A 56046-nucleotide genomic window follows, 5' to 3' on the forward strand; every position below is an offset into this window, starting at 1 on the left:
AAAAACTGTTCAAATAACAGTTGAAAAATTTAAATTGTGGCTTCGTGAGGATGGAAAAGAATATGGTGTTTTTGTTGATGTAGAATTTGATACGAAAACAGAGAAGTTTTTAAAGATGTCATTCCAGAAAACAAGTCGATAGAACAAATAAACCCCTCTGTTTTAAGTAAAACAGAGGGGTTTATTCATACACATTTAATAATGAAAGTTATTGTTTTAAACTTAAAGATCGATTCCCTAGCATTTTCACCAATCCACAAATAACTCCAATTACAACCGCTATTCCGATACTATATAAAAGTACTTTCCCATATCCACCTATTCTCGGATCGAGAAACGGATATGGGTACCAATTAACGTATGGACCACGTATTAAGCTATAAATAACATATAAAATCGGGAAAATCAGCCAACTAGTTGCTTGTTTCCACGTGATTGTCTTCATAGGTGGATTTATAACCCAATCTAAAATCATTGCTAATGGCATGATGTAATGGAGCACAGTATTTACCCACGGTATCGGCGTTTGAAGTGACTCTTCTAATCCCCTTAATAACAAAAAATAAATAAGTCCCGTTGTCAGTATGTATACTGTAGCTGCGCCGCGAAGAACTCCAAACTGCTCGGAACGTCCAAATAGGGCTGTCCCCAAACTACTTAATAGAAGAATTACCGCCACTAAAATGTTGCTTTCAATTGTGAAGTAACTAAAAAAATTAACTGGATTGAACGGTTTCACTTGTGCCCTTGTAACAAATTGTGTAATAAGTGCACTAAACGCTAGAAGACTTAAAAATAGTCTATAAATTGCTATCATTTTTGCACTTCTCATAACACACCTCCTCCCTCTTCTTATTTATGATTGGCATTATCTTTTATATGCTCTATAAATAACTTTAATGGTACGAGGCCACGTTTAGGCATGTGACTACTAATTACAGCTACGAGCTCTAACTGCGGAATGATAATAATGTATTGCCCTCCGTATCCCATAGCAAAATACATACAATACGGTATGTGAAATCTTTCGTTATTTAATACCCACCAGTGATATCCATATGCCCCGACATGTTCATACGTTTCAAATAGAGCTGTACTTGATTGCTCTAACCATTTCGATGATATAATTTCATTTCCCTTCCAATATCCATTCTGCAAACATAATTTTCCTAGCTTTAATAAATCTATAGATTTCATTTTCATACCGAATCCGCCGACATATACACCTTGCGGATCTTGTTGCCATTCATATTCCTTAATGTTTAATGGATCAAATAAATACTTTTTCGCGAACTGCTCCGTCGACATTCCAGTTGCTTCTTGAATGACGTAACTAAGTAAGTGGGAAGAACCTGAGTTATAATTCATTTTCATACCCATTTCTTCAATGAACGGCTTTTCAAAAATGAATTGTGCCCAATTGTCTGATTCCACAAAGTCATTTGGGAAAACAACCCCATTGCCGAATTCTTGCCAATCTTCTCCTGTTGTCATCGTTAATAAATGATACAGCGTTAATTCCCTTTTTTTCTCCGGTACATTGGGAATCCATGTTGTGATTGGTGTATGTATATCATTTATACATCCTTTATCAATTGCGATGCCGATTAATATGGATACGATACTTTTTGTAATCGAATTAATTTTATATAAGTCATTTTTACAGTCACTCGTTTTAAAATATTCAGTCGTTAATTCTCCCTTTTGGTAAACAAGAAATGTATTAACTTTTTTCTTTTCAAATTTATTTTGTAATTGCTCGAAATTCAAGAAATTTTCCTCCATCTAAATGATTATGTAATATTTGTTGTTCATCTCGTTCTCTCTATTAAATCATATTTGTTTTTAAAACAAAAAAATAAACTTGCCAGCCTTTATTAGCTGACAAGTTTATTCTTATAATTTCGTTCGAACATTCCAAAGCTCTGGGAAAAAGCGTTGATCAAGTACTCGTTTTAAATACGATACACCAGAAGAGCCACCTGTTCCCATTTTATGACCGATAATTCGTTCTACTGTTTTCATATGACGGAAACGCCATTGTTGTAGCCAGTCTTCAATATCGATTAATTTCTCTGCAAGCTGATATAAATCCCAATATTTTTGCACGTCCGCATATACTTCTATCCAAGCCGCTTCTACAGTTGCATCCTCTTCGTAAGGCTGCGTAACATCACGATTTAGCACATCTTTATGAATTGGGAATCCTTCTTTAACAAGGGCTTGTATCGCCACATCATACAAACTTGGTGCATGAAGTGCTTTATGAAGACGAGCATGTAATTCTGGGTCCTTTTCATAAATCTTTAATGCATGTGGTGTTTTATAACCAAGTGCATACTCAATCATTCTATATTGATACGATTGGAAGCCTGAAGCTTGACCAAGTGAATCACGAAACTCAATATATTCTGATGGCGTTAATGTCGCAAGAATATCCCAAGATTGAATGATTTGTGACTGAATTTTTGATACGCGTGCTAACATTTTAAAAGCTGGTGGTAATTTATCTTGTTTAATAGATTCAATTGCCGCATTCAGTTCATGTAAAATTAATTTCATCCAAAGCTCACTCGCTTGATGGATGACGATAAATAACATTTCATCATGATGGTCTGATAATCTTTGTTGACTAGATAATAAGCTATCTAGCTGTAAATACTCTCCGTACGTCATATTCTCCTTAAAATCTGTATGAATCCCTTTTTCCATAATTACCTTTTCATTTTCTTTCATATTAGTCAAACGCCCCTTTTATATATTTCTACTTATATTGGCCTAATAACAGCGCGAACTGGACTCCCATCTGCATCTGTTAATGCAAGTGGTAAGGCAATAAGTTCGTAATCGCCGTCTGCTACGTGATCGAGTACGACATTTTCTAAAATGTGAATTCCGTGTTTAAATAATTGATGATGTGCTGCTAGTTCTTTATCATCTAACGGATCAACAGAAGGTACATCTACTCCAATTAAACGAATACCCTTACTTGAAAGAAATGGTGCAATATCAGCACGTAAATACGGGATTTCTTCTGGAAACTCTTGCGCTTTTCCATGTGAAGATGTACGTAACAATAGTCGCTCTACACCTTCTAAGTTAAAACTTTCTAATTCTCTTTTACCGATACTCTCCAGCCCTGAAACATCGATAACTCGTGCTGTACCTATAAATACATCTATATCTAAATCTAATACCTTCTTACCGTCATTATCAAAATGAAAAGGTGCATCAATATGAGTACCTGTATGAATGCTCATCGTTAACTTTCCGACATTTACTGAACCACTGTTTTCTTTTGACCATGAAACTTCATATGAAAAAGGTGTATCCCCTGGCCACGTCGCGATATCATTATTTAACGGTTGCGAAATATCAATCCACTGCGATGTTTTCATGCTTACGCCACAACCTCTCGCTTATTTTCAAACTTTTTATATTCTTCGTCTTTCATAATGTTCTTTAAAATTTGTACAGAGTTCCATACTTCCTCATACGTATTGTATAAAGCAACAGGCGCAAGTCTAACTCCATTTGGAGCTCTAAAGTCCGGAATAACCCCATTTGCTTTTAACGCTTTACAAATACGTGCCGCCTCAACATGTTCTAAATAAATATGCCCGCCTCGTTTTTCATCCTCTAATGGATTTCCAATTGTAAATTCAAAGCCTTTTAATTCATGTTCAATTAAATCAAGCATATATCTCGTAATATGTAATGATTTTTCACGTAACTTTTCAATGCCAGCTTCTTTAAAAATTTCAAGAGAACCGATTAATGGTGCAGTACTTAATACGTGAGGTGTCCCTATTTGATAAGCTCCAGCATGGTCAGCCGCAGTTAATGAATGCTCCATATCAAATTGCTTATCTTTTCTAGAACTAAACCAACCAGATAATCCTGGGAGTCTATTAAAGTGTTTATTATTTACATAAAGGCCTGCAACACCACCAGGACCTGCATTTAAATATTTATAATTACACCATACAGCGAAATCTACATCCCACTCTTTAAAATGATGCGGAATGGAGCCGATTGAATGACATAAGTCAAAACCGATATGAATACCACGTTTATGAGCTTCAGCTGTTAATCGCTTCATATCAAGAATTTGTCCACTCCTATATAGTACAGAAGGCAATAATATTAAAGCGATATCATCGTTCATCGCATGAATAATATCATCTTCAGAAAGTGTTCTTCCATCTCGGCTTTTCACTCGTACTAAATGTTCATCTGGATCTAAGCCTTTTAAACGAATTTGACTCTGAAGTGCATAAATATCTGACGGAAAAGTTAATTCATCCGCAAGAATTTTTGTTCGTATTCCTTTTGGCTCATAAAACGTCGCAATAACTTGATGTATATTCGCAGTCGTGGAGCCGGTTACAATTGTTTCTTCCGGTAAAGATCCAATAAGAGGTGCTGTCAATTCACCCAATTTCTCCGAAAGGAAAAACCACGGATGCTCACCTTCAGTCCATCCATCAATTCCAAACTCTTTCCATGAATCTAGCAAGGTAAGTAACGATTTTTCTGCTCTTTTTGAAAGTAACCCTAATGAGTTACCATCTAAATATATTGTTCCTTCTTTTTTATAAAATTCAGATTGAAAATCTTTCAGTTCATCATGTTTATCACATTCAAGCGCATACTCATAAGTTGGTTGAAATGGTTCTTTATACATGGTGTCACCTTCTTTTAATTTTCTTTTTATTCTAACTAATTGAAATATATCACTTAAATTGATATAACGTCAATGATATTATGTCAGTTGACTTTATATACGAACTTCTTTTACAATACAATTATATTTTCAGATATTTCAGTATAAAGAGGTGATTCCTTGAAAAATTCTACTCTTTCAGCAAGAAAACACCGCTCCTTAGAAACAAAAAGGAAACTATTACATTCCGGTTATACTATTTTTATAAGAAACGGATTTCAGAAAACTACAATCACGCAAATTATTAAACATGCAGAAACTGGTTATGGAACAGCATATGTATATTTTAAAAACAAAGATGCTCTCCTCGTCGTTTTGATGGAAGATGTTATGAATCGCTTTTATAATATTGCTGATCGCTCTTTTTCACCTCAAACAAAGTTAGACGCATGTGATATGATCCAAAGTCAAGTTAGAGCCTTTTTGCAATTAGCGGAAGAAGAACGAGATATTTTGCAAGTTGTCGAAGAAGCAATAGGATTATCAAGAGAGATAAGTCAAAAATGGGATGAGATTCGTGAACGCTTTATAAAAAGTATTATGCAGGATATTACTTACTCTCAAGAAAGTGGATTGGCGCAGCCTGAATTAAATAAAGAGATTGTAGCACGTGGTTGGTTCGCGATGAATGAAATGTTTCTTTGGGAAATTGTGCAAAATGATAAAAAGCTAGATTTAGAAGAAGTTGTACATACATTGACAGTGATGTATACGGCAGGTCTATATAAATAGCACACCCTTTATTCATAAGGTGTGCTATTTTTCATCTATAAAAATATTTTATCGGGATACGGTAATGCTAAAGGTGGCTTTTCAGATAAAGGGAAATATTTTAGTTTTACAGATTCTCCATCAACTGCTTTTAACCCGCCTCCGATAATTCCACACTCAAATACAACAACAATATACTCTACTTGATCTCCATTCGAATATGTATGACGAAATTCTTTCCCTCCAAATACCCCTTTTTCTTTTTTCACTTTTATTTTTAATCCTGTTTCTTCCCACACTTCTCTAACAACCGCTTCTTCTGGTGTTTCTCCTGGTTCGATTGCCCCTGCTGGCAAACTCCAGTGTTCTCCTCCAGGATATTGAAATAAGATTTCCCCCTGCTCGTTTTTAATAACAGCAGCTATACTCGGCATAAAAATAAGTTCAGATCCTAATTTTTCACGAAGTCTTTTATAATATAATGACATCGGCATTTGATTTTCTCCCTCCACAATAAATAACTGTATTTTCTAACAATTATTATATAATATTATTAATATCAGCTTCTATATTATTATATAATATTATTAATATCAGCTTCTATAAAGAAAGGAAGATCAAATGTCACAAGAAAAACTAACAAATCAGTTTCTATCGTTTTTATCCGTTACAAAAAAGCCTGTAAGTTTAAATTTTTTAAATGAACTTGTTAAAGCTCATCAAGAGAAAGTAAAGTGGGAAACTCTTACTAAAATAATTGACTGGGAAAAAGGTAATGAAACAAGTAATTATTTTCCTTCCATTGAGACATACATAAACCGTATTACAACAAAAGGTCTGGGGGGTACTTGTTGGACGTGCTCGATTGGATTCCATTGGTTATTATCAAACCTTGGTTTTGACGTTCATTATTTGTATATGAATCCCGGACATTTATGCTTACGTGTTAATTTAGAGCAACCGTATTATGTTGATGTTGGTTACTGTGCACCTTTATTTCAAGCATATCCACTATATGAATCATTTCAAGTAAGTAATGTACGAGAGACTTTTACTTATGAAGTTTCAAATAATAGGATTGAAATTACTAGAGATCCAGGTCCAGCAAAAATCTTAAATACAGAGCCAATACATTTAACAAGTATGAAAGAACTCATTAAAAAGTCTAATGACTGGCATTCTTCTGTATTAAAGAAAATTCAGATTTTCGGTTATATCGATGGCATTCCAACTTCTATTAATGATAATGTTTTAAAACGATATTTCCAAGGTAAGAAAAGAGAACATAGCCTTACCTCTTCTGAACTTGCTTATTGGATAACAGAAAGATTTTGTATTGATAAAGAAATGTACCAAGCGGCAACTAATATTTTTAATGAGAAAACTTCAAAAAAATAAACTGTTACTCAACATGTTAAGTGACAGTTCATTTTAAATATTTTATTAACGATACAATGATACAAAATAGCGATGTAAGTAAAAACAACAACCCCATATTCTTATTCTCTTTTTCCTCTTTCTTAACGTTTTGTATCCCCATACCAGCAAGCATAAATCCTAACAATAATTGCAAAATAAGCATACTTTGCTTCGAGTCATCATTCCAACTGTAAATAGAATAGCCCATTACAATAATAGCGAGTATGAATGTGGTAATTCTAATCATAAAAACACCCCCTATTTGATTCTATTGTTTTAACCTACTCACCATTCCAACAATAAACTTATACTCAGCTCTACTTTTTCTTACTTTCTTAAAGCCCTCTTTCGTATCAAAAATAAAACACGTTTTCCGAAACCAAATGCGTACGTATAAAGACTCAAAATAAATTGGTTTTATAATTCCTCGTTCCTCAAATTCAGTTCCATCTTTATTTTCAGTTTCTGTTCGAACGAACCACCTATTTCCGATGCCAATTTCAATATACTTCACACGCTAACCCCCTTCAGGAAATCTTCTTTCTAATAATTCTATTATTTCCCTGGCAAGCGCATATTCCGACAGAACGTGAGCCCACAAAGAAAAAAGTAGATTACAAAAATCTACTTTTATAGCCTAAATTTTTGCATACGTTTATAAAATGTACTGCGTGGCACATCTAATAGTTTTGCAGCTAACGAAACATTTCCGTTCATATTTTCTAGCGCTTCAATCATGCTATTTTACTGTGTTTTTTCAAAGAAATTTAATGTATGTTCCATACTATTTTCAGCTTGTAATTCAAGTTGCTGTTGATTTCCCATCATTATTTGTAATCATAATGATATTTGTTTTTCACATATTTCCCGTCCTTGCGACAAAATGTAAATATGCTGCTCTAGTACTTTTAATAACTCTCTTATATTTCCTGATCATTTATTCTGTGAAAAATTGGTTTCGATGTATTTAAATACTACATTTACGTTCAATCGTATGGACAATTGAAGTTAACATACCAAGCATATATGGATGTGAAGGCTGAATCGAACAGGAGAAATAGTGTTTTCAACATAATTAGAAAACGATACAAATATGTTGAAAATTTGAATGCCTTAATGCGCTTCTTTATTCGTTTTTAGTAGTACTATATTTTGTATAATGGATCCAAAGAAAATACATAACCAAAACCACTTTTGCGGATTGTTATTTACAAAGAAAACTACCATCGCTATTGCGAATAAAATAGTGGCTGCTAAACTAGTATATAATTTCGTTCTAATCCCCATTATGCTTTACTCCCTATCATTTTACAGTATATAGTAACTCTTCATTTTTCATCTCTATTATGTACTCTCGTAAAACATATTTTTTCCCGCCATGTTTTTCATACCAATCATGTATTCTTTTAACATGCATCTTATCACTTCTAATTTTCATTTCAATTTCTTCATAATCTTCATAACTATCATATTCCCATATTGCAAATACTTCAGTTGTACCATCATTATTATCTTTCATCCAGCGTCCTATTAGCCTAGAGCCATGCTTTAACTGATTAGGTAAATTAGTATTATTAAAATGAGCATTAAATACTTCAATAAATTCATTTTTTACTATATAGTACTTTCTTCTGTAAAACATTCCACTACACCTCTTTTATGAAATGTATTAATAAACCTTCCCATTACTACCGTATTATAATACTTCCCATCCGATAGCCTTTTATCATTTTTTAGTATACCTTCTACTTCAAAACCTAATTTTTTATAAAGATGAATGGCTTTTTCGTTTGTCTCTAACACTTGTAATGATATCTTTTTCACTTCATTTTCATCAGCCCAATGAATAGATTGTTGCAATAGAATCTTACCCAGCCCATATCCCCAAAACTCTCTTAAAATACAAACACCAAACTCTACTTTATGAGATAATCTCTTCAGATTTGATCCTTCACATCTTGAAAATCCAACGATTCGATTGTGCACTTCTACAACTAAAAAGAGATTCTTAATCTCTTCACTATCTGTTTTTATTATTTTTTGAAACCCTATCTTATCTATAAGTCCCTCTCCAGCTTCTCTATCCATATTTTCAGTTTCTCCATCGATCTGAATTCTAATTTTTGATAACTGCTCAGCGTCTGTTTCAGCCGCAGATCGAATTGTATAAGTTAATCCATTTATATGAAACTCTTGTCCTTTTATAATCATTTCAAACTCCTTTTAAATGCAGTCTATTGGCGCTATTACAATTACTTTACCTTGTTTCTCAAATTCTTGAATTGCCTCTTTACTAGCCTCTTCATCTGTTATTATAAGGGCAATTTCTTTCAGTGACTCTCCTTTTATAAAGCAGTCTATTCCGAGTTTATTATGAGGAGCTAAACAAATATTCCTTCTAGCGATTTTACTTACTGTTTTTCCAAAATAAGCAACTTCCGGTGTTGCAGTACTTATACCATGTAATGAAATGCCTCCACCTGTAGAGAAATAAAGATCAATAGATAATCTACTTATCAATTCAGAGGCAAGTGTATCTGTCATATTTCCTGAAGGTTTTACCTTACCACCAATTAAATACACTTCTATGTTCTTATATTCTCGTAACGAACTAGCTATCTCTATAGAATTCGTTATAACTGTAAATGATGTTTCGGGTAAAAATTTTAACATAGCACAATGAATTGAAGCCCCACCAATAAAAACGGAATCTCCTTCTTGTATATAAGATACAGCAACTTTAGCGATTGCTTCTTCGTATATTGAACTATCACTAAAACGTTTAAATGGTTCAGCAGCTAAGTTTCTCACTCGCGTAAGTTCAATTGCACCTCCGTGAGTTCTTTTTAATAAACCATCCTTCTCCATAATAGACAAATCTCTTCTTATAGAATCGATAGACATGTCGAAGCTTTCCGCAAGATCCTTTGCGATTACTCTTCCATCTTTCTTAAGCAATTTTAAAATGTTCTCTCGACGCTCTTCAGTAAACATATTCTCACCGCCGTTATTGAAAATTCAGAAATTAAATATTTATGTTAATTATATGCATGTCCCTTCCGTTTTACAATATTTTCAATTATTATTTTTTCAGCTTTATGCAGTTTTTCTCTCTCTTTCTATTTCATTAACTTTAATATCGAATAAATGTACATTTTCATATTCTACTAAAATACTTCTATTTACCTTCCTATTGATGTAAAATTATTCCTATGTTTTACTTTTTAATACAGAAAGGAATTACTATGAAATCTATAATTAAAGTAACTTGTACAGCAATATTATTTACAGGACTAATGGCAGGATGTAATGGTAGTACTACACCAAAACAAGAAAAGAGCGCTCTCGAAAAAGATGCAATGCACTATGGGGAAATATTTAAAAACGAATACTATAGAGCAACTGTTGAAAATGCAAAGTTCGAAAAAATAGACAAAGAGTGGCGCCTTACAACTCGTGTTACAATTAATAACGCTCGTGCTGACGGACAAACGATAGATCTTTCAGAAATAAAATATTTCATAAAAGATGAAAAAACTGGTGAAAAATACGAAGGTGAATTTATACAAAATGAGAACGCTAAAAAGGTTCCATCTGAGTTTTCTTTAACTACCGACATTGAATTTAATATGAAAACTTCACCAAAAGATTTAGGTAATATGTATTTATACATAGATAGCAAAGCTGCGCCGTTAACAGATACATATTGGAAACTTGATAATTTAGTATCTAAATAAAAAACAGTCATTTAAGACTGTTTTTTTTGTTATTAAACTAATAAAGTTTACTAGTTACATTTCTCAAGCAATACATCTTTTGCACAAATTATTACTTCTTCAAATGGGCAATCAAATAACACACCCAATTCAAATCCATCTTCAGTAAGTTCTATTTCATGACACATCCAACAAGCACCTTCAAGTTTTTTCGGTATAGAACATCCCGTAACTCCTATAAAAGTAAGTCGAAGCTTTTCAAAATCACTAAAACTACCACTGCAATCTAAAGTTATAATTAGCGTATCTTTTGATCTTCTCTCTACTGATTTGACTACACTATCATGTAGTGAGTATTCATGCAGTTGAACGACATTCTGTGGGAGTTTTTCTTTTATAGAATTAAAACTTTCTAAATAAGCTTGTTCTAAATCATTCATTCTTTTCTCATAGTCCTCTGTCCACTCAAGCATAAGTTTCTTTAATTTTTCCGATGGATATTCTGAATTAATTGTGTTGTCATGAATATACGGATGTAGTGACTTCGGAAGAAACTTTAATAAATCTTCTTTCTTTTCTTCCACATCTTCTTTCAAACTTTGCTTATAATCCATTCCCGCCTTTTCGCTCTCTCGCAAAATCTCTCCCCATTCATCTAATGTTTCTGAGAAAATTAAAAATCCAGACACTTGCATTTCTTTATACCAATCTTTTGTGAAATATTTCAATGACATTTCTCCTAAAATATTTTAACATCCAATAAAAGCAATATATCCACTTATTATATCATTCCAATAACCGTTTTTTCTAAAGAATAAATGTAAAACTGTAAATATTCCGCCTATTATTTCTAAAATTTCAGAATATTTACAATAACACAGAGTTGGAATACATTTTATATGTACAAGTTTTACCTGTACAAAAATCTAAACAAAAAGGGATGGTTATATGTTGAAGAAATTAGTAGCAGGGACATTAGTAGCAGGTTTTGCATTAACTGGAGGATTAGAAGTAGTAAGTGCTGCAGAAAAAGATTATACAATTAAAACATTTGATTATTTAAAAGTTGATGAAAAGAATGTTAGTTCATTTGCAAAATTAAGCGATCAATCAAAAAAAGACATCCAAATTACTATGGTACTACCTAAACAAAATGAAAATGGAGATTGGTTAGCCTACGGATTTACTAACAGAGAAGCATTGAATGCTTTTATTGAAAAAGATAAAAAGGCACTTAAAAATCAAATTAACCCTTTAGGTAGTGGTGCTGGTAGTACTGATTTTTATGAACATAAAGATAAAGGTGGCCAATATATTTACTGGAGCAGCGGTTTTAAAAACTTACCATCTAGCTGGAACGACAGAATTTCTTCTGTAAGTACAGCATCACCTTCTGCAAGCTATTCAACGACACTATGGGAACATACTTCAACACAAGGATATGGAAAAGGTGTCTCCTTTAGACACTCTGATTGGTATGGTAAAACTGCTAATTTAGCTGCGGATTGGAACGATATTACTTCAGCGATTGAAATCAAATAGTAACAGATCTTTTCAATTGAATAGGTGGCACTAAAGTTTTATACAGTTTTAATTGTTACTTAAATATTAATAGAAAGTAGAAAGACCAGCCATTTTAGACTGGTCTTTCTACTTTCAAGCATGCAATAATGCTTCATGGATTGCTCTAGATAAATTAGAGAATTATTACACTATTCACTATCAAAACTCTTCTGTAATTTTCGAATATAAATAATTTGACCAATATGATACGCATTATGAGTCGTTACATTAGCTAATACTTCCCACCACTTCGCAGATACAGGAAATCCTATTACATCACTTTCAACCTTGTCTTCATTTATGAGACTTTGCCATTGTAACAGTTTCTCTAATAGTTTTTCTCTTAACTCTTCAAATGTTTGATTATCAGATAGCATAAAACTTTTGTTATTATCACCAATAGCGGGCACGGCATTAACATTTGATTCTTTATACCTAGTTTGCCATGTCGAGTTCCAATACAGTAAATGTTGTACAATTTCAGCTATACTATTACTCTCCTCATTCGGTTTCCAGAAAGCTTCTCTTTCAGATAAATCCTTAACTGCATCTGAAAATGGAATATACCAACTAGGATCATTCGCATTTGCTAATAACTGATCTGCTAAAACGTCTTTAACATGGAACACTTTGCTTCCCCCCATTTTAAAAACTTAATTTCATCATCATGAATGCAACACTCACTTCTCTATATACGCTGAGTCTGTACGATTCCCTCTTTTTAGCCACACTTATGCGCTAAAAGAAACTTAAAGCACATAATCCATAAGCCGCCTCCTAAAATACAGAAATACTACTAATTGATATTACTTGTATAAAAACAATATGTAAGATTAATAGATTTTCTCCTTATTACTCGTTATGATGAAAGAAAAAGAAAGCGAGCGACAAATGAATAAAAAAATCGCGGTTATTACAGGGGCATCAAGTGGATTCGGACTATTAACCACACTTGAACTTGCAAAGAAAGGTTATTTAGTTATCGCTACAATGAGAAACCTTGAAAAGCAAGTAAACTTACTATCTCAAGCTGCTAAACTCAACTTACAACAAAATATAAAAGTTCAACAATTAGATGTAACAGACCCAAGTTCTATACATAGCTTCCAATTATTTTTAAAAGAAATAAATAGAGTAGACCTTCTCATTAATAATGCAGGATATGCAAATGGAGGCTTTGTAGAAGAAATTCCAGTAGAGGAATACCGTAAACAATTTGAAACGAACCTTTTTGGAGCTATATCAATCACTCAGCTTGTATTACCACATATGAGAGAACAGAAAAACGGAAAAATCATTAATATAAGCAGTATTAGCGGCCAAGTCGGATTCCCGGGTTTATCCCCTTATGTATCTTCAAAATATGCATTAGAAGGCTGGAGTGAATCGCTTCGCTTAGAAGTAAAACCTTTCGGAATAGATGTTGCTTTAATCGAACCAGGTTCTTATAACACGAACATATGGGAAGTTGGTAAACAACTAGCTGAAAACCAATCTGATACGACCTCTCCTTATAAGGAATATATGGATAAAATACAAAAACATATTAATAGTGGCAGCGATACATTTGGTAATCCGATAGATGTTGCCCAAAAAATAGTTAAAATTGCAGAATCCAAGCGTACTAATCTACGATATCCAATTGGAAAAGGTGTAAAGTTTATGATTTTTGCGAAGAAGATTCTTCCGTGGAAATTGTGGGAATTTCTTGTTTTGAGGAGTTTTAAGAAGATGTAAATAAAAAGAGTAGCTATCAAGATAAGTAATGGTAGCTACTCTTTTTTGAATTTTTATCATTGTATTTTCCAATATCATTATGTCGATATAGGATCAAAATAAAACAAAATCGAAACCATAAAAATAAATATGAAAAATCCAATAATAGAGAGAATATATTCTTTTGTCTCTCTATTATATTTCCACTCCATCCATATGCGTAATAGGCATGTTGTTCCAAAATAAGTAAGCATAGCAATTCCTATATTAGCATTTTCTGCTTTGAACAGATAAATAAAACTTACTATAAGATATACGATAAAAAGACCTATTTCCAATTTTACATGTAGACTATTCACATGCTTATATCCCAAAAAACCACTCTTTGACATATTCAACTTTTTTCTTAAAAATTTTTCTATAAAGTATCCAGCAATAATTAGTCCGATAGCTATAATCCAAATAGTAGAGTTACCCATTACTTTCCCTCCTATTACTTTATTTATTTTTAGAAATAAAGTGGATTATATTACGGTTATTCCCTTCTAAATAACTTACGATTCCTTCAGGATATGTTGGTCTCGTCCTTAATTCCTCTATACTTTTCCATATTAATATAATATCCTTATGTTCTTTATGTCTTATTCCATTTCTAACTTTCTCTCGAGCAGTTCCCCAATGCATCAATGTACAGTGATGTCCTTTTTCTTTATTCCACTCAAAAATATGTTCATTTACAACAGCTAATTCTTGAACAAAAACTTCTAAATTATATTCTTCCAATAACTCTCGCATTATTGCTTCTTTTGCTGTTTCACCAAATTCAATAGATCCTCCTGGAAAACGATAAAATGATTCGTTCTCATCACATTGTACAATTACTTTAGAATGATCTTCATTTAAAATCATTGCTTCTGCACGTAATCGAGGGCTTTTCATTTCTTCTCTCCCCTTAATTGCTCATTATATGACATTGCTATAGGGCTGTAATTAATACGTATTAAATAAGAAAATATAGAATCATCCCTGTTATCATTAACGATACAGCCCCGCCTAAGGACATCAAAAACTCCCTCGATTCTCTATCATATTTCCGTTCCATATATGATTCGAAACTATATAACGAAATTAAAAACAGAAAAGGTAGAAAGCCCATGTATAGGGGATTTGAAAGAGAAGAACATATAATCATAACCACTATATAAGAAAAAATAATAATTCTGTTTCCCCATTTATGCAGCTTATTTACATATTTATTATTCCATCCTTTTTGTTTCGGTATATTTAGCCATTTTCTCACTATATTTTCTAAGACAAATAAGAATATGATCCATAAAACTAATACAATTACTTTCACATGCAATAGAGAGATCGTCTCCTTTACCTTATCGTCTGGATTTTCTCCGGCTGATCACTCGGATACGTAGCATTCCTTTTATTTTCAACATCCCAACTAATAATTGTTGCACTATCTCGTCCAAATTGATGATGAACGTGTTCTAAAACATTGTGAATATTTTCTTTAAGTGTTTTATTATTTCTATTCATATCACTATACAGATTTCTATGAGTTTCATATCGTCTTTCCCCACACTCTAATACCCCATCTGTGACCATTACAATTCGATTCTTTCCAGTACGTAATTCACGAATTCCTGATGAATAGCATGGAATAGGTAAATCAAATGTATTTACATTACCAATCCACTCGTAAAAATGGCGTTGATTCAATGTATATTGACCTAATTTATGTAATTCTTCATGGAATACATAAATTAAACAATCTCCTATGGAAAGCCACCATATATAGTTTTCTTTTCTTACACAGATTAAACAAGCTGTCTCACCTTTAATTTTTTCACATTCTTCTTTAAATGACTGTGATTGAAAAGTTGTAAGTATATGATTTTCAACAGATCGAAATACTGTATCAATTGATTCATTCATCATTACTTTTATATTTTCATATTCTTTTTCGATTGTATGTACTACTAAATCAACACTTTCTGCGCTATTGTGTCCGTCTAATATAACAGCGAATTCCCAGTCACCATTTGACCAAACTAACGCACCATCTTCATTCTTTTTCGCTCCAGCACTTACATTCCCGCCGTATTTACCAAGTACAATTTCACCGTATTGCTGTACTGAAAATTCCTCTAAACACATTTCCCTACTTCCAACCCATGAATATTTTGTATTATTTGTTGTATGCATACTCATTTACCATATACTTTCGTATTCTTTCACATAGTTTTTGTATTTGCTCCGAACCTCCATGCGGTGCACCTGTCCATCCCGCTACTTCAGTTGGTGACCAAAACTCTTTTGGTGTATTTGGATAACGCGGGATAATGTGCATATGCATATGAGGTACACCATTTCCTGAAATGAAGGTATAAATATGTTCTGCACCTTCACTTTCTTTTAACGCTTTACTTACTCTACTAGTTATAAGTCCGAATGCTTTCGCTTCGTCCTCTGTTAATTCAGCAAGGCCAGGTACATGTCTCTTTATATCGATCATTACATAACCAAGATATGTTTCCTCTCTATCCCAATGGACATGTCCAACGTATATGAGAGCGTCTTCATAAATAGCACCGCCTGGAACTATAATGTTTCCTTTATGTTTTTCGCAAATGAAGCAGTTTTTTTCTACTTGATTGTTTATTGACATATCCATCACCATCCTTTTCATATATAATATCATAAAAAAAGGGAAAACAGATTTTATATTCCGAAAATTCAATCCCTTAAACTAGGAATTATCACATCAAATTTCATTTTAATAATTTGCAACTCATTATTTTCTCAAAACTGCTATTCCCGCTCCAACTGCAATTCCAATGACAATTCCGATTACTAAATTATCAGTAAATAAACTAGGTACTACACCGATTACAATACCTATAGCGATACCGATTGTCATTGCTTCATTTCTTTTTTTATTATTGGCCATAACAGCATCTCCTCTCATAATTTTTCCCCATATAATATCCAATTATATGAACGTTGCTATTTCCTAATATATTTGCTTTCCCCCTTGAAAATTCCCAAAATATGTACTTTATCACTTTTCCATTCCCCCTATATATTCCTCTTCATTTGAAAAGATTTTCAAGTCACCATTACATATACATAGGCATTTACTATAAGAAAGATCCGTAATTTATTGAAGGAGGAACGATTGGAATGCATCCTCATTGGAATCCAAATATAAATCAACAATATGCTTATTCCCCCCATCCAGTAAGAAATACACTGCATTATGATTCTCAATATATGATGCAGCGCATCGCTAGCCTTGAAAGCCAATTAGCGAAATTAATCTCATTAATCGAAGAAAATAATCAATTAATAAAATCAATGGAGCAACAACAAAATCAAGTTTGCGCACCAGCTGGCGGTTCTGTTATTGTTCGTATGTAATCTTTTCGAACAAAAAAACACACTTTGTATACTAAAGTGTGTTTTCTTTTTATCTTCTTTTTTGATGAAATCCTTGTGTAATGCGGTCTAATATAATCGCGATAACAACAATAGCTAGTCCAGCTTCAAATCCCATTCCGATATTTACTTGTGTAACAGAACGGTACACATCTACTCCAAGTCCTGGTGCTCCTACAAGTGATGCTGTAACGACCATTGATAATGAGAGCATAATACTTTGATTTACACCTGCCATAATTGTTCCAGTTGCAAGTGGTAATTGTACTTTAAATAGCTTTTGTGAAGCTGTTGAACCAAATGCATTCGCTGCTTCAATTAAATCTTCTGGAACTTGTCTAATTCCTAGATCAGTAAAACGAATTGTCGGCGGCATTGCAAAAATAACTGAAGCAATAATACCAGGAACAACACCTACTCCGAAAAATGTAATCGCAGGAATAAGATATACGAATGCGGGCATTGTTTGCATAAAGTCTAATGTCGGTTTTAGAAATTTTGAGAAACGTTCATTTTGCGATGCTAATATCCCAATTGGAATTCCGACAATGATTGAAATAATAACAGATGTAAGTACGAGTGCTAATGTTTGCATCGTTTGTGCCCAGTAGTTAATATTTAAAATAAATAATAATCCGATGAGTGTAAAAATGACTAAAGATGCTTTTCTCGTTGCGTACCAAATGAGGAAACATAAGATAATAATCATCAATATAGCTGGTATTATTGTTAAAAAATTAGTGAGTAAATCAACGAATCCGCCGATAATATAGGAGAATCCTCGGAATAACCCTTCAAAGTTCTCATATAAACTTGCAACAAATGAATCGACCCATTCTCCTAATGGAATACGCGGTATACTATTCATCGTCTTTCACCTCTTCCTCAATGTTACCTGCAAGAGCTTGAATGACACTTTCACGTTTAATAATTCCTCGTAGCCTTTTCTTCTCATCAATTACTGGTAACGGATATTTCATCTCCGCCATTTTTGCATACGTTTCTTCCAGTAAAGTATCTACATACACATGCGGAATATCGTTAAGTAATAAATCAGCAATCGGCCACTGTTTTTGCATCGCTTTACTCGCATCATCCGCAGTTAATATACCTAAAAACTCATACTTTTTGTTTACAACATATACGGTAGAAACACCTGCATTCCTCATAATTTGAAGTGCTACACGCGGTCCACGATCAATTAATAAAGTCTCCGGTCGTTTTAATATAGACTCCGCCGTAATTACTTTTCCTAAATTCACGTCTGCAACGAATTTCTCTACAAACTCATTTGCAGGGCTCATCATAATTTCTTCCGGCGTTCCAATTTGGACAACCTCTCCATCTTTCATTAACGCGATTCGATCACCAATTCGAAGAGCTTCATCTAAATCATGTGTAATAAAAATGATTGTTTTCTCCATTTTATCTTGAAGTTCTAATAACTCATCTTGCATTTCTTTTCGAATAAGTGGATCTAATGCACTAAATGACTCATCCATCAATAAAACATCTGGGTCATTTGTTAACGCCCTTGCGATTCCAACACGTTGCTGCATACCACCACTAAGTTGACTTGGATAATTATCTTTATGATGGTCAAGTCCGACTAATTTCAAAGATTCTAACGCTTTTTTCTCTCGCTCTTCTACCGGAACTCCTTGTATTTCCAATCCATATGCAACGTTTTGTAAAACAGTACGATGCGGGAATAGAGCAAACTTCTGAAATACCATGCTCATTTTCGTTCTTCTTACTCTTCTTAATTCTTCTTTCCCCATCGTTGCGATGTCTTCACCATCTATATATATATGCCCCGCTGTCGGTTTGATTAATTGATTTAGCATTCGAACTAGCGTTGATTTCCCGCTACCGGATAAACCCATAATAACGAAAATTTCTCCGGTGTATACTTCAAACGTTGCCTTTTTCACACCAACGTTCATTCCTGTCTCTTTTAAAATTTCGGATTTGCTTTTTCCTTCTTTTAATAAGGTAAGCGCTTTTTGCGGATGTTTCCCAAATACTTTTGTTACATTTTCAACACGTACCTTTGTATTATCCATGTCACTACTCCTTTTCTACCCATCTATTTACATAGTGTTGCGATTTTACAAAGAAATATTACATAAAAATGACATTCATAAGCTTTCTTTAAAATTCTCGTTTCCGTTCATAATAAGAATGCTTACATATACATTTATTTAAAAAGGCAAACGTGTCTTAGGAGGGTTTCGATGAAAAAGAAAATATGGCTTATATGCCTTGCATTATTTATTACTATGATTTTCACTTCATGTAATGCAACAAATGCAAATTCGAAAGGAAAAATTAAACTTGGTGTAACAAGTTGGAAAGAAAATATTGCAACTGCAAACATGTGGAAAGTTTTATTAGAAGAAAAAGGCTATAAAGTTGAGCTCATGTATTTAGAAAAAGCTGCGATTTGGACTGGTGTTGCTCGTGGTGATGTCGATGCAAATTTAGAAGTATGGCTGCCTGTTACGGATAAACCGCTAAATGCTCGTTATAAAGATGATATTGTCTTAAAATCAAAATGGTATGAAGGCACTGGACTAGGTTTAGTCGTCCCTTCTTATATGAAAAATATAAACAGCATAGAAGATTTAAACGCACATAAAGATGAGCTAGATAATAAAATTGTTGGGATTGAACCAGGTAGTAGCCTTATGAATTTAACGGATAAAGCAATGAAGGCATATGATATCAAATTAAAACTTGTCCAATCTTCAGAAGCTGCGATGATGAGCGAACTAAAGAAGGCATATACGAAAAAGAAACCAATCGCTGTTACGCTTTGGAATCCTCATTGGGGCTTTTCAGAATTTGACTTGAAATATTTAAAAGACCCTAAGAAAGTATATGGTGAAAAAGATGACATTTATTACTCAGTTCGTAAAGGTTTCGAAAAAGATCATCCGGATATTGTGAAATACTTTGATCAATGGAAAATGAACGATGAACAACTAGGTACTTTAATGGTCATGCTAAATAAAACGAAAGATCCGGAAGAAGCCGCGCGAAAATGGATTAAAAAAAATCAAGCTTTAGTTGATGAATGGGTAAAAGAGTGACAAAAACAGGCTAGGGAATTTATCATATTCTCTAGCCCGTTTCATGTTATTTTTTCTCAATAACTGCATCAACAATTCCATATTCCTTCGCTTCTACTGCCGTCATAAAATAATCTCTTTCTGTATCATGAGCTACTTTTTCTACTGGCTGCCCTGTTCGATCAGATATGATTTTGTTAATATCATGTTTTAACTTTAATATTCTTTTTGCTGTAATTTCAATCTCCGTCGCTTGCCCTTTTACACCGCCAAGTGGCTGATGAATCATAATTTCACTGTTAGGGAGCGCAAATCTTTTTCCCTTTGCGCCAGCTAATAGTAAAAGCGCACCAAATGATGCCGCAAATCCCATACAAAGTGTTTGCACATCTGGTTTAATAAGGTTCATCGTATCTAATATTGCAAAACCTGCTGTCGTTGAACCGCCCGGACTATTAATATAAAGGAATATGTCTTTCTCTGCATCTTCCGCTTCTAAAAATAATAATTGAGCTACGACACTACTTGCTACTTGATCGTTAATTTCTGAACCAATCATAATAATTCGGTCTTTTAATAATCTTGAATATATATCATAGGAGCGTTCTCCTAATTTCGTTTGTTCTACAACGTATGGAATTGTATTCATTTTTTATCCCTCCAATAATTGTTATGCTACGCAAAGCATACAACTGTAGGAAGAAGGGTTTTTCGCACTAAATAATAAGACTGGCTGTTTAGATGGTAACTTAGTAAAATCTATTGTTGGAAGAAGCTTTGTTAATAATTCCGGCCTTTCTTCACGAATAGACGATACAACAATTTCAATATCATCTGTGAATTCGACTATCTCAAACCCTTCTTCGCTTACAGTTTTCAGCCTATTTCTACTCCGAAATAAAGAAGCTTTCACTGCACCTTCCGATACAGAACATACTTTAGCAATATCAGCGATACTATATTGAAACACATCTTTTAATAATAAAATTGCAGATTGCTGTACATTTAATGAAGATAGTACTTTCATTACCATTTCATGCAAATCAGCAATTTTCTCATGTGGTTCTTCAACAATAATTTGTTCCTTTATTTTTTCATGAACTGATTTCGACTTCATCTGGTCTAACCAACGATTTCTAGCTATTTTATATAGCAGCGTCATACAAATATCTTTATTACCGTATTTATGAAGAACTTTACAAACTGTTTCTTGGGCGAGATCTTCACCGTCCCATTTGTTTTTCGTTAAAAAGGTACAATTCCTTTTTAACTCTGCATAGTTCTCAGTTAAAAAATTTATATTTGAATGATTCATATCGATATGATTCTTTAAAATCTGAGTTACTTTTGTGCACAAAATAACCACTCCTTTTCAGCGCTTACTTAATAAACGATCGATTAAACGAAAAAGTTACGGGGCTTATAAAAAAATAATGTTTATGTTCAATAATTCGCGGTCATAAATATGTTATGTACAATTTTACGTGAGGAGGAATAAATTTGCCAAAATTAACAATTGAAGGTGCGGGAACGTTTGCTGTAAAAGAAGGTACAAAGTTAGTATTAGCAATTGAAGATAACGGTGTACACATACTCCATCGTTGTGGTGGAAAAGCACGTTGCACAACTTGTAGAGTAGAAATTATAGCAGGTGATTTTTGTGAAGCAAACACTAATGAAAAAAATGCGATGACTGAAAAAGGAATTGAAGATCATTTACGCTTATCGTGTCAAATGCGCGTACATAAAGATATAGTCGTTCGTCCGGTACTTACAGTCGAAAATTCAGGTCTTGATGCTGGACCACGTCCAGCGGAGTAAAGCGATGAATTTAAAACAGCTCGCAGGCGAATACGCCGCTGACTTTGTAAAAAATGGAATGAAAGTTGGGCTTGGTACAGGCTCAACTGTATATTGGACGATACAAAAATTAGGAAAACGTGTACAAGAAGGTTTATCCATTCAAGCTGTACCTACATCAAAAGAAACTGAAGTATTAGCAAAACAACTAGCTATTCCTTTAATCTCTTTAAATGAAACCGACATACTCGATCTTACAATCGATGGTGCAGATGAAATCAATAATGATTTACAATTAATTAAAGGTGGCGGTGGTGCATTACTTCGTGAAAAAATTGTCGCTACCTCCTCTGAAAAGCTTATAATTATTGCAGATGAATCCAAAATCGTTTCACATTTAGGCACTTTTCCACTTCCTATTGAAATCATCCCCTTCTCTTGGAAACAAACTGAAAAGAAAGTTCAATCTATAGGATGCGAAACACGTTTACGTATGAAAGATGGTGGACCATTTATAACCGATAACGGTAATTTCATTATTGATTGTATTTTTACAAACAAAATATTGAATCCAAATGATACAAATAAAGAGTTAAAGATGATTACCGGTGTAGTTGAAACAGGATTATTTATCAATATGACGAGCACAGCGATCATCGGAACAGAAAACGGTATAAAAGAATATTAATCATTTTAAAGGCTGACTTTTTCAAGTCAGTTTTTTCTTTTATAGCATTACAGTATGATATACTATGAAAACACATTCATATCACACTAGAAAGGGCTGAACAATTTGCAATCCAAACTCATAACAGAACTTACAGATTTAGAAACTGCCTTTCACATTCGAAAAGAAGTTTTTGTAAAAGACAAGGTGTCCCACTTGAAGATGAATTCGATAAATTTGATGAAATCGGTGAGAAATGTAAACATATTTTAGTTTATTATAACGAGCTTCCTGTAGGAACTGGTCGTATACGATTCGTTGACGGAATGGGTAAACTAGAACGAATTTGTATTTTAAAAGACTTCCGCAAATACGGATTAGGCAAAGTAATAATCAAAGCACTAGAAGAGATTGCGCGTAATAAAGAAGCAAACAAAGTTAAACTACACGGTCAAACACAAGCTGAAGGGTTTTATGAAAAATTAGGCTATCATACCTCTTCAGATATATTTATGGAAGATGGCATTCCGCATATACTTATGATTAAAGAATTGTCGTAATAAAAAGGGTATTATATGAATCTGCATTATGGATTCATATAATACCCTTCTGTAGCCTATTCTAATTCTTCTATTTCATAAAACTTATCATATTCTTCTCTGTATTGAAATTTTAATTTTTTTATTAAACTTGTATCTACTGAAATAATATCAATTACATCTGAATTTATATATAACAAATAAGTACCATTATAAAAACAAATATATGCCTGCTGGCCACCATTTACTATATACTTGCAATACTTATATACTTCATCTTTATGTAAACCTTTTATCGTAGTAAAAATTACTGTACTTTCAAGACCATCTTCTGTTATTTTTGTTTCTTCCCAATTTTTAATTTCAACAAACTTCCCTATTCTTGTTTTTTCATAAGTTCTCTTACTTTTATCGTACGCTATATAACCTGAAATAAATGAAACATCGATTCTATCATTTTCTATAAATATTCCACTCAATATTTCTCGTAATAGTTTCAGATTATTTTCAATCAATTCTGTACCAAACCTAATTCTGTAATTTGTTTGTACTTGGAAAAATGGTGTTTCTCTCATATCCTCAAAATTCACTTTTAGTGCCTTCATTCTTTCCACATAATTACCTCAATTCATATAACAGAAAAACCCCTATATTAGGCAATATAGACACTGTTCTCAAATATAACTTTAAGTTTAATATTCCATTTCATGCCGACCTGTAAATTTTAAAATTTCATCAACTGCTTGCTTATAACCACCTGTTTTCCGGAAAGATTCCTTCATATTCAACGCAGCTTCTTTAAATGATGATTTTCTTAATACAAGATCCACACTTTCACGTAGTTGACTCTCAGTTAACCCTTGCATTTGCAATGTAACTCCCGCTCCGAGATCCTCAACTTGCTTTGCAATTACTGGCTGATCCGCACTTTGCGGAATGACAATTAATGGAACATCGTAATAGAGGCCTTCATGGGTACTATTCATACCGCCGTGTGTGATAAATAATTTTGTGTATTTAAGTACTTCCGTTTGTGGAACGTAATTTTTCACAATAAAGTTTTTCGGAATATCTACTAAATCACTTATTTGCGTTTTACTACCAATAGACATAACAATAGTATGATCAGTGTTCTCAAATGCTTTAAAACAAAGCTTATAGAAAGTAATGGCCTCGTTAAAAACAGTACCTAGTGAAATATAAATTGGGCTCTTTCCTTCGATTGCAGTAAAATCGAAGTTTTCTTTTATTAATTGTGTAGAGATAGATGGTCCTACAAATTTATACGTTTCATCAAAAGTTTCTCCAAAAGGTTGGAACTCCCTAGTTGTATAAACAATTGTAAGTGGTGCAGGATTACAGAAAATTTCATAAGGTGATTTAATTTCAACACCATATTTTTCTTTAATTCCTATTGTTAAGTTTTGATAATCATTTTTTATTTTTTCAATAGATTCCTCTGGGATATTTTCCGAAAGATGTTCTAACATTCTTATAAACGATTTTTCATCCTGTGCAAAAGATGTACATGAATTAATTGCTGGGAGCTTAAGAATTTGAGCAATTAAATGGCCCGAGCCAAACATAGAATCGTGAATGATGTAATCAAAATGTTCTCCTTCAATTTGTTCAAGAACACTCGGTATAATAACATTTGCTGTATGTAAAAGACCATTTATTCTTTCTGGTAAATAATTTCGGCCACCGGAAAGAAAAGCTTTTATAAACTTTTGGTCGTCAATTGTTCGTACAATCGCACCTGCTTTTTCAATACGCTCCCTGAAAGCTTCTATTGAAAAATAAACTACCTCTTCCCCGCGTGAAATAAGTTCTTCTACAACTTTAATTGTTGGATTAATATGACCTTCTGATCCAGCATTAATGAATAAAATACGTGCCACTTTAAACACTCCTTAAATTAAATGATTTCCATGTAGTCATTAGGAGTACGGGCACTTCCTATACTCCTATCTCTTATTCTCCTTCTAAATGGACCTAGCGAGCCTAAACCCAAGATCATCTATACGAAATGTAGGATGGCTACGGCGGCGACAAGTAGCACCGCACCCTCTCGCTTCCTCAGCCCAGCTACCGCCTCGGAAAATTCGGTACGATCCATACACCTTTTCATCATACAAATCATAACACCACTCCCAAACGTTCCCTAACATATCATATAATCCCCATGCATTCGGTTCTTTTTTACCGACCTCATGAATATGTTCATCTGAGTTTTCACTATACCAAGCAATCTCTTTAAGCTCTCCATATATGTATCCAGTAGTTCCTGCCTTACACGCATATTGCCACTCTGCTTCAGAAGGTAATCGGTAGCCGTTTGAATCTAAATTACAACTAACCGTTTGACCGCCATCACTAATAGAATAATACTCTTTTAATCCCGCTTTTTTTGAAAGTAAATTACAAAACGCAATCGCAGCATTCCAAGAAATATTAACAACGGGTTTATGATTATCTTTATAATCATTTGCTGTACTATTCGCAATAGCATAATATGTTTCCATCGTTACAGCATACTTTGCAAGAAGAAATGGTTTCATTTGAACTTGCCATTCTTTTTTTATTCGATCATCTCTTAATACTATCTCTCCTGCCGGGATTTTTACCATATAAGAATCAATCGAGCGAATGATTTCATTCAATATTATCCCTCCAATTCAAAATAGAATATAATTTAATTCTTTTAATGCACTAATTTATACTTACTGCACTTCCTTTAAGAATCGTTGAACCTCATTTGGGGTTTTTAAAATAATAACTCTTTTATCCTTTTTTAATTGATCTAGTCTTGTTATAATTGCAGGTCTTTTCGACTTAGGATATTCCCATATCCATTTAAAAAATTGCAAGTCAAACCTCTCTTCACATCCAGCGCCCATATCTGGCCTTGCTTTATTCCGATATTGCACAATTCTTTTAAAAGCACGATAAACACATATCGTCCTATGAATATCCAGAAAAACGATTGTATCCGCTGCATTAATTCTTATATCCATCGTCCCCCCATAATTCCCATCAATAATCCACTTTTCTTCTTTAATTAAGTTATTTTGAACTGTTCTTTGTTCTTCCCTCGGAACACCTACCCAATTCGGTTTCCAAAACAATGCATCAAGATGATGCACCTTTATACTTAGTTTATTTCCTAACTGCTTTGCTAATGTAGATTTTCCTGAACCACCAGAACCAATTAATATGATTTTTTTCATATGAGTACGATTCTTTCTATAGATTCCTCAATATCTTCCTTATTAGCAAAAATCCATAAAAACATCTCTTCATTTAACTTTAGTAAATCTTTTAACTGAACAAAATAAGTAATAAATATAACTTGAATTGAAAGCATTACATACCAAATTGATTGTAGCTCTTCTCTCGTTAAAATGTTTTGCTTATAATATCCTTTAAAAATTTCACTTACAATTTGTAACCATTTCCCTCTTAATGTTTCATCACTAAATATCTCACTTAAAATACTTGTACAGCAATAGCATAAATCGAATACTCTAACGTTTTCTTCTAGAAGCTCAAAGTCGATAAACCCTTGAAAATCACTTTCTTTAAAGATTACATTTGATAAGTGCATATCGCGATGAATAATTTGTTTCGGTAATGAGTGAACCGTTTCCTTGAAAGCTGTATGTATTTGACCCATTTTTTGAATTACATTCCGATGAATATGCTTATTCTTTACTAAATTCGGTAAAGCCCATTCGTATACCACTTTATATAACTCTCTTTTTATTAACTCGTTAGCACTATTCACTGAATTTAGTTCGTGATGTAAATTAGCTATTTCCTCTCCAATTTTGCTTCCTAGCACTTTTAGCTTTTCTGTATCTTTTATTTCTAGTACACTTCCGGTAACATATTCGTACAAACAATAATTCTTCTCTTTATAAAATACGTACCTTTCATCATTTCTCGTTTTTACTAATTTTTGTACTTTAACTCCTTTTTCATGAAGCTGTTCTAATACATTTAGTTCAACTAAAAACTGTTTTATCGATCCCTTTTCCTTTAAAATATACGCTTTTTTATTACAATGAATCTTCGTTACGTTAGGTTGAATTTCAGTAGCTGTGACATCTTTATCTTGAAACCAAAACTTTGCAATTTCCAGTGCATGCTCCATATACAAATCACCCTTTTTTAAATCTCTTATTTTTTCCGTAACATAAACTCGCAAAGCACTCCTACTCCTACACCAATTGTATAAGCAACTAAATCACTCCACAAAAATCCGTATCCCAATACGAGTCCACCTAAAGTCGTTGCACGAATATTATCAATCCAAGGTACATGGTACAGTTGGCTAATTTCAATCCCGTAGCAAAATATCAAACTAATAAAAGCTAATTTCTTCGTTGCTATTTTAGGAAACAAAAATCCGAATCCAGCGAAAATCATTAATGCCCATAATGCATCACCTAAGTAATCATTTAATAGATCAGGTAATGCAAAAGCAAACTTTCTTGAACTAAGACCTAAAATAATAACAATGATAGTAAACACCGCATATAGCAATCTATGTCGTTTCGTATTCATTTCAAAATCTCCTAATATATAATGTAAAACTATAAATAGCTAGTAAAATATAATCATTTTACTAGCTATTTATGTCCGACTTCACTTTGTATTTAATCCAATAACTCTTGCTGCTTTTTCTTTGAAAATGATTGTAGTACCAAATCATACGACCAATCGATCATTTTATTAATTTGCTCCTGTTCTACTCCCTTATGTATATACACTGTATTCCAATGTTTTTTATTCATATGATACCCTGGAATTATTGTGTCTGGATAATCTTCTCTTATTCGTAAAGCGAGCTCTGGATCACATTTTAATGTAATCGTAGATTTTTCACCTTCTTCATGGTTTACAATTGCAAATATTTTATTATTAAGTCTCATACATGTTGCACTCCAGCCATCCGGAGAATCCTCTGTCGCTTTTCTTTTTGATAAACAATATGCTCTCGTTGCATTCATTCTAAATGGCACCTCTTATTCTTTCACTATTTGATCACGATGCATCACAATTTGCTTCGTCGCTTTAAATTGCTGTTCACCATAAAACTTTATGAGTTTCTCTCCGCAAAATAGACTAACAATATCAATATGAGATATCTCTTCCAGTAACATTGTAAGCATATTCTCTCCAATACCTTTATTTCTTACACTTTCATGTACGACAACATCTTCTATGTACGCTCGAAAAACACCGTCTGAAACGACTCTAGCAAATCCAATTAATTCATTTTCTTCCCATACTCCAATTGCTATGCTATTCTTTAACATTTTTTCAATATCGATTTCTTTTCTTTCTGGCCACCAATCGACAGAATCGTAAAGCTTCTTTATTTTCTCTGCACAGATTGGTCGTTCATGTTGTAATTTATACGTGTACATATTCTTTCCCCCACTATCTAGTATACATAATGTTATTATAATCTCTTTTCTAAAAAGTGTTGACTATGCCCTTTCGGGTGATCTTCAACGACACCATATTCTCGGTAGCCGTGCTTTTTATAAAATTCCGGTGCTTGGAAACTAAATGAATCTAGTAATATGAGTCTACATCCTTTTTCCTTCGCAATATCTTCGATTTTATGTATCAGTTGACTTCCATAACCATCATGACGAACGGATTCATCAACCCATAAAAAATCGATATGAAGATGATAAAAATACATCGTTCCTGTTACACCGCCAAAGATTTTCCCTTCCTCATCTTTCACTACAAGGCTTACTTGTTCCATCGGCTGTTTTACTTCATCTGTTAAGATGGACATATTATATTGAATGACTTTATTTTTAATGTATTCTCCTTCGTTACGAGTACCATTCTCTATGTGTTTCATATATATTTCTTCCTTTCAACTTAGTAAATTGCATCTAATTTTTATTTCGTCTTTTTAAAATACTAATGAATACAAATCCACCATATGTAACAAAACACGAAAAACCAATTATCCCAGGAACAGAAACATAGCCTGTTCGTACATAACTTATAACTGCAAAACTAGTAATTAACATTAAAATAGATGGCCAAAATATAAGAGACGTTTTTCTTCGTCTCTGTTTCGATGTACGTTCTTTCTCTTCAGAAACACGTGTACCAAAAAGCAATACAACACAAATAAGAATCGCTGCAAAGTAAATAGTATCTAATGACAATGTACGATCATATAACGCGATGCCAACTTCCAAAGCTATAATTGTTACAATTAAAATGATAATCGTTGAAGTCTTTAAGTTTCGTTTCAATCGCTCACTCCTAGCATGCTTTCACTATATGCTTTGTATATGTATTTCAAAGCTGTTGTAACGGTTTCATCAACCTCTTTATTATGAAATCGATTAGGTAAATCTTTACCTCCAATTACATAAAGAAACGGAAATTCATGAAACATTCCTATTATACCAATATTTATTGTAGCCGTGGGTAATCCACCGGTCATATGTGCTAGATGATAATAAGGTATACCTTCATACTCTCCTTGTTGTCTTACCATTCCACTTATAATTGGTTCCCATAATTCGGGTGCGGATTTATATCCTTGGAAAATATGTAATAAAAGCGAAAGAACTTGTTTTAATTCTCCAATATTTTTCTCATCTTTAGGGTTTTCCTGTATATGAATCTTGGAAAATTTCGTTGAAACATATTCTCTGATAGTATCCCATCCTCCGCAGTGCATAACAATTGACTGAGCGATATAGCTGTCGTGACAAGCTATCATCACTTCTACTGCTTTACTAAGTGTTAAAGTACTTCTTCCTTGTAGATGCGGATATAACTGTGCACTATCTTCATGTGGATGAAATTTAATATGATGAAGTATATCATTCCAATTACGTTTATTTCCCTTCACCATTTGTGCTGCTACAAATCCAATTACTACTTTTGCTGCCGATGCTAAAGGAATATATATTTCACTATTATATGAAGCAACTATACGTTCGTTTTTTGTAGAATAAATAGTTACTCCTACATGACCCGCTTGTATCTCTTTCATTTTTTGAATGACAGTTTCCATTTCCATTCCTCTTTTCACATCGTTATATCACCTTCTAATAATTCAATATGGAATATAAAAAACCTTTTTTGACAAGTTATATTTGTTATGACAATTAGAAAAAGGTAGCAAGAATTACTCTACGCTACCTAAAACCATATATTTTCCCCGAAAAACTTCTATTCTTCTATAGGATTTTCAGGACCATCAAACTCCAATTGATAAAAGGCTAAGTCTAGCCATTTATTAAATTTGTAACCAGCTTTTTTTATTGTCCCTGCATGAACAAATCCATAGTCTTCATGTAAGGCAATACTCTTTTCATTTTCTGCGTCAATTCCAGCGATTAAGGTCATATATTCTCTTTCTTTAGCAATTGCGATTAATGCTTTCATTAAAGAAGTCCCAATCCCATTTTTTCTATAATCTTTATGAACATACACAGAATGTTCAACTGAATATTTATAAGCAGGCCACGCCCTAAATGGACCGAATGTCGCAAATCCTACTACTTTATTATCTAGTTCGTATACGAAAATTGGATAGCCATCAGCCTTTTTTTGTTCATACCAATCCATTCTATTTTCAAGGGTTACAGGTTTATACGCATATACAGCTGTTGTATAAAGTATTGCATCATTATAAATTTCTAAAATAAATGTTACATCTTTTTTCATTGCTTCCCTTATCATTGTTTTCTTCCTTTCATAGTGATTATCTTCTTTAACTATCCTTTTATCACTTTTATCTTACAGAAATTTCAGACTCATTTCCATATACGAATTCTAGCTTTTCGGAAACCATCAAATATATTTATTACAGCAGACAGTATATAAATGAAAATTCCACCGCCGATTAACCATGTTTTAAATTCCTCTGGAGAAATAGTAAATGCATTTGCCACATACGTAATGAATCCTTCGTTAAATAAATGCGGATTTACTACAATTACAATGAATATGATTGTTCCGACTACTTGAAGAATCGCATTCCCAATTGCCAATCTTTGCGTCCATTGTCCTTGGACTAACTTATAAAGAGATATACCGATTTCGAAAACGATCATTATTACAACGATCGGCCAGTACTGAAGTAAAACATCTTGATTAAAAGTTGGCGCGACAAACTTCAGTCCATTTGCCGTACCATTATATACACCTACAAGATGATTCGCATAAAAGTAAAGTGTAGCCCATATTGCCGTCCACATTAAACCTCCAAAAACTTCAAACTTTGAGATCGCCTTTTTCTTCGGGATATACGAAATCTTTTTCAAATCATCTGGCGTCCATTTTTTTAAACTTGTTGTTAATGGGTGTGGATCCTTTTCTTTATCAGTTCTTTCTATAACAGCAAATACAAGTGTCAACCAGAAAAATACATGGAGGCCTACTTCGACAATTTCCCCAATACCTTTACCTATCAATTGTAAAATAACATTTAATACCGCTTGATCACCACTATAGCCTATAAAATTTTCTGCAACCATCGAAATGAGTGCAATAACAGCTGCAATTGGTATAATCATTTTTAATAACGTCGTATATACATCAAAATAACGTGGTCCAATTAAATGCATCGGTCTATCCAAATACCCATTAGCCAAAGAAACTGGACTTCCCAACTTTTCGAGTGCGCTCTTTACATCTTCCTCATTATAATCGTCAGGTAACATATCCTCTATCGTTGACCGTAGTTCAAGTGTAATATCTTCACGATTTTTTTCAGGTAATCTCTTCGCAACTTCATGGACGTACATATCAATCAAACTCATTCTCGTCCTCCTCCTTCAATAGGTTATAAAGTTCTTTCGAATCCTTTATCCATTCCTTTTTCAACTGCAGAAATATCTCTAATCCATATTCACTTAAAACATAATACTTTCGAGGTCTACTCTCCGTTTTATCCCAACTACTCGTCACTAGTTCTTGCTTTTCTAATCGGCGAAGTAGTGGATATAAAGTACTTTGATCAATTATAATCCCCGATTTCTCCAATAATTGGACCAGTGAATATCCATACTGCGGCGTTCTTAATTGGCTTAAAACCGCTAATGTTAATGTCCCTCTTCTTAGCTCAGTAATTAACGAATTTAATAAAGCATCCATTTATTCACCTCATTTCTATTACTATATGTCATACAGTATATGTTTTATACTATGTATCGTACAGTATTAGTGTGACAAAAACAATGATTATTTACTAAAAAAATACATAATTAAAAGCACAAACTATATTATTTGTGCTTTTCTAGCCAACTTAAATAACTATAACACGCTTAACTTTGTATCTCTGGTAATATAAACTCTCCTTTTTCTTTAGAAAATGGGACAACCTCTACAATCGCCTCAACATTGATTACTCCATATACATGCGGGTATTCTTTACCGTTTGAAGCAAGTTCATATTTTATTTCTGCTTTTACAAGAGATGGATCTATTGTAAGTAATAAAACATCTTTTTCATGATTGAAATGTTTTTGAGCAACCTTTAAAGCTTGTTCAAATAATGAACAATGAATAAATCCCTCTTCTATAAGTGATTCTTCATTAATTTCTCCAGTTGTTTTTGCGATTTCCCAATTTCTTTTTGTTATTACTTTTGTAATCATTATCATTTCTCCTATATATTTTTATAAAAAAATAAAAGGGCTTTTCTATTCATTACTAGAAAAGCCTCTTGAATTTTTATCTCTTAATTAACGGAGATACTTCCCCGCTATGGAAAATCCATAAATCATGAAGCGATCTCGTACATCCGACATACAATAATTTCGCATCATGTTTTGTATTTTTGTAATGTTCCTCATCAACGTCGATTAGAAGTACTGCATCAAATTCTAAGCCTTTTGCTAAATATACAGGTACTACCGAAATACCACCTTCGTATTTACTTTGATCTGCTTCAATCACGTTAACAGTTAGTCCTGCATTTGTTAACTTCTCATATATAACACGGCATTCATCGTCTGTTCTTCCAATTACCGCGATTGTTTTCACATCTTCATTTTGCAAGTGCTGTAAAGTCTTCATAATGTCAGTGAATTGATCTTCTGTATGGATTACCTTAACATCTTCACCGCTACGAAAAACGGGTGTTGCCAGTCCCACTGGAATCTCTGCATTTTTAATTATTTCATTCGCGAATTCAATAATTTCTTTTGTAGAACGATAACTTCTCGTCAGTTCATAATAACCTGTTTCTTGGAATACTTCCTTAAAAGCACCCCAGTCTTCAATTCCTTGATAATCATAAATCGCTTGAGATAAATCACCTAATATAGTGAAAGAATTACCTAGTGTAATTTCTTTTAATACATAAACTTGGAAAGGAGAAAAATCTTGCGCTTCATCAATAACGACGTGATGAAACTTCTGTCCGATTTCAATTCCTGTTATACGATGATGTATGTAAATTAAAGCTGGTAAGTCTTCTACATACACTTCTTTTTTACGAGAATTCTTTTCTGTTTCTTGAACAAGCTCTTCAGGTAATACTTCGAGTATTTCTTTACTCTTCAACATTGAACTATACAGTGAAAGTGGGCTCATTTTCGGCCAAAAATTCATATATGTGTTCAATCTCTTTGTCGCTTCTTTTTTTAGTAACTTTTTCTCGTTTGTTTCTCCAAACTTTTTAAGTTCAATTTCAATCCAGCGCTTCATACGGCCGACTAAACGTTCTCTTCTTTTCTTTAATGGATAATGTTTATATTCAACTTGCATCCATTTTTTAACGTCTTCCACTGGAATAACTGCTTTATCCCACGCCTCAAAATCTTTTGTCGGTAATAAATCTTTTTCAAATTGAACCATTCTCTCTTCAATAAACGACTTAAATTCCAGTGTGCCTTTCAATTTACCGAGCATAACCTTTTTTTCATCACGATTAATTGAAAAAGCTTCTTTCAATTTTTCTTCTGTCTGCTTTAGTTTCACCGAACCATCTAACGTACGTAATGCCCAATCTGGAAACGTTGTTTGACTAATATTGCCTACACCTAATTCAGGAAGTACACTCGAAATATAGTCTAAAAACAAACTGTTTGGAGCGAATACAATCATTCTCTCCGCCTCTAGTTGTTCACGGTATTCATAAATTAAAAAAGCAAGACGATGTAAAGCAATCGTTGTTTTTCCGCTTCCCGCAACCCCCTGAATTAATAATGGTAAGTTTCTTTCCGCACGAATAATATCATTTTGCTCCGATTGTATAGTCGAAACGATATCTTTCAATTTATTATCTTTATTCTCACCTAATCGATATAGAAGAAAATCATCAGCATGCGATACATCTTCATTTCCTTTCACATATGTATCGACAACACGTTCAAGCTCTCTTTTTCGAATGGAAATATTTCTTTTTAAATAAACATCGCCTTCTACTAACCCGTCTGGTGAATGATAAAACGCTAATTCTTCTCCACCGGTAAATGAATAAAACATACTTGCGACAGGTGCTCGCCAATCAATAACCATCGGTTTCATCGTATCTTTATCTGAAACACCTACTTTACCGATGTAAATCGGCATAACATCTTCTTTGCCATCCTCCTGGAAGTCTAATCTTCCAAAATACGGCTCTTGCACACCAATACGTAAGTTTTGTCTATTAGACTCCCTCATACTTTCAAGAATTTGCTCTTTAAAATCTTCTCCATAATAAACCGGGATTTTTTCAAGCTGCTCTAATTGCTCATCCATCGTACATAAAATATCTTTCATTTTCTGTAATTCTTCTTCAAATATGTTACTCATTTGATGATTCCCTCCTGTCCGTTCCAATTTTTTCAGTCGAGATATAATTCTATAAAAAACACAATCATAAAGTCAATAGTTTAAGTGAGAATTTTCCGAAATAAAGAAAGGCATAAAAAACCCTGCCCATTTCTCTAAGATTTTGAAGTATCCTCAAAGGAAATTTTTTCTCTATATTTATTTATGAGAATTACATTCATTTTTTTGTTTTGGGGAACAATCAATTTTTCACTTACATGCAGGAATTACATACTTACCAAATAAATCTAAAGATGAAAGTACTTTATGATGTTCTAATCCACCAAAATTCATTACTGCCATAAAATTCGTAACACCTATTTCACTGTAGGACTGAATTTGTTTAATAACTTCATCAGGACTTCCTATTACTGGGTTGAATTTACATTTAAGGTCTTCATATGAAATATTCGTCCCACGCGGAGTATTCATAAATAATTGATAAGGACCTTTTGCATTGGATTCAGCCTCTGCATATGCTTCACCGACATGGACATGAAATGCAACAGGAATTTCCAGCTCTTCTGGATTACCGTGTCCTGACTTTAGATACGTATTCTTGTAAGTATCAATCAGCTTTGCTAATTCATCTCGTGATTTACTAAACCCAAGCCCCATGAAATTGTTTCCCATACTAGCAACATGACTAACACCTGTTTCACTAGAGGTTGCAATCCAATGAGGCGGAAACGGAGCTTGTATGGGCTGAACATTAAGTTTAAGGTCTTTGTATTGATAAAAGTTCCCTTGATGAGAAAAAATTTTGCCTGACCATACCTTACGTAGCACTTCTAGAGACTCGTTAAAACGCTCGGTTTTGTCCCCCAATGAAATATTATAGCCATCAAATTCCTTCTGTGCATATCCACTACCTAGCCCTAAATCTAATCTTCCGTTTGATAAAAGATCAACCATCGCATAATCTTCAGCAACTCGTATAGGGTTGTGTAATGGTAGTACTGAAACACCCACACCGAGGCGAATTCTATTCGTTCTTTGAGATACCGCAGCGAGCAGAACTGCTGGCGAAGGATTAATACCAAAATCTGAGAAGTGATGTTCTGCAAACCATACCCCATCAAAATTCACTTCTTCAGCCCGAACGGCTTGCTCTAATACCTCATTATAGAATTGTCTAGGTGTTCGGGATAATCGATTGGGGTAATTATCAAATATAGTTAATGTACTAAATTTCATTTAATATCGCTCCTGATACTTTATATTCATTTCTATATTTCATAGATCTTTTACATATAATCTAAATGGTATTATTAATATTCTAGTTATCCGAATCATTCCACTGACGGCTTATTTCTAGCCCATAATCCATATCGTAAACTTCTTTTATAGCTTTAACTTTTTCAAGACTTTCATCGCTAAACACAGGTTTATTTTCAAAAGAATGTAGAACGATTCTTTCAAGAAGAACGCCTAGTGAAATATCATGATACTCTGCCATCGCTTTCAGAACCTTCACCATTCTTTTTTCCATTCTAATTCCAGTTTGTACACGTTCAACTTTAATTTTTTGATTCTTTCCATTTACTTGTTCATTATTTTGTTTCATAATTCCACATCCTTACCGTGAAAAAACAATATTTTGTTACCTTGATAACAATGTATCATTATAACACCGATGTATATTTTGTCAATTGTGTCATTTTATTATTGGTTAAACATAATAGGTTCTCGCCCTATTACTATTATCAAGATAATGTAAATTTGTATCCATATAACGAAAAAACGCTATTCTTTTTATAGGAATATATAAAAAGAATAGCGTTTTTAATATGAATTTATCGATTTCTGATGAACTAAAATTAGTTTCTAAAGAATCGCGATGATATATATCACCTAATACTTTGGAATGATTTGATTCATTTAACAATCAAGTGAATAAGGTACACAAGAACTAGTAGCCCTATGTGTTTGATTACGCAAACACATAGCACATACTTCATTAACTCAACCTTGTAGTCGATTAGAAGCAAACACTGATACTTCTATGAATCCAGACGCACTCAACCAACGATGTATACCAACTATTTTCGTTGCATTTACTTATTAGATTCTACAAATTTGAAATTCCCCTCACATAAACTTAGCTTGATGTGTATGAGGGATAATCCCCACCTTTTCTTTATTTCTTTATTTCTTTTTTACTTTTATACGATAAGATAAGCACTCATGTAGTGAAGCTTGCTCTTTATATCGCAATTTTTCAAAATCAAATGCTCCGCCTGGGAAGAATCCTACAATACTTAAACCTGCTTTAGCACATAAATCACTAATCTCTTTTACTGTATAACAACGTAAAGACTGTGTCACAATCTCATTAGGTTGATTAGGATTCCACCAATGATCTAACATTCTTTCATTTATACTATCATATTCATATTTTCGCATAGCCGAACTTAATGACATTTCGTGTCCACTAACCTTTTTCCAATACAAAGGTTGATAAATATCAATAAGTGCACATCCATCATCCTTCATCCAATCTTTAATCCGTTTTAGTAGAAACAATTGCTCATTATTTGTTCCTACACCAAATCCATCTAAATAACTAACCACCTCAAATTTTTCCTCAAAGTTAATTTGATAAAAATCTCCACAATGAATGGCAATATCACTACTAGAATGTTCTTTTGCAAAGGAAACCAGCTCTGATACAAGTTCAACAGTTGTCATTCTCACATGTAACTTAGACATTGCTCGTGCAAATCCACCATTCCCTGCACCAAGTTCCAACATCGTTTGAAACGGATATCCAACTTGTTCTTGCACCTCTTTAGCAACCTGTTCTATCCAGCTTTCTGTATTTACATCATAATTCGACAGTTCAAATTGTTTTTTGTAAAATTCCTTCACATTTAATTCGTTCATTATTATTCTCCTCCTGTAATAGTTTTTTCTACTACAGGTTAGAAGCTAAATTTCTGATACCCATTAAAAATCCCCCTTATTTATCACCTACATTTCTATATTATCGAATTAAACAGAATATTCAAATGCACTTTATTCTTTATTGGTTTGAGAATTTCAACTGAAAACAAAATAAAAAGCAGATAATGAATTATTCCATTATCTGCTTACCAATTTATCCTTAGCTGCTTTTATTATATTTTTTGATACACGATCCAATCCCCAGAATCAATGATTTTCTTTAATATCTCTTTATCCTGAGCAACATACACATATGCATGTATTTCTTTATCAGCAAAATATACCGTTTGTGTAATTCGATCATATAAATCAGTCTCTGCATTACCTGTATATTCTTCAAGTTCATCTAATTTTTGTAGAACATCACTATTTACTTCATAAACTTCCCCATATACTTTTTCCTCGTTTGAACAAACCATTGCAGGATACCCTTCGTTTGTATCAAATAATTTGCCATACGTCCATGCTCCGTCTGCGATGCATGTTGCACCTCGCATATAATGAGCATTCATTTGCTCTTTTCTTAACGTGCCATACACGAAAACATGATACATATATCCCTATCCCCTTTATATGTCTCTACTTTCTTATTTGTAAATATGCACGAATCATAAAGTAACTCACTTCATTTGGAAGCTGTTCTTTAATAGATTTCAAACCACCTTCTGCATTTTGTACGGCAGTTTCAATAAGAGCTTCATACTCTGTTGGAACAAAGCTTTGCCACTCTACTTCCATACCATCTTCATGGCAACGGATTAAGTGGTTTTCAATCGTTTGTCTTGATAGACCTCTATCTTTCGCAATCTCATTTAGATCAATGCCTTGTTTATACATTTCATACGTTTCTATATGAGAATTCGCTGAAGCTTTTCCTGATTTTTTACGCTCTAAAACATCTTCTGTCTTAATTGTTTCAGCATAGTTTGGATTATCCTCAATGAAGTGCTGAACTGCTTGTAAGAAGTGAGACCCGTACTTCACAAGTTTGTGTTCTCCGATTCCTTTTACAGTTAGGAGTTCGGAGTCACTTTGTGGCATTTTTGCACACATATCTTTTAACGTTTGGTCAGAGAAAATAACAAACGGTGGTACACCTTCTCCTTGCGCAATTTCTTTACGCACTTCACGAAGCACTTCAAATAAAGGATGGTCTTGAACAATTTGTCTCGTTTCTACTCGTTCTTTGCGTAAAACATTCACTTTACCAAGTAGTGCTTCTTTCCCTTTTTCCGTTACTTTTAATGTCGGATATGTACCATGTTCAACTGCAATCAACTCGTCTGAAATTAAAAACTCAATAAACTCACTGACTTCTTTTACACTACGGTTTGATAAAAGACCATACGTTGGCAAAGTATGAAAATTAAATTCAATGACTTTCTTATTTTTCGATCCAGTTAATACTTGTGCAATCATTTGTTTTCCGAATCGTTGGTTCGTCCTGATCATACAAGATAGAACCATTTGTGATTCTCTCGTTACATCAATACTTTCACGGTCGTCCGTACAATTACCACAACGACCGCAATCTTCCTTCGGTTCTTCTCCAAAGTATTGCAAAATAAATGATTGTAAACATTGTTCTGTATGACAGTAATCGGTCATATTTTGCAATTTTTCTAGTTCATTTGAAAAACGTGATTCTCCAGTCGATTGATCAATTAAAAAGCGTTGCACTTGTACATCTTGAGAAGAATATAACAAAATACATTCACTATCTAACCCGTCACGACCAGCACGTCCCGCCTCTTGATAGTAACTTTCCATATTTTTCGGAAGTTGATAATGAATAACGTAACGAATATTCGATTTATCAATCCCCATCCCGAACGCAGATGTCGCTACCATCACACTGATTTCATCTCGTAAAAAGAGTTCTTGTTGTTCATTTCGATCGTGATCGCTCATACCTGCATGATATTTCGATACCGAAACTCCTGCTTTCCCTAGATCTTCATATAACTGATCGACTACTTTTCTTGTAGCTGCATATATAATCCCAGATTCCTTCTGATTTTGACGAATATAATCTGCTAAATACGCATTACGATCCTGTCCTTTAATTACTGAAAATGATAAGTTCTCGCGCTCGAACGTTGTCATAATTGTATTTTCTTGATTAATTTCAAGCGTGCTACATATATCATCACGTACTTGTGGTGTTGCCGTTGCCGTTAAAGCTAAAACGAGCGGTTTTTCTGGAAGATAATCTAATATGCGATGTATATGTAAATAACTTGGACGGAAATCATGACCCCACTGGGAAATACAGTGCGCCTCATCAATCGCAATCATTGGAATTTTCATATCGATAAGTTGGTCAACAAACTCCATAGAATCAAGACGCTCAGGCGCCACGTAAAGCAATTTGTAATGTCCTTGTTTCGCCAATTGAATTCGTTGATTCGCTTCTGTAATAGAAATAGAACTATTAATATATGTAGCGGAAATACCGTTTTGAATTAATGTATCTACTTGATCTTTCATAAGTGAAATCAAAGGTGATATAACTAATGTCGTTCCTTCGAATACTAGTGCGGGAATTTGATAACAAATTGACTTACCACCGCCCGTAGGCATAATACAAACCGTATCCTTCCCATCTAATACATTTTTAATTGTTTCATCTTGTCCTCTTCGGAATGACGAATAACCGAAATAAGACGCTAAAAGTTCTTGAGCTTTTGTAAACAAAAAAGAGTCACCTGCTTTTCTTTATCTTTCATCTATTCCCATTATATCATCAAACTGATTCTCGCCACTTTGAATTTTATAAGTATTTGAGTTCTATTTGCTTCCTAGGTTTTCCAACATAAAAAAAACAAATCTAGTACACAAGAAGAAAGAATTTCAAAATAAATATTCATTTAATTTACCTTCCTAGAATACTACTAATCGTATACATATGAATTTGAGGAGGTTAAATTATGAAGAGTCGTTACAATAATTCCAACAAACCTAAAGCGTCAAATAAACAACTCCAATTCTCTAATAATGATGCGTGGAAATATGAATCATTTTATAAGTATCAGCCTTTATTTTCTTATAAAAAACTATTTAATTTCCTTTCTCAACTTTTTATGCGTTAATACATGTGCCAAATATATATCATTCAAACAAATTTTCTCAACATTAAACTTATAGACTTACTACAATACAATTGTTACCATATATAATAATCTGTTAGATAAACCCCTTATGTTGACCTGCTTAAATTAGCAGGTCTTTTTATACTTACATATCGCGATATATCGTAGCCTGGTTGAAAAGTCTTTTCTCCATTTTAGAACCCTATTCCATTCTCCACAAATGATTATAATTCCCAAAAGCAAAATATAAATCCTTTACATTCATACAAGTAATTCATTTTTTTCTCAATACACAAAGTGAATTTCATTTGTTACTATGAAAATACTCCAGATGAGTTTTTGCTCATCAACATTATCTAGTTAAAGGGATCTGCCGCGGGAAGCAGATCCCTTTAACTTTATTAAAAAGTACCCTTCTCATTTGGACGCATTTACCAGGTTATTTTAAAAGAATTTTATGTTAATATTACGTAGTCGAGTCCGACATCTCGGCAATACCCTTTTGAGGCTCTGCAACTTCCCTTGCAGAGCCTCTTTTACTTTATATTCAATTTATTCATATATACCACAACATTATTCATTGAATTTCTCCATTTCAAATTCCCTGAAAATAATCTAGGACACGTAACTAAAAATAAATCTTTATCATACTTTGAGTTATACATGTTCAAAGGAGTGTTACTATTTATGTATTCTTATTGGCAATCGTATTACTCCCCCTATCATAACCCTTATGTAAACTATGATTCATCCGTACGTAACTACCGAATTAGTAAAAACGAGAATTTTTTAAAAGGGTATATGCGTTCTTTATGGGAACAACACGTCGCTTGGACGAGATTAGCTATTATAAGTATTGTATTTAATTTACCAGATGTTAATGTTACTGTTGGACGGCTTTTACAAAACGCAACACATATGGGACTATCACTTGAGCCCTTCTATGGCGAGAATGCAGTAAAGAAATATAGTGCATTAATTAAAGATCATTTAGTAATTGCAGCCGATCTTGTGAAAGCAGCAAAAGCTGGTGATCCAAACGCAGCAGCCGCTATAGAGAAGAAATGGTACGCTAATGGTGATGAAATTACTGAATTTCTTAACAGTATCAACCCATATATAGATAAAGAAGAATTCAGAAAAATGTTTTATGAACATTTAGCACTAACGAAAGCGGAAGCACTTGCCTTCCTAAATAAAGATTATGAAGCAGGAGTAAAACTTTACGATAAAATTGAAAAAGAAGCATTAGAAATGGCCGACATGATAACAAACGCAATCGTAAAACAATTTCCGCAAGTATTTCAATAAAAATAAGCCGATTTGAAAAAACAAATCGGCTTATTTAGTTTTCTATCAATGATATTTCACCACTCCTCTTTACATTTAACGTATATCGATATATTTTATTAATATCCGTTTTTTATAGGAGGAAATAGTTTGATTAACGCAATTGGTCTCGTATTTATTCTCACAAATAAGCACGAGAAAAAGAAAAAAGTTTATCTGAATGAAAAATTCGCATTAATAGACATTATTGATTCTAAAGAAGTATTTGATGATGAAGGAAACTCATTAGTAGAACTAACATGTAAATACAGTATATATTTAGACGAAAAATACTACTGTAAATCTCTCGATGATTATACTGGACAAGTATTCCCCTTCTTAAACGCTAAAATAGGAAAAGGACTTCTCAGAAACTTAAATTATTACTTTTCTTATGTTGATGCCTATGATAAAAAACCATCTGTTAAAGAAATAAGACCTCTTATGAAACAAGTAACTAACAGATAGCGGACAGTATTCAAAAAGAAAGCACCTAACTTCAGATGCTTTCTTTTTTTGAATCAGTAACTCTCTAACTTTCATCTCCTTCTAAATATATATACCCAAGCATACTTTAAAATAAAAACATTGGAGGATTAGGCTGAATGAAATATTCAGAATCAATCGTAAGTAAACGGCTCCGAAAACTTAAAACAACTGGTATGTTTTTTATACTATTTTTAATCGCATGGCTTGGATATACAAAATTCCTTTATGGAAATGGTTTTCTTTTCGAAAAGAAAACTTCAGTTGAAGTAATGAATACTAGCGTTACTGGAGAAATAGAAAAGAATTTCCATGTAAACTTACAAGGCTTTCGCAAAACGAACCTTGATACACTTATAGATGCTAGTAAAACCGATCCTAGCGAACTATCCTTAATTGAACTTATCAACACATCTTGTTCTAAAGATTGCACAGGTGAACCTTCAACTTACGTTAAGTCCAACCACGGGTATATCTTTTATACAAAATCTAATGGTACGAATGTAGCTCTAAAAATTAAAAAGCAAGATTCATGGGAAATTGAAAAGAAATCTGTTCAAAATGGAATTTAAAAGGTTCATACAAAAAAAGAGTACTTTACTTCAAAGTACTCTTTCAAAGAAAATTACCACTTACGGCATTTATCATCATCATCGTCACGTTTACGATTGCAACGGCAATCATCACAATCACAATGACGTTTACGATTGCAACGACAATCATCACATTCTCTGCGTCTACATCTTCCAAACATTAAATCATCCCAAAATCTATTACAATCTCTGCGTCTACACCGACAATTATTACACATGAATATGATTCCCCCTAATATAAAATAGAATTCATCATATTCTATGTTTAAAAGGGTAAAAAGGCTTGTTTAATAGTCTATTTAAAGTGTATAAATGTGATGTAATTTGAATCAAGTACTAATATGACTATATTTCCTGCTGCCCTTCCACAGCACCCTTCAACCTCTGCAACATATACCCAATCCCTCTACATCCTTCTAACGGATATGTAATGATTTCTTCTGGATATAGCTTCGTCACAACTTTTTTATGCTTCTTCCCTGCAAGTAATACTATTTCATCAAACTGAAGTAAGCCTTTATCAATCATCTGTTGTTTTAATTGTTCTATGTTAATAATCTCATTACTCTTTGAGTCAAATGCAAGATCATAGTTTTCCTTTACAATATCATTTGGTCTTAAAAAACCATGCTTTGCAGATAATATAACCCAATTCTCGAAAAACTCAGTTGCATACGCCTGACATGCTTTTCCGAATGGACTAATATATACGTCTTTTGCCTCTGCCTCTCTGTGATCTGGGTACTTATCCCAAATTTTCTTCTTTCCACATGGAATTATGCATAACCTTTTCATCGTTATTTCTTACCTCGCTTCTAACTTTCTTATGAAATATAAAATTTTTCAGTACATTTTTTTAAAGAATACTATATAATAATCTCGAAAGATAAAATTACATTATTTCCTATATTTGGTTGAGTTTACTTTAGAGCAGTTGATTAAGCATTTATATTATTACATAAAAACACCGTACTAAAGTTACTTTCATGAAGCATGCATACACCCCATCCTTTAGTGTGTTTGTGAAGATTTCGTAAAATTAAGTACAATAAATCTTCTAACCACTATTCAATAGTACAATATATAAATATAGTATAACAAGGAGGTGAATACGTATGAAAAATATACTCCCAGCATTATTAGCTTATATTATCGTTTGTATCATCGCGATTATCCTTCCAGCATCTGACGGCTATAATACTATAGGTTGGAAATTCTTTGTTGGGCAAGCGTACGCAATACCTATTTTCATTATTACTGCTATTATTACATTTTATATAAACAAGAAAAAGTCTTAAGAATAAACGGTTATAAGGATAGCTAAACGCTATCCTTATTTTAATTCATTAATCAGTTCCAAAATAGCCCTGGCAGTACTTTCTATCCTTTCTTCCGAAAAGTCAAACGTAACACCTGTATTTTCATATATTACTTGTATAGGTAAATTCCAATCTGAACTAGCTCCCTCTTTAAAGAAAGCAATCGCTTTTTCTGGATCTTCCCGGTAAATTTGAAACAATTGCATTGCTCCTATTTGCGAAATTGCATATTCAATTTTATAAAAAGGAAACTGGACAAAGTGAAATGACTCTAACCAGATTGCACCGATTTCATTCTCTAATCCTGCAATATTAACTGATGAGTGTTGATACCTTTTACATAGTTCAACATATTTCTTATCACGTTCTTCTGGTGTATGGTTTGGATTTGCATAGATCCAGTGCTGGAATACATCTCCTGCAATTGATGACATTAATAAAGACAAAGCACGATACAATTGTACGCGCTGCACTTCTTTATATTCATCCTCTTGCTTATAAAAAACAGTAAGCTTATCCATTACTAGCAACTCAAGACTGATGGAATAAAGCTCAGCTACCTCTTCACGAAGATATCTTTCCTGCATGCTACTATCATTGTTAAATTGTTTATAAAAATGAAATGCATGCCCCATTTCATGTACTAGTGCATTAATTGCATAAAATGAAGGACTAAAGTTAGAATACACAAAAACCTCTTTACTATGAGGTAAGGTAAAACAAGCAGCTCCTTGTGCTTTATTTTCACGTTCTTCTACGTCAATGAATCCTGCTTTCCTTATATGGCTAAATTCCTCATAAAAATATAAGTCTGTCTTCTGAAACATTTCTTCCACCCCATCCAATAAATCAATGGGATTTTCAAATGGCGTTTTTTGTAAATTACAAACAGCAAGATCCCAAGGGCGATACGTTTTTACACCGAGATTACTTTTAGAAAGATTCCCTAACTGTTTCCAAATTGGTACAACATACTTCTCTATAGATTCATGAAGCTTATAACACTCTTCAATTCTATAATCTCTGTTTTTTTGTTTGAAAGCATATTCACTATAATTATTAAATCCTGCATTTAAAGCTATCTCATTCCGCAATTGTACGAGATTATTCATAATACAATCTATTTCTATTTTCACTACACTTCTTGCTTCACATAAAGCATACCAAGCTTTTTTTGCGAATAGCTCTATTTCTGTTATCTAGCTTTGCTTTTATGTATGCATACGTCTTTTGCTCGCCTTCCCAATTAATAAATATGTTAGACATTATTTCTCTATATTTCGTAATAAGCTCTTGCTCTTTAATGGAAAGAGAAATGTTCTTTTCATTAAACATTTTACTCTTCACCAATCGTGCTTTTTTCATAAATCCGTATTTCTGCTCCTCTAATAAGTCGGAAAACGGGCACTCTCTAAATTTCTGGTCAAATTTTGCAGTGTAGCTTTTTAAAAGTGGTTGAATTGTATTTTGATTATACATATGTAAATTACGTTTATCTCTGTCATTTGTATCTCTATACGTGGCGATTAAACTACTTGTTATCTCCTCTTCTACTTCAGCGTTTACACGTAGTTCCTCTAAAAGCCAACGCTCTAATTCTGAAACAGAAGTAATTTTCCGCTCTAAAAGTGACTGTAATTTATTTTCCAAATCATTAAACATACACAATCCTACCGTTTTTAATTTTCTGTTTTTTAAAGATAAAAAGGACAAGTAGCCAATCTGACTACTTGTCCTTTTTTTGTTAAACCATACACAATTATATTAAGCTTGGAATGCTTCTGTTAATATTGGTACGATTTGTTTTTTACGAGATACAACACCTTTTAATGTAGCAGTGTTGTTTTCTAGAGATACGTTGTATGCTTTCTCAACAACGTTTGCTGCTTTACCGATCGCAAGACCGACAGAATCGTTAGTTAAGATATCAGTTACAACAAATAAGAATAAGTCTAAACCTTTTTCTTCTACTACTGTAGAGATAACTTTTTCAAGTTCAGCTTGGTGTACAAGAACATCGTTTGTATCAACAGCGTTTACTTGTGCGATTTCAACTTTCGCGTTACCCATTTGGAATTCTTTAGCGTCAAGGGAGATTAATTGCTCCATTGTTTTTCCGCTTAAGTCAGCACCAGCTTTTAACATTTCTAAGCCGTAGTTATCTGCATCTACATCAGCGATTTCTGCTAATTCGCGAGCTGCTGCTACGTCTTGTTCTGTGCAAGTTGGAGATTTGAATAGTAAAGAATCTGAAATGATTGCAGATAACATTAAACCTGCAACTTCTTTACGAATTGCAACACCATTTTCTTTGTACATTTTGTTTAAGATTGTAGCTGTACAACCAACTGGCTCACAACGGTAGTATATAGGATCGCTTGTTTCAAAGTTAGCAATACGGTGATGGTCAATAACTTCTAACACACGAACAGATTCGATATCGTTAGCACTTTGTTGACGCTCGTTATGGTCAACTAAAATAACATTGTCCACTTCGCTTGCAACTGTCTCAACAAAACGCGGTCCTTCTACTTTAAAATAGTCTAACGCAAATTGAGTTTCACCGCTGATTTCGCCTAAACGTACAGGCTCAGCATTCATTCCTAATTCTTTTTTCAATTCTGCATAAGCAATCGCAGAACAAATTGCATCTGTATCTGGGTTTTTATGCCCGAAAACTAGTACTTTTTCCATGTTTTCCACCTCTTCATGAAAAGGATATCTTAAAGAAGCAAATATGACAATATTTTAGACACATTTTTTTATAAATAATTGCAGTTTCTTCTATATTTTTCATCGTTTTCACAAAAAAAGACCCTCTAAAATAATTTAGATGGCCAAAAGTTATCTTTTCGTTAAAATAAAGGTGGTACTTGCACTAAGTTATTAAATGTGAAATTGGCAAAGGCAGTCTAATTATCGAATAGCCCTCTTCCTCTCAGATTTGCGGAAACAGGCTCCTTTCCTATTTCACGTGCCCATATAGATAACTGGCCGATATGGTGAATTTCATGGACAATGACATGACGTATTATCTCTCCGTGTGTACATTCAATGACCCGGCGCCTGATTGGGGCGTCTCTAGAGCTAATCGGTACTTCATTGAAATCAGTTTCTGAAAGTTTCCGAGAATCCATTTCATTTGTCCAAGATGTCACAAATGGCTTCACTTTCTCGTGGTATTGATCCGAAAGATTTTTCACTTTTTGCAAGCTAGTATAATCTTCAAACAATGGCTCCTCAGGCACTGGTTCACCTCGCAAACCTAAGATCCACATATATTCCACATCTACAATGTGAAATAGGGTATGTAGGATGCTACCAAATCCACCAACCCTTTTCTTTAATAGTTCTTCAGCCGACATATCTTCGCACAATGTAAACCAATCATCACGAACTTGCCAGTTATATTGAAACAGTTTCAACATCACAACAACCTCCATTTTTTAGATTAACATTTTAATATTCACCAAATGACTTCAAAATCAAAATCTAAAAAAACTGTCAAAGCTCTCTACAGACTGGTCCTTTAAATTAAACATTCCAGATGAAGATAAAGGGTCAAAAGAAAAACACTATTATACAGGGGTGTATCAAACATTATTTGAAATTATCCCTCTTTTCAAATAAAAAAACTAAAGCATTTTATAATAAATTACCGTTGCATCCAGCTCACCATTTGGAGAAATTGCATATTCCGGTATTTTTCCAACTTCTTGATAGTCTAATGATTTGTATAATCTATTCGATGGATCCCCTTCTCTAGTATCTAACACTAAAAGAGACCTATTTTCTTGCTTTGCTCGTTCCTCTGCTTTTTTCAATAATGAACGTCCGATGCCATTCCGTCTAAAGTTTGGGTGAGTCATTAACTTACAAATTTCGGCCCTATGGATCCCATTAGGCTTTGTAACAAGATGTAATTGTACACTTCCTGCCACTTCATTATTTATTTTAGCAACATATAATATCACTTCTGGTGCTAATACGGTTTGCCAATAATTTATGGCTTCTTGTTGTTCCAGTGGAGGTAAAAAACCAATTGACGCCTCATCATCTACTACTGTTTTCAAAAGTTTAGAAAGCTCTTCCATATCATTTTCTAATTGCTTAATTTCTTCAATTACTAAATTTTGCATTACTAATCCCCCTTTTGTTTCATTGTAACAACTTTTAAAGAAGGAATAATGAAATTCTAAGATGAAATTATTAAATATATGATTTTTTAGAGAAAGGATACCTATATGAAATATATATTAGATAGGACATATGCAAGAGAATTACTCCAGTGGGCATATGAACAAAACCCAGGTCCGTGGTTCGAACATTCATGTAATGTTGCCCTTGCGACTGAAAAGATAGTTGTTGAACTTATTAATAATGAGTACGACCTAGATGCTGATATAGCATACAATGCTGCCTTCCTGCATGATATAGGAAGATATAAAGGTTTTACTAAATCATTCATTCCTATGATGGTTACATGTATATGAATGATTTAGGGTATACAGGAAACGCCGTTATATGTGTGACGCATTCATTTCCTTGCAAAAATGAGCAGTTAGATATCGCGGCAGAGTGGAGCCTTGTTCCCGATTATATTGAAAGCCGGTTGGTTGACATACTTAATGAACATAGTGACTACGACTTATACAATAAAGTAATTACCCTTTGCGACGCTCTCGCTGATGCGGAAGGCTTTACTACTCTTGAAAAAAGATTGATTTCAGTTGGTTTGCGACACGGAACAACCTCTCATACCTCCTTTCATTGGAAAGGATTCTACACAATTAAGAATGAATTAGAATCTTTAATCGGTAAGAGTATATACACACTTCTCCCTGATGTAGAGAAATCGATTTACGGAAATATAGAATATTAAAAACAAAATAATTTGACTGTATGATTCTACAAAACTTTTTCAAAAGTGGAGGGATTTATTATTAGTAAAATAGGATTTGACTTAATAAATCATGAAGGTAACTTCGATTTTGGATATGAAGATATAACGAATATATCCAAGAAATGCAAATTCTCTAACTGTTCGCATACTAATGAACCACACTGTGCAGTTCAAGATGCTGTATCTAACGGTATTCTTTCTGAAGAAATATTTAATAATTATTATAGAGATATAAACGAGGCACAATATGTTTCTGCACAAAGAAATAAAACGAAAGCTATTGATTATATGAAACAATTGAAACTCTTTCAAAAAAATTAGGCTAAAATAAAAAGCTCTCCTTACAAGCATAATTTAAGGAGAGCTTTTTCACTTTTAATAACTTTGATTTTTCAATTCCACCATACACTCGGCATTAAAATCAGCGCTCAACACATTTTAGTTCACCAGTAATTACAACTGAGACACATTAAACTTCTAATACCCCTTTACTAAGATCGATACATTCTTTTATTTAAGGTTAAAAAAAGACCATATATAACCTAGATAAAAAGATTGAATTTTCAGTTTTTTAATATTGGAAGTTTACATATTTAAAATTTAACACTATCATCCGCCGATACTTTTTCTTTAGAACTTTTTCTTTCAATCTCTTTACCCCGCTCTTCCCAAATCGTTAAACCTTCAATCCCTACTTTTTTAGGATCAAATACTGGATCTTTCCCTTCTTTTTTCTGCGTTTCATAATCTTTTAACACTTTTAATGCCGTTTTACTTAATAATAGGATTGCTATAAGGTTTAACCATGCCATACTACCAATTCCTAAATCTCCGAGATTCCATAAAAACGAAGCTGATTCTACACTACCGATGTATACCATAATTAAAAATCCAATTTTTAATACTGGTTTTAACCAGCTATATTTGAGGTCACGATCTAAATAAGTAAGCGTCGTTTCAGCGATATAGTAGTACGCGAGTAAAGTTGTAAATGCGAAGAAGAATATTGCGATTGAAATAAATATTGGACCAAATCCTGTCATAACAGTTTCAACTGCTTGTTGTGTATAAATTGGACCTGCTTCCACATTTCCTATATTCTGTACAATAGCGCTTTTCCCTTCAGGTATAACATTGTACATACCTGTTATTAAAATCATAAGCGCTGTCGCAGTACATACTACAATTGTATCGATATATACAGAAAACGCTTGAACTAACCCTTGTTTTGCAGGGTGCGATACTTCAGCAGCAGCTGAGCTATACGTCGCTTCCCCAACACCAGCAACGTTTGAAAATACAGCACGCTTTACTCCCCATGCAATAGCTGCGCCGACGATGCCGCCAAACATTTCATTTACACCAAAAGCACTTGAGAAAATTAAAGCAAACATACTTGGAATTTCCGTTATATTCGCAATTAAAATGATACATGTAACAATTACATAACCAATTGCCATAAAAGGAACAAGCATTTGTGAAACGCCCGCAATTCTCTTTACGCCACCAAAAATGATAGCTGCTAATAATACGACTAATAATATACCAGTTATATATTTGCTAATACCATTAGAATTTTCAAACCCAACTGCGATACTACTAGATTGAATACCTGGTAATAAAACGCCATATGAAAGTGTTACAACGACCGCTACAATAACTGCAAACCATTTCATTTTTAAACCTTTTTCAATAAAATATGGTGTACCGCCGCGATATTCATTCCCTACTTTACTCTTATACACTTGAGATAATGTTGATTCAACGAACGCACTAGCTGCCCCTAACAAAGCCATTACCCACATCCAAAATACAGCTCCAGGCCCGCCAAAAGCGATAGCTGTCGCTACCCCTGCGATATTACCTATTCCAACCCTACCTGATAAGGCTAAACAAAACGCTTGGAAGGATGATATTCCCGTCTCCGAGCTCTTCCCTTCAAATAATAGTTTAATCATCTCTTTAAAATAACGAATTTGTAAAAAACGAGTGGCAATTGTAAAATACACTCCTGCTCCTAATGCGAAAACAACTAAACCAATACTCCATACTTGCCCTACTAACCATTCTACTAACTGCTCCATCCAAATCCCCCTTATAATTCTTTTGAAAAAGCAATTTTATATATAAGAAAACGGACAACCTTTTTCATGCCTTCCAGTTGTCCGCATCTCTTACTATATTTCATCATTTTATTATCCCGCTATTTGCGAGCAGTAAAGCTACTCACTGAATAGAGTTTCACTTTATATTTACCCAAACACTTTTCACTTCTGTATAATTATCAAGTGCATATGAACCTAACTCACGTCCAATACCTGATTGTTTATATCCACCAAATGGTGCAGCTGCATTTTCTAAGTTATAATCATTAATCCACACTGTTCCTGCCTTTAATCTATTAGCAACTTGATGTCCAGTTTTAATATTTTGTGTCCATACCCCAGCAGCAAGCCCATATGAAGAGCGATTTGCTCTTTCAATTACTTCTTCTGTCGAATCAAATGGAAGTACAACGACAACTGGTCCAAAGATTTCTTCCTTAACAATTGTCATATCATCAGTAACATTTGTGAATACTGTCGGCTGAACAAAATAACCTTTTTCAAATGCACGTTCACCACCAGCTGCAACAGTAGCACCTTCAGCTCTTCCTTGTGCAATGTAATTTAGCACACGCTCTTGTTGTTTTTTAGATACGAGTGGACCCATTTCTGTATCTGTTTCCATCCCGCCTCCAAGTTTAATATTATTTGCCCTTTTTACAAGCTCTTCTACTACAGTTTCATAATGCTTCCGATGAACAAATACACGGGATCCTGCACTACAATTTTGACCATGATTATACATAATGCCCTGGAATGCACCGTTAATCGCTTCTTCTAAATCAGCATCTTCTAAAATGATATTTGGTGACTTACCACCAAGTTCTAAAGTTACATGTTTAATTGTTTCTGCAGATTGACGCATAATATATTTCCCTGTAACTGTGGAACCTGTGAAAGCTACTTTATCAATATCATGATGGTTTACAATTGCAGCTCCTGCTCCTTGGCCAAAACCTGGTACAAAGTTTACGACACCACTTGGAAAACCAGCTTCTTTAAATAGCTTCGCTGTATATAATAAAGATAAAGGCGTTTGCTCTGCAGGTTTTAGTACAATGGTACAACCTGTCGCAAGAGCGGCACCCATTTTCCAAGAAGACATAACGAGCGGAAAATTCCACGGAATAATTTGACCAACAACACCAACTGGTTCATGGCGTGTGTAATTTAAATAATCTTTTGAAATTGGAATGGTTTGCCCGATAATTTTTGTAGCCCATCCCGCGTAATAACGATAATTTTCTACAGTCGCTGAAATATCATCATCAAGTGCTACTTGATATGGCTTCCCATTATCTAAAGCCTCAAGCTGTGCTAATTCTTCTCTATGTTCTTCAATTAAGTCTGCTAATTTATAAATAAGATGCGCTCTTTCAGCAGTAGTCATTTCCGCCCAAGGGCCTGATTCAAAAGCAAATCTTGCCGCTTTTACTGCAATATCAACATCTTCTTCTTGTGCTTCACATACGACCGCTAGAACGTCTTCTGTCGCTGGATTGTATGTTTCAAATGTCTTCCCACTAATAGAAGGAACAAATTCGCCATTAATAAACATTTTAATTTCTTCATTTAAAAACACTTTCACTTTTGGTTTCAGCTCAATGTTTGTCGTTAACATATATACACGCCTCCCTATTTAAACAGCTGCATGAGCTGCGATTTCGGATAATATCGTTTGAAGCTTTTGATCTTCTTCTTCAGTTAATCTTAATCTCGGATAACGAGAAGGTCCTCCGACTTGCCCGTGTAATTCCATTGATCGTTTAACGATTTGTACATATTTCCCAGACCCTTCAAGAAACTCACAAAGAGGTAAAATAGCATCGTTTATTTCCCATGCTTTTTCTAGTTCACCATTTTGAAAATGCTCATACATTTTCGTAACGAGACCTGGAACGATATTTCCAGCCACTGAAACCCATCCCGTTGCACCAACTAAATAAGATTCCATAACTAAATCTTCAGACCCACAGAAAACTTGAAAAGCACCTTCGCCTTGTCTTACTAAATCTCTCGCTTTTCGAATATCTCCGCTAGATTCTTTAATATGTGTAACATTTTCACACTCTTTTCCAATACGGAGCATTAGCTCTGTACTCATATCAACACCAGAAGTAAATGGGTTATTGTATAACATTATTGGTATATTTACAGCGTTTGAGATTTCTTTAAAATGAAAATAGATTTCCTCTTCCTTCGGTTTACAATAGTAAGAGTTTATAATTAATGCACAATCCGCTCCGTGCGCTTCTGCATGTTTCGTATATTCAATCGTTTCTTTCGTCGTCTCCGCAGCAGTTCCAACAATGACTGGAATACGGCCATCAACTTCTTTTAATACTGTTTCTACCATGTTAAATCGTTCTTCTTTTGATAAACTAACAAATTCTCCCGTACTTCCATTAATAATAATTCCAGCTACTTTTTTCTCAATAAAGTAGTTTACGTTTTGCTTTACACCTTTCCAATCAATCTCTTGAAACTCATCCATTGGTGTTATTAATACTGGAAATGCCCCTTTAATATTTTGCATCTTTATCTCTCCCTTTAACATTTTATTTTAATAGAAATCCTGTTGGAAACGGATCTGTAGGATCTAATAGAAACGTCTGCATGCCTGTAATAAACCCTCTACTTTCAAAACGGAAAATGTATCCTAGCTCTTCTTTCTTCACTTGTTCCACTGTTATAAAGCTATTAAAAATACTTTCATTTTTAAAAGCTTTATCCGCTATATATTCATTTTTAAATAAAGCATGAACATAAGACACAATAGTAGAAACAAAACCTGGTGAACGCACTATAAAGTTATCTTCATGAAATGTAATCGACTTTATATGGTTCTTTTCTTTTTGCATAGAATCTACTAAAATAAGTCTTTTTATTAATGACTGTTTTTGTATAGCTTGAAGTGTAGCTTCACCCCATTTTTTTAATTTAGAGATGTTTTCAATACTGATTTTTGGCGAATACGTATCCTTTTCTACAACTGCATATACTTTATCTGCCTGTACGAGAGAGTAACTTATATTACCAACCTTTAAATTTTTCTCAATCATATAACATAGTTTACTTTCAAACGACACCGAAATAACTTCATCATTCTCTACATAGGCATGGACTGAAAATATTCCAGATAGTGTTTCAATTTTGTATTGATTAGACTCTCTCTTTTTTAAATATCCACTTTCTAGTAACATCGTTATTACCGCAACAATACCTCCATAATGAAGAGGAATAGATCCTTCATGATTAAAAAATAATACAGCTGCATCAACTTCCTTATGAATAGAAGGAACGACAATACATCCATTTAACCCAATAAAACCACGTGGTTCATTTAATAAAAGCTGCATTTCTTCTGCTAATTCGCCTGAAAATTGTTCATTTAAATGTTCTAAACTGTAGTAGTATTTGCATGGTACGTCCTTTATTACACGAAATGCTTCGCCAGCTACGTGCACATCTACTGCTGTATACATTTTTTGAATGTTCATTTTACATCCTCCGTTTCATGCTCCATCGGCGGAATTAGCAAAAAGCCTTCTTTAAGCGGATCCTTTTCATTGTAAAAAAATCTATGCATTCCCATAAGCCAAGCTGATCCCGTAATTTTCGTTACTACAGCTTCAATGTTTTCTACATATGTCGTATTCATAACACACCCTTTAAATAGTGAACCTACAATACTCTCATGAACGAATTCTTCATCGATGTCGATTTTTTTATGAGCGTATAATACAGCTAACTTCGCTGATGTTCCTGTACCACATGGAGATCGATCTATTCCTCCCGGCGGAACAACAACTGTATTTTTCACATGTGCACTTTCATGAGTTGGGTCTGTATAAAATTCAATATGTGTTAATCCTCTTATAAACGAATACTCTGGATGAATGATTTCAAACTTCTCATTAATTGTGTTTCGAATATGAATCGCCTTATCAATGATTGTAGATGCGTTTTCTGGTACTAACTCTAGTCCTACTGACTTCGCATCGATAATGGCATAAAAATTTCCTCCATACGCAATTTCAGCCTCTACAGTTCCAATTCCATCGACGTGTAC

The 56046-nt window shown here is 33.6% G+C and carries 71 protein-coding genes and 5 pseudogenes (2 of these 76 cut by a window edge); 19 read left to right on the forward strand and 57 right to left on the reverse strand.

The genetic code is table 11. The annotated features are described in order from the left end of the window. Nucleotides 1-142: the 3' portion of a DUF3889 domain-containing protein gene (locus BAQ49_RS15970; protein ID WP_002119887.1), read on the forward strand. It extends 191 nt beyond the left edge of the window; 142 of the gene's 333 nt are visible here — the last part of the coding sequence; its start codon lies off the left edge, out of view; its stop codon occupies nucleotides 140-142. A 66-nt stretch (nucleotides 143-208) separates the two neighbouring features. On the opposite strand, the gene BAQ49_RS15975 is transcribed toward BAQ49_RS15970, so the two are convergent. The 5 genes from BAQ49_RS15975 to kynU all read right to left on the reverse strand — a co-directional run bounded on the left by BAQ49_RS15975 (nucleotide 209) and on the right by kynU (nucleotide 4687). After that, a complete protein-coding gene (locus BAQ49_RS15975; RefSeq protein WP_071746130.1) occupies nucleotides 209-832 on the reverse strand; it encodes a Pr6Pr family membrane protein in 624 nt (207 codons plus the stop codon). 20 nt (nucleotides 833-852) lie between these two features. Continuing rightward, the gene (locus tag BAQ49_RS15980) at nucleotides 853-1770 is read right to left on the reverse strand and encodes a serine hydrolase domain-containing protein (protein ID WP_071746131.1); all 918 of its coding nucleotides are present in this window, start codon (nucleotides 1768-1770) and stop codon (nucleotides 853-855) included. A 126-nt stretch (nucleotides 1771-1896) separates the two neighbouring features. Then, nucleotides 1897-2736 (reverse strand): tryptophan 2,3-dioxygenase, encoded by an 840-nt coding sequence (gene kynA, locus BAQ49_RS15985; protein ID WP_071746132.1) that lies wholly within the window; start codon nucleotides 2734-2736, stop codon nucleotides 1897-1899. A gap of 32 nt (nucleotides 2737-2768) precedes the next feature. After that, nucleotides 2769-3398 carry an arylformamidase gene (gene kynB, locus BAQ49_RS15990; protein ID WP_071746133.1) on the reverse strand — a complete coding sequence of 210 codons (630 nt, stop codon included), beginning with the start codon at nucleotides 3396-3398 and terminating at the stop codon, nucleotides 2769-2771. A gap of 2 nt (nucleotides 3399-3400) precedes the next feature. Next, on the reverse strand, nucleotides 3401-4687 hold the full coding sequence (gene kynU / locus BAQ49_RS15995) for a kynureninase (RefSeq protein WP_071746134.1): 1287 nt from the start codon (nucleotides 4685-4687) through the stop codon (nucleotides 3401-3403). Between the two features lie 159 nt (nucleotides 4688-4846). Here kynU and BAQ49_RS16000 point away from each other — a divergent pair, with 159 nt between their 5' ends. Next, entirely contained in the window at nucleotides 4847-5458 is a 612-nt protein-coding gene (locus tag BAQ49_RS16000; RefSeq protein ID WP_071746135.1) for a TetR/AcrR family transcriptional regulator, read from the forward strand. 35 nt (nucleotides 5459-5493) lie between these two features. Here BAQ49_RS16000 and BAQ49_RS16005 read toward each other — a convergent pair whose 3' ends face one another. Continuing rightward, nucleotides 5494-5931 (reverse strand): NUDIX hydrolase, encoded by a 438-nt coding sequence (locus BAQ49_RS16005; protein ID WP_071746136.1) that lies wholly within the window; start codon nucleotides 5929-5931, stop codon nucleotides 5494-5496. A gap of 127 nt (nucleotides 5932-6058) precedes the next feature. Here BAQ49_RS16005 and BAQ49_RS16010 point away from each other — a divergent pair, with 127 nt between their 5' ends. Then, nucleotides 6059-6835, forward strand: a complete 777-nt coding sequence (locus tag BAQ49_RS16010) for an arylamine N-acetyltransferase (RefSeq protein ID WP_071746137.1) — start codon at nucleotides 6059-6061, stop codon at nucleotides 6833-6835. A 28-nt stretch (nucleotides 6836-6863) separates the two neighbouring features. Here the strand turns inward: BAQ49_RS16010 and BAQ49_RS16015 are convergent, their stop codons facing one another. From BAQ49_RS16015 to BAQ49_RS16040, 7 genes and pseudogenes are all read right to left on the reverse strand, one after another. Beyond that, entirely contained in the window at nucleotides 6864-7103 is a 240-nt protein-coding gene (locus BAQ49_RS16015) for a DUF3953 domain-containing protein (RefSeq protein ID WP_071746138.1), read from the reverse strand. Nucleotides 7104-7124: 21 nt separating this feature from the next. After that, entirely contained in the window at nucleotides 7125-7370 is a 246-nt protein-coding gene (locus BAQ49_RS16020; RefSeq protein ID WP_002119911.1) for a DUF3977 family protein, read from the reverse strand. 116 nt (nucleotides 7371-7486) lie between these two features. Then, nucleotides 7487-7849, reverse strand: a pseudogene (locus tag BAQ49_RS33315) (helix-turn-helix domain-containing protein); the annotation flags it as partial. 120 nt (nucleotides 7850-7969) lie between these two features. Next, nucleotides 7970-8143 carry a hypothetical protein gene (locus BAQ49_RS32995; RefSeq protein ID WP_165616052.1) on the reverse strand — a complete coding sequence of 58 codons (174 nt, stop codon included), beginning with the start codon at nucleotides 8141-8143 and terminating at the stop codon, nucleotides 7970-7972. A gap of 16 nt (nucleotides 8144-8159) precedes the next feature. Next, complete coding sequence (locus BAQ49_RS16030; RefSeq protein ID WP_071746139.1) at nucleotides 8160-8498, reverse strand: NIPSNAP family protein; 339 nt, start codon at nucleotides 8496-8498, stop codon at nucleotides 8160-8162. After that, the gene (locus tag BAQ49_RS16035; RefSeq protein WP_071746140.1) at nucleotides 8471-9067 is read right to left on the reverse strand and encodes a GNAT family N-acetyltransferase; all 597 of its coding nucleotides are present in this window, start codon (nucleotides 9065-9067) and stop codon (nucleotides 8471-8473) included. Before BAQ49_RS16035 ends, BAQ49_RS16030 begins: the two co-directional genes overlap by 28 nt. Nucleotides 9068-9079: 12 nt before the next feature. Continuing rightward, entirely contained in the window at nucleotides 9080-9850 is a 771-nt protein-coding gene (locus tag BAQ49_RS16040; protein WP_071746141.1) for a DeoR/GlpR family DNA-binding transcription regulator, read from the reverse strand. 251 nt (nucleotides 9851-10101) lie between these two features. Here BAQ49_RS16040 and BAQ49_RS16050 point away from each other — a divergent pair, with 251 nt between their 5' ends. Beyond that, nucleotides 10102-10593, forward strand: coding sequence for a hypothetical protein (locus BAQ49_RS16050; RefSeq protein WP_071746142.1), 492 nt, complete (start codon nucleotides 10102-10104; stop codon nucleotides 10591-10593). A gap of 50 nt (nucleotides 10594-10643) precedes the next feature. On the opposite strand, the gene BAQ49_RS16055 is transcribed toward BAQ49_RS16050, so the two are convergent. Continuing rightward, nucleotides 10644-11300 (reverse strand): DUF4085 family protein, encoded by a 657-nt coding sequence (locus BAQ49_RS16055; RefSeq protein ID WP_071746143.1) that lies wholly within the window; start codon nucleotides 11298-11300, stop codon nucleotides 10644-10646. Nucleotides 11301-11520: 220 nt separating this feature from the next. On the opposite strand from BAQ49_RS16055, the gene BAQ49_RS16060 reads away from it, so the two are divergent. After that, complete coding sequence (locus tag BAQ49_RS16060; RefSeq protein ID WP_071746144.1) at nucleotides 11521-12114, forward strand: hypothetical protein; 594 nt, start codon at nucleotides 11521-11523, stop codon at nucleotides 12112-12114. 170 nt (nucleotides 12115-12284) lie between these two features. Here the strand turns inward: BAQ49_RS16060 and BAQ49_RS16065 are convergent, their stop codons facing one another. Then, complete coding sequence (locus BAQ49_RS16065) at nucleotides 12285-12764, reverse strand: DinB family protein (protein ID WP_071746145.1); 480 nt, start codon at nucleotides 12762-12764, stop codon at nucleotides 12285-12287. 262 nt (nucleotides 12765-13026) lie between these two features. Here BAQ49_RS16065 and BAQ49_RS16070 point away from each other — a divergent pair, with 262 nt between their 5' ends. Next, a complete protein-coding gene (locus tag BAQ49_RS16070) occupies nucleotides 13027-13872 on the forward strand; it encodes an oxidoreductase (RefSeq protein WP_208610854.1) in 846 nt (281 codons plus the stop codon). 77 nt (nucleotides 13873-13949) lie between these two features. Here BAQ49_RS16070 and BAQ49_RS16075 read toward each other — a convergent pair whose 3' ends face one another. From BAQ49_RS16075 to BAQ49_RS16100, 6 genes are all read right to left on the reverse strand, one after another. Continuing rightward, nucleotides 13950-14330, reverse strand: a complete 381-nt coding sequence (locus tag BAQ49_RS16075; RefSeq protein WP_071746147.1) for a DUF4181 domain-containing protein — start codon at nucleotides 14328-14330, stop codon at nucleotides 13950-13952. A 19-nt stretch (nucleotides 14331-14349) separates the two neighbouring features. Continuing rightward, nucleotides 14350-14790: an NUDIX domain-containing protein gene (locus BAQ49_RS16080; RefSeq protein WP_071746148.1), complete on the reverse strand. Its 441-nt coding sequence runs from the start codon at nucleotides 14788-14790 to the stop codon at nucleotides 14350-14352. 61 nt (nucleotides 14791-14851) lie between these two features. Then, on the reverse strand, nucleotides 14852-15214 hold the full coding sequence (locus BAQ49_RS16085; RefSeq protein WP_071746149.1) for a DUF4181 domain-containing protein: 363 nt from the start codon (nucleotides 15212-15214) through the stop codon (nucleotides 14852-14854). Between the two features lie 17 nt (nucleotides 15215-15231). Continuing rightward, nucleotides 15232-16068, reverse strand: a complete 837-nt coding sequence (locus tag BAQ49_RS16090; RefSeq protein ID WP_116733467.1) for a PP2C family serine/threonine-protein phosphatase — start codon at nucleotides 16066-16068, stop codon at nucleotides 15232-15234. Then, on the reverse strand, nucleotides 16052-16552 hold the full coding sequence (locus BAQ49_RS16095) for an HIT family protein (protein ID WP_116733473.1): 501 nt from the start codon (nucleotides 16550-16552) through the stop codon (nucleotides 16052-16054). Before BAQ49_RS16095 ends, BAQ49_RS16090 begins: the two co-directional genes overlap by 17 nt. 105 nt (nucleotides 16553-16657) lie before the next feature. After that, a complete protein-coding gene (locus BAQ49_RS16100) occupies nucleotides 16658-16831 on the reverse strand; it encodes a glycine zipper domain-containing protein (RefSeq protein ID WP_071746151.1) in 174 nt (57 codons plus the stop codon). Between the two features lie 215 nt (nucleotides 16832-17046). Here BAQ49_RS16100 and BAQ49_RS32350 point away from each other — a divergent pair, with 215 nt between their 5' ends. After that, nucleotides 17047-17283, forward strand: coding sequence for a hypothetical protein (locus BAQ49_RS32350; protein ID WP_071746152.1), 237 nt, complete (start codon nucleotides 17047-17049; stop codon nucleotides 17281-17283). A gap of 49 nt (nucleotides 17284-17332) precedes the next feature. Here the strand turns inward: BAQ49_RS32350 and BAQ49_RS16110 are convergent, their stop codons facing one another. Together BAQ49_RS16110 and BAQ49_RS16115 are read right to left on the reverse strand one after the other, a co-directional pair. Then, nucleotides 17333-18169: an ABC transporter permease gene (locus BAQ49_RS16110; protein WP_071746153.1), complete on the reverse strand. Its 837-nt coding sequence runs from the start codon at nucleotides 18167-18169 to the stop codon at nucleotides 17333-17335. Continuing rightward, the gene (locus tag BAQ49_RS16115; RefSeq protein WP_071746154.1) at nucleotides 18162-19367 is read right to left on the reverse strand and encodes a quaternary amine ABC transporter ATP-binding protein; all 1206 of its coding nucleotides are present in this window, start codon (nucleotides 19365-19367) and stop codon (nucleotides 18162-18164) included. The genes BAQ49_RS16110 and BAQ49_RS16115 overlap by 8 nt, the downstream gene beginning before the upstream one ends. Before the next feature lie 171 nt (nucleotides 19368-19538). Here BAQ49_RS16115 and BAQ49_RS16120 point away from each other — a divergent pair, with 171 nt between their 5' ends. After that, nucleotides 19539-20396: a glycine betaine ABC transporter substrate-binding protein gene (locus BAQ49_RS16120; RefSeq protein ID WP_071746155.1), complete on the forward strand. Its 858-nt coding sequence runs from the start codon at nucleotides 19539-19541 to the stop codon at nucleotides 20394-20396. Nucleotides 20397-20442: 46 nt separating this feature from the next. On the opposite strand, the gene clpP is transcribed toward BAQ49_RS16120, so the two are convergent. Beyond that, the gene (gene clpP / locus BAQ49_RS16125) at nucleotides 20443-21024 is read right to left on the reverse strand and encodes an ATP-dependent Clp endopeptidase proteolytic subunit ClpP (protein WP_071746156.1); all 582 of its coding nucleotides are present in this window, start codon (nucleotides 21022-21024) and stop codon (nucleotides 20443-20445) included. A gap of 21 nt (nucleotides 21025-21045) precedes the next feature. Further along, entirely contained in the window at nucleotides 21046-21732 is a 687-nt protein-coding gene (locus BAQ49_RS16130; RefSeq protein ID WP_071746157.1) for an RNA polymerase subunit sigma-70, read from the reverse strand. 143 nt (nucleotides 21733-21875) lie between these two features. On the opposite strand from BAQ49_RS16130, the gene BAQ49_RS16135 reads away from it, so the two are divergent. The 3 genes and pseudogenes from BAQ49_RS16135 to BAQ49_RS16145 all read left to right on the forward strand — a co-directional run bounded on the left by BAQ49_RS16135 (nucleotide 21876) and on the right by BAQ49_RS16145 (nucleotide 23402). Further along, complete coding sequence (locus tag BAQ49_RS16135) at nucleotides 21876-22196, forward strand: 2Fe-2S iron-sulfur cluster-binding protein (protein WP_071746158.1); 321 nt, start codon at nucleotides 21876-21878, stop codon at nucleotides 22194-22196. Between the two features lie 4 nt (nucleotides 22197-22200). Further along, on the forward strand, nucleotides 22201-22863 hold the full coding sequence (gene rpiA / locus BAQ49_RS16140; RefSeq protein WP_071746159.1) for a ribose 5-phosphate isomerase A: 663 nt from the start codon (nucleotides 22201-22203) through the stop codon (nucleotides 22861-22863). Between the two features lie 105 nt (nucleotides 22864-22968). After that, nucleotides 22969-23402: pseudogene (locus BAQ49_RS16145) on the forward strand (GNAT family N-acetyltransferase). A 56-nt stretch (nucleotides 23403-23458) separates the two neighbouring features. Here the strand turns inward: BAQ49_RS16145 and BAQ49_RS16150 are convergent. From BAQ49_RS16150 to BAQ49_RS16235, 18 genes are all read right to left on the reverse strand, one after another. Further along, the gene (locus tag BAQ49_RS16150) at nucleotides 23459-23995 is read right to left on the reverse strand and encodes a phosphatase (protein ID WP_071746160.1); all 537 of its coding nucleotides are present in this window, start codon (nucleotides 23993-23995) and stop codon (nucleotides 23459-23461) included. A 78-nt stretch (nucleotides 23996-24073) separates the two neighbouring features. Continuing rightward, nucleotides 24074-25282, reverse strand: a complete 1209-nt coding sequence (locus BAQ49_RS16155) for a macrolide family glycosyltransferase (RefSeq protein ID WP_071746161.1) — start codon at nucleotides 25280-25282, stop codon at nucleotides 24074-24076. An 84-nt stretch (nucleotides 25283-25366) separates the two neighbouring features. Next, entirely contained in the window at nucleotides 25367-26011 is a 645-nt protein-coding gene (locus BAQ49_RS16160; protein WP_180237399.1) for a formylglycine-generating enzyme family protein, read from the reverse strand. A 93-nt stretch (nucleotides 26012-26104) separates the two neighbouring features. Then, complete coding sequence (locus BAQ49_RS16165; protein ID WP_071746163.1) at nucleotides 26105-26611, reverse strand: DNA topology modulation protein; 507 nt, start codon at nucleotides 26609-26611, stop codon at nucleotides 26105-26107. Beyond that, entirely contained in the window at nucleotides 26608-27537 is a 930-nt protein-coding gene (locus BAQ49_RS16170) for a phosphotransferase enzyme family protein (protein ID WP_071746280.1), read from the reverse strand. Before BAQ49_RS16170 ends, BAQ49_RS16165 begins: the two co-directional genes overlap by 4 nt. Nucleotides 27538-27563: 26 nt before the next feature. After that, nucleotides 27564-27950, reverse strand: a complete 387-nt coding sequence (locus BAQ49_RS16175; RefSeq protein WP_071746164.1) for a ribosomal maturation YjgA family protein — start codon at nucleotides 27948-27950, stop codon at nucleotides 27564-27566. 92 nt (nucleotides 27951-28042) lie between these two features. Beyond that, nucleotides 28043-28396: an MmcQ/YjbR family DNA-binding protein gene (locus BAQ49_RS16180; protein ID WP_071746165.1), complete on the reverse strand. Its 354-nt coding sequence runs from the start codon at nucleotides 28394-28396 to the stop codon at nucleotides 28043-28045. Nucleotides 28397-28411: 15 nt separating this feature from the next. Beyond that, entirely contained in the window at nucleotides 28412-28816 is a 405-nt protein-coding gene (locus BAQ49_RS16185) for a GNAT family N-acetyltransferase (protein WP_071746166.1), read from the reverse strand. 35 nt (nucleotides 28817-28851) lie between these two features. Next, nucleotides 28852-29268, reverse strand: coding sequence for a GNAT family N-acetyltransferase (locus tag BAQ49_RS16190; RefSeq protein WP_071746167.1), 417 nt, complete (start codon nucleotides 29266-29268; stop codon nucleotides 28852-28854). Nucleotides 29269-29302: 34 nt separating this feature from the next. Continuing rightward, nucleotides 29303-29674 (reverse strand): hypothetical protein, encoded by a 372-nt coding sequence (locus BAQ49_RS16195; RefSeq protein WP_071746168.1) that lies wholly within the window; start codon nucleotides 29672-29674, stop codon nucleotides 29303-29305. Continuing rightward, nucleotides 29671-30447 (reverse strand): serine hydrolase, encoded by a 777-nt coding sequence (locus BAQ49_RS16200; protein ID WP_071746169.1) that lies wholly within the window; start codon nucleotides 30445-30447, stop codon nucleotides 29671-29673. Before BAQ49_RS16200 ends, BAQ49_RS16195 begins: the two co-directional genes overlap by 4 nt. 158 nt (nucleotides 30448-30605) lie before the next feature. Continuing rightward, the gene (locus tag BAQ49_RS16205) at nucleotides 30606-31118 is read right to left on the reverse strand and encodes a GNAT family N-acetyltransferase (protein ID WP_071746170.1); all 513 of its coding nucleotides are present in this window, start codon (nucleotides 31116-31118) and stop codon (nucleotides 30606-30608) included. A 74-nt stretch (nucleotides 31119-31192) separates the two neighbouring features. Further along, the gene (locus BAQ49_RS16210; RefSeq protein WP_071746171.1) at nucleotides 31193-32200 is read right to left on the reverse strand and encodes an HAAS signaling domain-containing protein; all 1008 of its coding nucleotides are present in this window, start codon (nucleotides 32198-32200) and stop codon (nucleotides 31193-31195) included. Then, entirely contained in the window at nucleotides 32187-32534 is a 348-nt protein-coding gene (locus BAQ49_RS16215) for a PadR family transcriptional regulator (protein WP_071746172.1), read from the reverse strand. Before BAQ49_RS16215 ends, BAQ49_RS16210 begins: the two co-directional genes overlap by 14 nt. Before the next feature lie 170 nt (nucleotides 32535-32704). Further along, nucleotides 32705-33037 carry a DUF952 domain-containing protein gene (locus BAQ49_RS16220; protein WP_071746173.1) on the reverse strand — a complete coding sequence of 111 codons (333 nt, stop codon included), beginning with the start codon at nucleotides 33035-33037 and terminating at the stop codon, nucleotides 32705-32707. A 76-nt stretch (nucleotides 33038-33113) separates the two neighbouring features. Beyond that, the gene (locus BAQ49_RS16225) at nucleotides 33114-35183 is read right to left on the reverse strand and encodes a HelD family protein (RefSeq protein WP_071746174.1); all 2070 of its coding nucleotides are present in this window, start codon (nucleotides 35181-35183) and stop codon (nucleotides 33114-33116) included. 228 nt (nucleotides 35184-35411) lie between these two features. Further along, entirely contained in the window at nucleotides 35412-36398 is a 987-nt protein-coding gene (locus BAQ49_RS16230) for an LLM class flavin-dependent oxidoreductase (RefSeq protein WP_071746175.1), read from the reverse strand. Between the two features lie 82 nt (nucleotides 36399-36480). Further along, the gene (locus BAQ49_RS16235; protein ID WP_071746176.1) at nucleotides 36481-36768 is read right to left on the reverse strand and encodes a hypothetical protein; all 288 of its coding nucleotides are present in this window, start codon (nucleotides 36766-36768) and stop codon (nucleotides 36481-36483) included. Between the two features lie 280 nt (nucleotides 36769-37048). On the opposite strand from BAQ49_RS16235, the pseudogene BAQ49_RS33590 reads away from it, so the two are divergent. Further along, nucleotides 37049-37292, forward strand: a pseudogene (locus tag BAQ49_RS33590) (IS4 family transposase); the annotation flags it as partial. Nucleotides 37293-37349: 57 nt separating this feature from the next. On the opposite strand, the gene BAQ49_RS16240 reads toward BAQ49_RS33590, so the two are convergent. The 3 genes from BAQ49_RS16240 to recQ all read right to left on the reverse strand — a co-directional run bounded on the left by BAQ49_RS16240 (nucleotide 37350) and on the right by recQ (nucleotide 40844). Beyond that, entirely contained in the window at nucleotides 37350-38087 is a 738-nt protein-coding gene (locus tag BAQ49_RS16240) for a class I SAM-dependent methyltransferase (RefSeq protein WP_071746177.1), read from the reverse strand. A gap of 233 nt (nucleotides 38088-38320) precedes the next feature. Next, nucleotides 38321-38701, reverse strand: a complete 381-nt coding sequence (locus BAQ49_RS16245; protein ID WP_071746178.1) for a gamma-glutamylcyclotransferase family protein — start codon at nucleotides 38699-38701, stop codon at nucleotides 38321-38323. Nucleotides 38702-38726: 25 nt separating this feature from the next. Continuing rightward, entirely contained in the window at nucleotides 38727-40844 is a 2118-nt protein-coding gene (gene recQ / locus BAQ49_RS16250; protein ID WP_071746179.1) for a DNA helicase RecQ, read from the reverse strand. Between the two features lie 233 nt (nucleotides 40845-41077). Here recQ and BAQ49_RS33000 point away from each other — a divergent pair, with 233 nt between their 5' ends. From BAQ49_RS33000 to BAQ49_RS16265, 4 genes are all read left to right on the forward strand, one after another. After that, on the forward strand, nucleotides 41078-41239 hold the full coding sequence (locus BAQ49_RS33000; RefSeq protein WP_083596212.1) for a hypothetical protein: 162 nt from the start codon (nucleotides 41078-41080) through the stop codon (nucleotides 41237-41239). 687 nt (nucleotides 41240-41926) lie between these two features. After that, the gene (locus tag BAQ49_RS16255; protein ID WP_071746180.1) at nucleotides 41927-42550 is read left to right on the forward strand and encodes an acetylglutamate kinase; all 624 of its coding nucleotides are present in this window, start codon (nucleotides 41927-41929) and stop codon (nucleotides 42548-42550) included. A 129-nt stretch (nucleotides 42551-42679) separates the two neighbouring features. Beyond that, the gene (locus BAQ49_RS16260; RefSeq protein ID WP_071746181.1) at nucleotides 42680-43036 is read left to right on the forward strand and encodes a cytoplasmic protein; all 357 of its coding nucleotides are present in this window, start codon (nucleotides 42680-42682) and stop codon (nucleotides 43034-43036) included. Between the two features lie 137 nt (nucleotides 43037-43173). Then, nucleotides 43174-43626 carry a hypothetical protein gene (locus BAQ49_RS16265; protein ID WP_071746182.1) on the forward strand — a complete coding sequence of 151 codons (453 nt, stop codon included), beginning with the start codon at nucleotides 43174-43176 and terminating at the stop codon, nucleotides 43624-43626. 53 nt (nucleotides 43627-43679) lie between these two features. Here the strand turns inward: BAQ49_RS16265 and BAQ49_RS33595 are convergent, their stop codons facing one another. Together BAQ49_RS33595 and BAQ49_RS16275 are read right to left on the reverse strand one after the other, a co-directional pair. Then, nucleotides 43680-43865, reverse strand: coding sequence for a hypothetical protein (locus BAQ49_RS33595; RefSeq protein WP_071746183.1), 186 nt, complete (start codon nucleotides 43863-43865; stop codon nucleotides 43680-43682). A 127-nt stretch (nucleotides 43866-43992) separates the two neighbouring features. Next, the gene (locus BAQ49_RS16275) at nucleotides 43993-44442 is read right to left on the reverse strand and encodes a DUF6884 domain-containing protein (protein ID WP_071746184.1); all 450 of its coding nucleotides are present in this window, start codon (nucleotides 44440-44442) and stop codon (nucleotides 43993-43995) included. A gap of 320 nt (nucleotides 44443-44762) precedes the next feature. Between BAQ49_RS16275 and BAQ49_RS16280 the strand changes: the two genes are divergently transcribed. Then, entirely contained in the window at nucleotides 44763-44945 is a 183-nt protein-coding gene (locus tag BAQ49_RS16280; RefSeq protein ID WP_071746185.1) for a DUF4017 family protein, read from the forward strand. Nucleotides 44946-44980: 35 nt separating this feature from the next. Here the strand turns inward: BAQ49_RS16280 and BAQ49_RS16285 are convergent. The 4 genes and pseudogenes from BAQ49_RS16285 to BAQ49_RS16300 form a co-directional block, all read right to left on the reverse strand. Beyond that, a pseudogene (locus BAQ49_RS16285) lies at nucleotides 44981-46628 on the reverse strand (M3 family oligoendopeptidase). Nucleotides 46629-46730: 102 nt separating this feature from the next. Continuing rightward, nucleotides 46731-47660 (reverse strand): manganese-dependent inorganic pyrophosphatase, encoded by a 930-nt coding sequence (gene ppaC / locus BAQ49_RS16290; RefSeq protein ID WP_071746186.1) that lies wholly within the window; start codon nucleotides 47658-47660, stop codon nucleotides 46731-46733. A 218-nt stretch (nucleotides 47661-47878) separates the two neighbouring features. After that, nucleotides 47879-48394 carry a DinB family protein gene (locus BAQ49_RS16295; RefSeq protein ID WP_071746187.1) on the reverse strand — a complete coding sequence of 172 codons (516 nt, stop codon included), beginning with the start codon at nucleotides 48392-48394 and terminating at the stop codon, nucleotides 47879-47881. A 207-nt stretch (nucleotides 48395-48601) separates the two neighbouring features. Further along, nucleotides 48602-49105 carry a GNAT family N-acetyltransferase gene (locus tag BAQ49_RS16300; RefSeq protein ID WP_071746188.1) on the reverse strand — a complete coding sequence of 168 codons (504 nt, stop codon included), beginning with the start codon at nucleotides 49103-49105 and terminating at the stop codon, nucleotides 48602-48604. Nucleotides 49106-49210: 105 nt separating this feature from the next. Between BAQ49_RS16300 and BAQ49_RS16305 the strand changes: the two are divergent. Together BAQ49_RS16305 and BAQ49_RS16310 are read left to right on the forward strand one after the other, a co-directional pair. Next, nucleotides 49211-49848 (forward strand): annotated as a pseudogene (locus BAQ49_RS16305) (HD domain-containing protein). A gap of 45 nt (nucleotides 49849-49893) precedes the next feature. Continuing rightward, nucleotides 49894-50190 (forward strand): putative GTPase, encoded by a 297-nt coding sequence (locus tag BAQ49_RS16310; protein WP_175546576.1) that lies wholly within the window; start codon nucleotides 49894-49896, stop codon nucleotides 50188-50190. Between the two features lie 272 nt (nucleotides 50191-50462). On the opposite strand, the gene BAQ49_RS16315 is transcribed toward BAQ49_RS16310, so the two are convergent. From BAQ49_RS16315 to BAQ49_RS16335, 5 genes are all read right to left on the reverse strand, one after another. After that, nucleotides 50463-51953: an alanine/glycine:cation symporter family protein gene (locus BAQ49_RS16315; RefSeq protein WP_071746189.1), complete on the reverse strand. Its 1491-nt coding sequence runs from the start codon at nucleotides 51951-51953 to the stop codon at nucleotides 50463-50465. A 157-nt stretch (nucleotides 51954-52110) separates the two neighbouring features. After that, a complete protein-coding gene (locus BAQ49_RS16320; RefSeq protein WP_071746190.1) occupies nucleotides 52111-53595 on the reverse strand; it encodes an aldehyde dehydrogenase family protein in 1485 nt (494 codons plus the stop codon). A gap of 18 nt (nucleotides 53596-53613) precedes the next feature. Then, complete coding sequence (gene dapA / locus BAQ49_RS16325; protein ID WP_071746191.1) at nucleotides 53614-54510, reverse strand: 4-hydroxy-tetrahydrodipicolinate synthase; 897 nt, start codon at nucleotides 54508-54510, stop codon at nucleotides 53614-53616. A 22-nt stretch (nucleotides 54511-54532) separates the two neighbouring features. After that, nucleotides 54533-55474 (reverse strand): proline racemase family protein, encoded by a 942-nt coding sequence (locus tag BAQ49_RS16330; protein ID WP_071746192.1) that lies wholly within the window; start codon nucleotides 55472-55474, stop codon nucleotides 54533-54535. Continuing rightward, nucleotides 55471-56046, reverse strand: partial view of a proline racemase family protein gene (locus tag BAQ49_RS16335; RefSeq protein ID WP_071746193.1) — the 3' portion only. The gene runs 462 nt beyond the window's last position; only the last 576 of its 1038 coding nucleotides appear in the window; its start codon lies off the right edge, out of view; it ends in the stop codon at nucleotides 55471-55473. Before BAQ49_RS16335 ends, BAQ49_RS16330 begins: the two co-directional genes overlap by 4 nt.

It is taken from the genome of Bacillus proteolyticus (assembly GCF_001884065.1).
Lineage (GTDB): Bacteria > Bacillota > Bacilli > Bacillales > Bacillaceae_G > Bacillus_A > Bacillus_A proteolyticus.

Excerpts from the sequence above, each read along its gene's own strand:
- BAQ49_RS16165 (WP_071746163.1), bottom strand. The coding sequence starts at position 26,611 with ATGAAAAAAATCATATTAATTGGTTCTGGTGGTTCAGGAAAATCTACA.
- BAQ49_RS15975 (WP_071746130.1), bottom strand. The coding sequence starts at position 832 with ATGAGAAGTGCAAAAATGATAGCAATTTATAGACTATTTTTAAGTCTT.
- BAQ49_RS16315 (WP_071746189.1), bottom strand. The coding sequence starts at position 51,953 with ATGGAGCAGTTAGTAGAATGGTTAGTAGGGCAAGTATGGAGTATTGGT.
- BAQ49_RS33000 (WP_083596212.1), top strand. The coding sequence starts at position 41,078 with ATGAAGAGTCGTTACAATAATTCCAACAAACCTAAAGCGTCAAATAAA.
- BAQ49_RS16275 (WP_071746184.1), bottom strand. The coding sequence starts at position 44,442 with ATGAAAAGGTTATGCATAATTCCATGTGGAAAGAAGAAAATTTGGGAT.
- BAQ49_RS16180 (WP_071746165.1), bottom strand. The coding sequence starts at position 28,396 with ATGAATGCAACGAGAGCATATTGTTTATCAAAAAGAAAAGCGACAGAG.
- BAQ49_RS16240 (WP_071746177.1), bottom strand. The coding sequence starts at position 38,087 with ATGAACGAATTAAATGTGAAGGAATTTTACAAAAAACAATTTGAACTG.
- BAQ49_RS16280 (WP_071746185.1), top strand. The coding sequence starts at position 44,763 with ATGAAAAATATACTCCCAGCATTATTAGCTTATATTATCGTTTGTATC.
- BAQ49_RS16190 (WP_071746167.1), bottom strand. The coding sequence starts at position 29,268 with ATGAAACACATAGAGAATGGTACTCGTAACGAAGGAGAATACATTAAA.
- BAQ49_RS16300 (WP_071746188.1), bottom strand. The coding sequence starts at position 49,105 with ATGCAAAATTTAGTAATTGAAGAAATTAAGCAATTAGAAAATGATATG.
- BAQ49_RS32350 (WP_071746152.1), top strand. The coding sequence starts at position 17,047 with ATGCATCCTCATTGGAATCCAAATATAAATCAACAATATGCTTATTCC.
- clpP (WP_071746156.1), bottom strand. The coding sequence starts at position 21,024 with ATGAATACAATTCCATACGTTGTAGAACAAACGAAATTAGGAGAACGC.
- BAQ49_RS16015 (WP_071746138.1), bottom strand. The coding sequence starts at position 7,103 with ATGATTAGAATTACCACATTCATACTCGCTATTATTGTAATGGGCTAT.
- BAQ49_RS16040 (WP_071746141.1), bottom strand. The coding sequence starts at position 9,850 with ATGTTTACTGAAGAGCGTCGAGAGAACATTTTAAAATTGCTTAAGAAA.
- BAQ49_RS16120 (WP_071746155.1), top strand. The coding sequence starts at position 19,539 with ATGAAAAAGAAAATATGGCTTATATGCCTTGCATTATTTATTACTATG.
- BAQ49_RS16160 (WP_180237399.1), bottom strand. The coding sequence starts at position 26,011 with ATGGTAAAAATCCCGGCAGGAGAGATAGTATTAAGAGATGATCGAATA.
- BAQ49_RS16185 (WP_071746166.1), bottom strand. The coding sequence starts at position 28,816 with ATGTACACGTATAAATTACAACATGAACGACCAATCTGTGCAGAGAAA.
- BAQ49_RS16100 (WP_071746151.1), bottom strand. The coding sequence starts at position 16,831 with ATGAGAGGAGATGCTGTTATGGCCAATAATAAAAAAAGAAATGAAGCA.
- BAQ49_RS16230 (WP_071746175.1), bottom strand. The coding sequence starts at position 36,398 with ATGAAATTTAGTACATTAACTATATTTGATAATTACCCCAATCGATTA.
- rpiA (WP_071746159.1), top strand. The coding sequence starts at position 22,201 with ATGAATTTAAAACAGCTCGCAGGCGAATACGCCGCTGACTTTGTAAAA.
- BAQ49_RS16245 (WP_071746178.1), bottom strand. The coding sequence starts at position 38,701 with ATGTATCATGTTTTCGTGTATGGCACGTTAAGAAAAGAGCAAATGAAT.
- BAQ49_RS16225 (WP_071746174.1), bottom strand. The coding sequence starts at position 35,183 with ATGAGTAACATATTTGAAGAAGAATTACAGAAAATGAAAGATATTTTA.
- BAQ49_RS16210 (WP_071746171.1), bottom strand. The coding sequence starts at position 32,200 with ATGAGTTTGATTGATATGTACGTCCATGAAGTTGCGAAGAGATTACCT.
- BAQ49_RS16060 (WP_071746144.1), top strand. The coding sequence starts at position 11,521 with ATGTTGAAGAAATTAGTAGCAGGGACATTAGTAGCAGGTTTTGCATTA.
- BAQ49_RS16220 (WP_071746173.1), bottom strand. The coding sequence starts at position 33,037 with ATGATTACAAAAGTAATAACAAAAAGAAATTGGGAAATCGCAAAAACA.
- BAQ49_RS16215 (WP_071746172.1), bottom strand. The coding sequence starts at position 32,534 with ATGGATGCTTTATTAAATTCGTTAATTACTGAGCTAAGAAGAGGGACA.
- BAQ49_RS16110 (WP_071746153.1), bottom strand. The coding sequence starts at position 18,169 with ATGAATAGTATACCGCGTATTCCATTAGGAGAATGGGTCGATTCATTT.
- BAQ49_RS16005 (WP_071746136.1), bottom strand. The coding sequence starts at position 5,931 with ATGCCGATGTCATTATATTATAAAAGACTTCGTGAAAAATTAGGATCT.
- BAQ49_RS16095 (WP_116733473.1), bottom strand. The coding sequence starts at position 16,552 with ATGAAAAGGATGGTGATGGATATGTCAATAAACAATCAAGTAGAAAAA.
- BAQ49_RS16030 (WP_071746139.1), bottom strand. The coding sequence starts at position 8,498 with ATGTTTTACAGAAGAAAGTACTATATAGTAAAAAATGAATTTATTGAA.
- BAQ49_RS16075 (WP_071746147.1), bottom strand. The coding sequence starts at position 14,330 with ATGGGTAACTCTACTATTTGGATTATAGCTATCGGACTAATTATTGCT.
- BAQ49_RS16330 (WP_071746192.1), bottom strand. The coding sequence starts at position 55,474 with ATGAACATTCAAAAAATGTATACAGCAGTAGATGTGCACGTAGCTGGC.
- BAQ49_RS16080 (WP_071746148.1), bottom strand. The coding sequence starts at position 14,790 with ATGAAAAGCCCTCGATTACGTGCAGAAGCAATGATTTTAAATGAAGAT.
- BAQ49_RS16175 (WP_071746164.1), bottom strand. The coding sequence starts at position 27,950 with ATGAATACGAAACGACATAGATTGCTATATGCGGTGTTTACTATCATT.
- BAQ49_RS16070 (WP_208610854.1), top strand. The coding sequence starts at position 13,027 with ATGAATAAAAAAATCGCGGTTATTACAGGGGCATCAAGTGGATTCGGA.
- kynA (WP_071746132.1), bottom strand. The coding sequence starts at position 2,736 with ATGAAAGAAAATGAAAAGGTAATTATGGAAAAAGGGATTCATACAGAT.
- kynU (WP_071746134.1), bottom strand. The coding sequence starts at position 4,687 with ATGTATAAAGAACCATTTCAACCAACTTATGAGTATGCGCTTGAATGT.
- BAQ49_RS16205 (WP_071746170.1), bottom strand. The coding sequence starts at position 31,118 with ATGATAAGGGAAGCAATGAAAAAAGATGTAACATTTATTTTAGAAATT.
- BAQ49_RS16050 (WP_071746142.1), top strand. The coding sequence starts at position 10,102 with ATGAAATCTATAATTAAAGTAACTTGTACAGCAATATTATTTACAGGA.
- BAQ49_RS16090 (WP_116733467.1), bottom strand. The coding sequence starts at position 16,068 with ATGCATACAACAAATAATACAAAATATTCATGGGTTGGAAGTAGGGAA.
- BAQ49_RS16170 (WP_071746280.1), bottom strand. The coding sequence starts at position 27,537 with ATGGAGCATGCACTGGAAATTGCAAAGTTTTGGTTTCAAGATAAAGAT.
- BAQ49_RS16320 (WP_071746190.1), bottom strand. The coding sequence starts at position 53,595 with ATGTTAACGACAAACATTGAGCTGAAACCAAAAGTGAAAGTGTTTTTA.
- BAQ49_RS33595 (WP_071746183.1), bottom strand. The coding sequence starts at position 43,865 with ATGTGTAATAATTGTCGGTGTAGACGCAGAGATTGTAATAGATTTTGG.
- BAQ49_RS32995 (WP_165616052.1), bottom strand. The coding sequence starts at position 8,143 with ATGGGGATTAGAACGAAATTATATACTAGTTTAGCAGCCACTATTTTA.
- kynB (WP_071746133.1), bottom strand. The coding sequence starts at position 3,398 with ATGAAAACATCGCAGTGGATTGATATTTCGCAACCGTTAAATAATGAT.
- BAQ49_RS16265 (WP_071746182.1), top strand. The coding sequence starts at position 43,174 with ATGAAATATTCAGAATCAATCGTAAGTAAACGGCTCCGAAAACTTAAA.
- BAQ49_RS16295 (WP_071746187.1), bottom strand. The coding sequence starts at position 48,394 with ATGTTGAAACTGTTTCAATATAACTGGCAAGTTCGTGATGATTGGTTT.
- BAQ49_RS16035 (WP_071746140.1), bottom strand. The coding sequence starts at position 9,067 with ATGATTATAAAAGGACAAGAGTTTCATATAAATGGATTAACTTATACA.
- BAQ49_RS16255 (WP_071746180.1), top strand. The coding sequence starts at position 41,927 with ATGTATTCTTATTGGCAATCGTATTACTCCCCCTATCATAACCCTTAT.
- BAQ49_RS16115 (WP_071746154.1), bottom strand. The coding sequence starts at position 19,367 with ATGGATAATACAAAGGTACGTGTTGAAAATGTAACAAAAGTATTTGGG.
- ppaC (WP_071746186.1), bottom strand. The coding sequence starts at position 47,660 with ATGGAAAAAGTACTAGTTTTCGGGCATAAAAACCCAGATACAGATGCA.
- dapA (WP_071746191.1), bottom strand. The coding sequence starts at position 54,510 with ATGCAAAATATTAAAGGGGCATTTCCAGTATTAATAACACCAATGGAT.
- BAQ49_RS16200 (WP_071746169.1), bottom strand. The coding sequence starts at position 30,447 with ATGGAAACTGTCATTCAAAAAATGAAAGAGATACAAGCGGGTCATGTA.
- BAQ49_RS16010 (WP_071746137.1), top strand. The coding sequence starts at position 6,059 with ATGTCACAAGAAAAACTAACAAATCAGTTTCTATCGTTTTTATCCGTT.
- BAQ49_RS16235 (WP_071746176.1), bottom strand. The coding sequence starts at position 36,768 with ATGAAACAAAATAATGAACAAGTAAATGGAAAGAATCAAAAAATTAAA.